General features: G+C 70.4%; 67 protein-coding genes, 4 tRNA genes and 1 riboswitch (2 of these 72 running past the window's edge). Of the genes, 65 read left to right on the forward strand and 6 right to left on the reverse strand.

The features are described from left to right. The 4 genes from ABZW14_RS18960 to ABZW14_RS18975 form a co-directional block, all read right to left on the reverse strand. Positions 1-42: the 5' portion of a hypothetical protein gene (locus ABZW14_RS18960; protein WP_355347858.1), read on the reverse strand. Its footprint begins 480 nt before the window's first position; the window shows 42 of its 522 coding nt (coding positions 1-42); the start codon lies at positions 40-42; its stop codon lies off the left edge, out of view. Next, entirely contained in the window at positions 23-478 is a 456-nt protein-coding gene (locus tag ABZW14_RS18965) for a SigE family RNA polymerase sigma factor (protein WP_355347861.1), read from the reverse strand. The genes ABZW14_RS18960 and ABZW14_RS18965 overlap by 20 nt, the downstream gene beginning before the upstream one ends. 261 nt (positions 479-739) lie before the next feature. Further along, positions 740-1,015: an antibiotic biosynthesis monooxygenase family protein gene (locus ABZW14_RS18970; protein ID WP_355347864.1), complete on the reverse strand. Its 276-nt coding sequence runs from the start codon at positions 1,013-1,015 to the stop codon at positions 740-742. Positions 1,016-1,110: 95 nt separating this feature from the next. Further along, positions 1,111-1,605: a YajQ family cyclic di-GMP-binding protein gene (locus ABZW14_RS18975; RefSeq protein WP_132180567.1), complete on the reverse strand. Its 495-nt coding sequence runs from the start codon at positions 1,603-1,605 to the stop codon at positions 1,111-1,113. Between the two features lie 147 nt (positions 1,606-1,752). Between ABZW14_RS18975 and ABZW14_RS18980 the strand changes: the two genes are divergently transcribed. Continuing rightward, a tRNA-Tyr gene (locus tag ABZW14_RS18980) sits at positions 1,753-1,836 on the forward strand. 209 nt (positions 1,837-2,045) lie between these two features. After that, positions 2,046-2,675, forward strand: coding sequence for a methyltransferase domain-containing protein (locus ABZW14_RS18985; protein ID WP_355347868.1), 630 nt, complete (start codon positions 2,046-2,048; stop codon positions 2,673-2,675). A gap of 35 nt (positions 2,676-2,710) precedes the next feature. On the opposite strand, the gene ABZW14_RS18990 is transcribed toward ABZW14_RS18985, so the two are convergent. Next, entirely contained in the window at positions 2,711-3,463 is a 753-nt protein-coding gene (locus ABZW14_RS18990; protein WP_355347871.1) for an alpha/beta hydrolase, read from the reverse strand. Positions 3,464-3,809: 346 nt separating this feature from the next. Between ABZW14_RS18990 and ABZW14_RS18995 the strand changes: the two genes are divergently transcribed. The 59 genes from ABZW14_RS18995 to truA all read left to right on the forward strand — a co-directional run bounded on the left by ABZW14_RS18995 (position 3,810) and on the right by truA (position 49,378). Continuing rightward, positions 3,810-3,953: a hypothetical protein gene (locus ABZW14_RS18995; RefSeq protein ID WP_168215401.1), complete on the forward strand. Its 144-nt coding sequence runs from the start codon at positions 3,810-3,812 to the stop codon at positions 3,951-3,953. Positions 3,954-4,002: 49 nt separating this feature from the next. Then, a complete protein-coding gene (locus ABZW14_RS19000) occupies positions 4,003-6,531 on the forward strand; it encodes a bifunctional diguanylate cyclase/phosphodiesterase (protein ID WP_355347875.1) in 2,529 nt (842 codons plus the stop codon). A gap of 96 nt (positions 6,532-6,627) precedes the next feature. Beyond that, a tRNA-Thr gene (locus tag ABZW14_RS19005) sits at positions 6,628-6,700 on the forward strand. 25 nt (positions 6,701-6,725) lie between these two features. Further along, positions 6,726-6,798, forward strand: a tRNA-Met gene (locus ABZW14_RS19010). Between the two features lie 131 nt (positions 6,799-6,929). Further along, positions 6,930-7,097, forward strand: coding sequence for a 50S ribosomal protein L33 (rpmG, locus tag ABZW14_RS19015; protein WP_067301359.1), 168 nt, complete (start codon positions 6,930-6,932; stop codon positions 7,095-7,097). Between the two features lie 119 nt (positions 7,098-7,216). Further along, positions 7,217-7,663, forward strand: coding sequence for a MaoC family dehydratase N-terminal domain-containing protein (locus ABZW14_RS19020; protein WP_355347878.1), 447 nt, complete (start codon positions 7,217-7,219; stop codon positions 7,661-7,663). Between the two features lie 3 nt (positions 7,664-7,666). Next, positions 7,667-8,059, forward strand: coding sequence for a MaoC family dehydratase (locus ABZW14_RS19025; RefSeq protein WP_355347881.1), 393 nt, complete (start codon positions 7,667-7,669; stop codon positions 8,057-8,059). Positions 8,060-8,185: 126 nt separating this feature from the next. Beyond that, positions 8,186-8,258, forward strand: a tRNA-Trp gene (locus ABZW14_RS19030). 214 nt (positions 8,259-8,472) lie between these two features. Continuing rightward, a complete protein-coding gene (gene secE / locus ABZW14_RS19035) occupies positions 8,473-8,880 on the forward strand; it encodes a preprotein translocase subunit SecE (protein WP_355347884.1) in 408 nt (135 codons plus the stop codon). A gap of 35 nt (positions 8,881-8,915) precedes the next feature. After that, positions 8,916-9,638: a transcription termination/antitermination protein NusG gene (gene nusG, locus ABZW14_RS19040; protein WP_046567240.1), complete on the forward strand. Its 723-nt coding sequence runs from the start codon at positions 8,916-8,918 to the stop codon at positions 9,636-9,638. 186 nt (positions 9,639-9,824) lie between these two features. After that, a complete protein-coding gene (rplK, locus tag ABZW14_RS19045) occupies positions 9,825-10,256 on the forward strand; it encodes a 50S ribosomal protein L11 (RefSeq protein ID WP_355347887.1) in 432 nt (143 codons plus the stop codon). 83 nt (positions 10,257-10,339) lie between these two features. Next, a complete protein-coding gene (rplA, locus tag ABZW14_RS19050) occupies positions 10,340-11,056 on the forward strand; it encodes a 50S ribosomal protein L1 (protein WP_355347890.1) in 717 nt (238 codons plus the stop codon). Positions 11,057-11,135: 79 nt separating this feature from the next. Further along, positions 11,136-12,113, forward strand: coding sequence for an ATP-binding cassette domain-containing protein (locus ABZW14_RS19055; protein WP_355347893.1), 978 nt, complete (start codon positions 11,136-11,138; stop codon positions 12,111-12,113). Beyond that, positions 12,110-12,799 (forward strand): hypothetical protein, encoded by a 690-nt coding sequence (locus ABZW14_RS19060; RefSeq protein WP_355347896.1) that lies wholly within the window; start codon positions 12,110-12,112, stop codon positions 12,797-12,799. The genes ABZW14_RS19055 and ABZW14_RS19060 overlap by 4 nt, the downstream gene beginning before the upstream one ends. Before the next feature lie 309 nt (positions 12,800-13,108). Next, a complete protein-coding gene (gene rplJ, locus ABZW14_RS19065) occupies positions 13,109-13,654 on the forward strand; it encodes a 50S ribosomal protein L10 (protein ID WP_154228726.1) in 546 nt (181 codons plus the stop codon). Positions 13,655-13,708: 54 nt separating this feature from the next. Continuing rightward, positions 13,709-14,092 (forward strand): 50S ribosomal protein L7/L12, encoded by a 384-nt coding sequence (rplL, locus tag ABZW14_RS19070; protein WP_355347899.1) that lies wholly within the window; start codon positions 13,709-13,711, stop codon positions 14,090-14,092. Between the two features lie 574 nt (positions 14,093-14,666). Beyond that, positions 14,667-18,098: a DNA-directed RNA polymerase subunit beta gene (locus ABZW14_RS19075; RefSeq protein ID WP_355347902.1), complete on the forward strand. Its 3,432-nt coding sequence runs from the start codon at positions 14,667-14,669 to the stop codon at positions 18,096-18,098. An 81-nt stretch (positions 18,099-18,179) separates the two neighbouring features. Then, positions 18,180-22,067, forward strand: coding sequence for a DNA-directed RNA polymerase subunit beta' (locus ABZW14_RS19080; RefSeq protein ID WP_355347905.1), 3,888 nt, complete (start codon positions 18,180-18,182; stop codon positions 22,065-22,067). A 114-nt stretch (positions 22,068-22,181) separates the two neighbouring features. Further along, entirely contained in the window at positions 22,182-22,796 is a 615-nt protein-coding gene (locus tag ABZW14_RS19085; protein ID WP_355347908.1) for a winged helix-turn-helix domain-containing protein, read from the forward strand. Next, positions 22,771-24,054 (forward strand): MFS transporter, encoded by a 1,284-nt coding sequence (locus tag ABZW14_RS19090; RefSeq protein ID WP_355347911.1) that lies wholly within the window; start codon positions 22,771-22,773, stop codon positions 24,052-24,054. The genes ABZW14_RS19085 and ABZW14_RS19090 overlap by 26 nt, the downstream gene beginning before the upstream one ends. Positions 24,055-24,062: 8 nt before the next feature. Then, positions 24,063-24,431, forward strand: coding sequence for a hypothetical protein (locus ABZW14_RS19095; RefSeq protein ID WP_355347914.1), 369 nt, complete (start codon positions 24,063-24,065; stop codon positions 24,429-24,431). 727 nt (positions 24,432-25,158) lie between these two features. Then, positions 25,159-25,530 (forward strand): hypothetical protein, encoded by a 372-nt coding sequence (locus ABZW14_RS19100; RefSeq protein WP_355347917.1) that lies wholly within the window; start codon positions 25,159-25,161, stop codon positions 25,528-25,530. A 533-nt stretch (positions 25,531-26,063) separates the two neighbouring features. After that, positions 26,064-26,438, forward strand: coding sequence for a 30S ribosomal protein S12 (rpsL, locus tag ABZW14_RS19105; protein ID WP_007465318.1), 375 nt, complete (start codon positions 26,064-26,066; stop codon positions 26,436-26,438). A 1-nt stretch (position 26,439) separates the two neighbouring features. Next, positions 26,440-26,910, forward strand: a complete 471-nt coding sequence (gene rpsG, locus ABZW14_RS19110) for a 30S ribosomal protein S7 (protein ID WP_013735957.1) — start codon at positions 26,440-26,442, stop codon at positions 26,908-26,910. A gap of 75 nt (positions 26,911-26,985) precedes the next feature. Further along, complete coding sequence (gene fusA, locus ABZW14_RS19115) at positions 26,986-29,082, forward strand: elongation factor G (RefSeq protein ID WP_355347920.1); 2,097 nt, start codon at positions 26,986-26,988, stop codon at positions 29,080-29,082. A 223-nt stretch (positions 29,083-29,305) separates the two neighbouring features. Next, positions 29,306-30,499, forward strand: a complete 1,194-nt coding sequence (tuf, locus tag ABZW14_RS19120) for an elongation factor Tu (RefSeq protein WP_091262807.1) — start codon at positions 29,306-29,308, stop codon at positions 30,497-30,499. A gap of 353 nt (positions 30,500-30,852) precedes the next feature. Continuing rightward, the gene (gene rpsJ, locus ABZW14_RS19125) at positions 30,853-31,161 is read left to right on the forward strand and encodes a 30S ribosomal protein S10 (protein ID WP_007073037.1); all 309 of its coding nucleotides are present in this window, start codon (positions 30,853-30,855) and stop codon (positions 31,159-31,161) included. Positions 31,162-31,172: 11 nt separating this feature from the next. After that, positions 31,173-31,838, forward strand: a complete 666-nt coding sequence (gene rplC / locus ABZW14_RS19130; RefSeq protein WP_355347923.1) for a 50S ribosomal protein L3 — start codon at positions 31,173-31,175, stop codon at positions 31,836-31,838. Continuing rightward, positions 31,835-32,500 (forward strand): 50S ribosomal protein L4, encoded by a 666-nt coding sequence (gene rplD, locus ABZW14_RS19135; protein ID WP_355347926.1) that lies wholly within the window; start codon positions 31,835-31,837, stop codon positions 32,498-32,500. Before rplC ends, rplD begins: the two co-directional genes overlap by 4 nt. Further along, positions 32,497-32,799, forward strand: a complete 303-nt coding sequence (gene rplW / locus ABZW14_RS19140) for a 50S ribosomal protein L23 (protein WP_073834931.1) — start codon at positions 32,497-32,499, stop codon at positions 32,797-32,799. The genes rplD and rplW overlap by 4 nt, the downstream gene beginning before the upstream one ends. Before the next feature lie 12 nt (positions 32,800-32,811). Next, positions 32,812-33,651: a 50S ribosomal protein L2 gene (rplB, locus tag ABZW14_RS19145; protein ID WP_088976123.1), complete on the forward strand. Its 840-nt coding sequence runs from the start codon at positions 32,812-32,814 to the stop codon at positions 33,649-33,651. Positions 33,652-33,663: 12 nt separating this feature from the next. Beyond that, on the forward strand, positions 33,664-33,945 hold the full coding sequence (rpsS, locus tag ABZW14_RS19150; RefSeq protein WP_007073032.1) for a 30S ribosomal protein S19: 282 nt from the start codon (positions 33,664-33,666) through the stop codon (positions 33,943-33,945). A 40-nt stretch (positions 33,946-33,985) separates the two neighbouring features. After that, the gene (gene rplV, locus ABZW14_RS19155; protein WP_154228719.1) at positions 33,986-34,459 is read left to right on the forward strand and encodes a 50S ribosomal protein L22; all 474 of its coding nucleotides are present in this window, start codon (positions 33,986-33,988) and stop codon (positions 34,457-34,459) included. Beyond that, complete coding sequence (rpsC, locus tag ABZW14_RS19160) at positions 34,459-35,331, forward strand: 30S ribosomal protein S3 (protein WP_091262800.1); 873 nt, start codon at positions 34,459-34,461, stop codon at positions 35,329-35,331. The genes rplV and rpsC overlap by 1 nt, the downstream gene beginning before the upstream one ends. Before the next feature lie 3 nt (positions 35,332-35,334). Further along, a complete protein-coding gene (gene rplP, locus ABZW14_RS19165; RefSeq protein WP_073834927.1) occupies positions 35,335-35,760 on the forward strand; it encodes a 50S ribosomal protein L16 in 426 nt (141 codons plus the stop codon). After that, positions 35,760-35,996 carry a 50S ribosomal protein L29 gene (rpmC, locus tag ABZW14_RS19170; RefSeq protein ID WP_007073028.1) on the forward strand — a complete coding sequence of 79 codons (237 nt, stop codon included), beginning with the start codon at positions 35,760-35,762 and terminating at the stop codon, positions 35,994-35,996. The genes rplP and rpmC overlap by 1 nt, the downstream gene beginning before the upstream one ends. Then, on the forward strand, positions 35,993-36,274 hold the full coding sequence (gene rpsQ, locus ABZW14_RS19175) for a 30S ribosomal protein S17 (RefSeq protein WP_355347932.1): 282 nt from the start codon (positions 35,993-35,995) through the stop codon (positions 36,272-36,274). Before rpmC ends, rpsQ begins: the two co-directional genes overlap by 4 nt. A 97-nt stretch (positions 36,275-36,371) precedes the next feature. Beyond that, a complete protein-coding gene (gene rplN / locus ABZW14_RS19180; RefSeq protein ID WP_007073026.1) occupies positions 36,372-36,740 on the forward strand; it encodes a 50S ribosomal protein L14 in 369 nt (122 codons plus the stop codon). Beyond that, positions 36,737-37,057 carry a 50S ribosomal protein L24 gene (gene rplX / locus ABZW14_RS19185; protein ID WP_007465276.1) on the forward strand — a complete coding sequence of 107 codons (321 nt, stop codon included), beginning with the start codon at positions 36,737-36,739 and terminating at the stop codon, positions 37,055-37,057. Before rplN ends, rplX begins: the two co-directional genes overlap by 4 nt. Then, positions 37,057-37,626 (forward strand): 50S ribosomal protein L5, encoded by a 570-nt coding sequence (gene rplE / locus ABZW14_RS19190; protein ID WP_091317981.1) that lies wholly within the window; start codon positions 37,057-37,059, stop codon positions 37,624-37,626. The genes rplX and rplE overlap by 1 nt, the downstream gene beginning before the upstream one ends. A 1-nt stretch (position 37,627) precedes the next feature. Continuing rightward, positions 37,628-37,813: a type Z 30S ribosomal protein S14 gene (locus ABZW14_RS19195; RefSeq protein WP_007073023.1), complete on the forward strand. Its 186-nt coding sequence runs from the start codon at positions 37,628-37,630 to the stop codon at positions 37,811-37,813. Positions 37,814-37,909: 96 nt separating this feature from the next. Beyond that, positions 37,910-38,317 (forward strand): 30S ribosomal protein S8, encoded by a 408-nt coding sequence (gene rpsH, locus ABZW14_RS19200; RefSeq protein WP_013288624.1) that lies wholly within the window; start codon positions 37,910-37,912, stop codon positions 38,315-38,317. Between the two features lie 16 nt (positions 38,318-38,333). Continuing rightward, positions 38,334-38,876: a 50S ribosomal protein L6 gene (gene rplF / locus ABZW14_RS19205; RefSeq protein WP_091262793.1), complete on the forward strand. Its 543-nt coding sequence runs from the start codon at positions 38,334-38,336 to the stop codon at positions 38,874-38,876. After that, complete coding sequence (gene rplR / locus ABZW14_RS19210; RefSeq protein ID WP_355347936.1) at positions 38,873-39,262, forward strand: 50S ribosomal protein L18; 390 nt, start codon at positions 38,873-38,875, stop codon at positions 39,260-39,262. Before rplF ends, rplR begins: the two co-directional genes overlap by 4 nt. Before the next feature lie 33 nt (positions 39,263-39,295). Next, on the forward strand, positions 39,296-39,910 hold the full coding sequence (gene rpsE / locus ABZW14_RS19215) for a 30S ribosomal protein S5 (protein WP_091262790.1): 615 nt from the start codon (positions 39,296-39,298) through the stop codon (positions 39,908-39,910). Next, a complete protein-coding gene (gene rpmD / locus ABZW14_RS19220) occupies positions 39,910-40,092 on the forward strand; it encodes a 50S ribosomal protein L30 (RefSeq protein WP_013473693.1) in 183 nt (60 codons plus the stop codon). Before rpsE ends, rpmD begins: the two co-directional genes overlap by 1 nt. Then, positions 40,092-40,535, forward strand: coding sequence for a 50S ribosomal protein L15 (rplO, locus tag ABZW14_RS19225; RefSeq protein WP_355347940.1), 444 nt, complete (start codon positions 40,092-40,094; stop codon positions 40,533-40,535). The genes rpmD and rplO overlap by 1 nt, the downstream gene beginning before the upstream one ends. A 233-nt stretch (positions 40,536-40,768) precedes the next feature. Further along, positions 40,769-42,094 (forward strand): preprotein translocase subunit SecY, encoded by a 1,326-nt coding sequence (secY, locus tag ABZW14_RS19230; RefSeq protein WP_355347943.1) that lies wholly within the window; start codon positions 40,769-40,771, stop codon positions 42,092-42,094. Then, positions 42,095-42,748 (forward strand): adenylate kinase, encoded by a 654-nt coding sequence (locus ABZW14_RS19235; protein ID WP_151463666.1) that lies wholly within the window; start codon positions 42,095-42,097, stop codon positions 42,746-42,748. It begins immediately after the preceding gene. Between the two features lie 90 nt (positions 42,749-42,838). After that, a complete protein-coding gene (map, locus tag ABZW14_RS19240) occupies positions 42,839-43,690 on the forward strand; it encodes a type I methionyl aminopeptidase (RefSeq protein WP_355347948.1) in 852 nt (283 codons plus the stop codon). A gap of 140 nt (positions 43,691-43,830) precedes the next feature. Next, positions 43,831-44,343 (forward strand): DUF1707 domain-containing protein, encoded by a 513-nt coding sequence (locus ABZW14_RS19245; protein WP_355347951.1) that lies wholly within the window; start codon positions 43,831-43,833, stop codon positions 44,341-44,343. 274 nt (positions 44,344-44,617) lie between these two features. Then, positions 44,618-44,839: a translation initiation factor IF-1 gene (gene infA / locus ABZW14_RS19250; RefSeq protein WP_007073013.1), complete on the forward strand. Its 222-nt coding sequence runs from the start codon at positions 44,618-44,620 to the stop codon at positions 44,837-44,839. A 92-nt stretch (positions 44,840-44,931) separates the two neighbouring features. Then, positions 44,932-45,045: a 50S ribosomal protein L36 gene (rpmJ, locus tag ABZW14_RS19255; RefSeq protein WP_088982067.1), complete on the forward strand. Its 114-nt coding sequence runs from the start codon at positions 44,932-44,934 to the stop codon at positions 45,043-45,045. A 264-nt stretch (positions 45,046-45,309) separates the two neighbouring features. Then, positions 45,310-45,690: a 30S ribosomal protein S13 gene (gene rpsM, locus ABZW14_RS19260; RefSeq protein WP_091262776.1), complete on the forward strand. Its 381-nt coding sequence runs from the start codon at positions 45,310-45,312 to the stop codon at positions 45,688-45,690. A gap of 18 nt (positions 45,691-45,708) precedes the next feature. After that, on the forward strand, positions 45,709-46,116 hold the full coding sequence (gene rpsK, locus ABZW14_RS19265; protein ID WP_076466649.1) for a 30S ribosomal protein S11: 408 nt from the start codon (positions 45,709-45,711) through the stop codon (positions 46,114-46,116). A 13-nt stretch (positions 46,117-46,129) separates the two neighbouring features. Next, positions 46,130-46,756: a 30S ribosomal protein S4 gene (gene rpsD, locus ABZW14_RS19270; RefSeq protein ID WP_151463663.1), complete on the forward strand. Its 627-nt coding sequence runs from the start codon at positions 46,130-46,132 to the stop codon at positions 46,754-46,756. Positions 46,757-46,852: 96 nt separating this feature from the next. Then, the gene (locus tag ABZW14_RS19275) at positions 46,853-47,875 is read left to right on the forward strand and encodes a DNA-directed RNA polymerase subunit alpha (protein WP_007073009.1); all 1,023 of its coding nucleotides are present in this window, start codon (positions 46,853-46,855) and stop codon (positions 47,873-47,875) included. A 34-nt stretch (positions 47,876-47,909) separates the two neighbouring features. Continuing rightward, a complete protein-coding gene (rplQ, locus tag ABZW14_RS19280; RefSeq protein WP_355347956.1) occupies positions 47,910-48,473 on the forward strand; it encodes a 50S ribosomal protein L17 in 564 nt (187 codons plus the stop codon). 71 nt (positions 48,474-48,544) lie between these two features. Continuing rightward, positions 48,545-49,378 carry a tRNA pseudouridine(38-40) synthase TruA gene (gene truA / locus ABZW14_RS19285; RefSeq protein WP_355347959.1) on the forward strand — a complete coding sequence of 278 codons (834 nt, stop codon included), beginning with the start codon at positions 48,545-48,547 and terminating at the stop codon, positions 49,376-49,378. A 58-nt stretch (positions 49,379-49,436) separates the two neighbouring features. Here truA and ABZW14_RS19290 read toward each other — a convergent pair whose 3' ends face one another. After that, positions 49,437-50,624, reverse strand: a complete 1,188-nt coding sequence (locus ABZW14_RS19290) for a hypothetical protein (RefSeq protein WP_355347962.1) — start codon at positions 50,622-50,624, stop codon at positions 49,437-49,439. 125 nt (positions 50,625-50,749) lie between these two features. Between ABZW14_RS19290 and ABZW14_RS19295 the strand changes: the two genes are divergently transcribed. The 4 genes from ABZW14_RS19295 to ABZW14_RS19310 all read left to right on the forward strand — a co-directional run. Continuing rightward, entirely contained in the window at positions 50,750-51,355 is a 606-nt protein-coding gene (locus ABZW14_RS19295; protein ID WP_355347965.1) for a methyltransferase, read from the forward strand. 41 nt (positions 51,356-51,396) lie between these two features. Continuing rightward, on the forward strand, positions 51,397-53,073 hold the full coding sequence (locus ABZW14_RS19300) for an ATP-binding cassette domain-containing protein (protein WP_355347968.1): 1,677 nt from the start codon (positions 51,397-51,399) through the stop codon (positions 53,071-53,073). 38 nt (positions 53,074-53,111) lie between these two features. Continuing rightward, positions 53,112-54,056 (forward strand): aldo/keto reductase, encoded by a 945-nt coding sequence (locus ABZW14_RS19305; protein ID WP_355348118.1) that lies wholly within the window; start codon positions 53,112-53,114, stop codon positions 54,054-54,056. Positions 54,057-54,243: 187 nt separating this feature from the next. Beyond that, positions 54,244-54,353, forward strand: a riboswitch (TPP riboswitch). Beyond that, positions 54,348-54,869, forward strand: partial view of a thiamine phosphate synthase gene (locus tag ABZW14_RS19310; RefSeq protein WP_355347971.1) — the 5' portion only. 105 nt of this gene lie beyond the right edge of the window; the window shows 522 of its 627 coding nt (coding positions 1-522); it begins with the start codon at positions 54,348-54,350; its stop codon lies off the right edge, out of view. It overlaps the preceding riboswitch by 6 nt.

A 54,869-nucleotide genomic window follows, 5' to 3' on the forward strand; every position in this document is an offset into this window, starting at 1 on the left:
CCGTTCCAACTCCGTCAGAGCCTCACGAATGCGTGCCGACATCGGTCTTCTCCTTCTCCTCGTCGCTGAGTAGAGCGGCGAGCGTCGCCCGCGCCCGGGAGAGGTGGGACTTCACCGTGCCGACCGGCATGCCGGTGCTTCTGGCGATCTCCGCCACCGGCAGGTCGTGAAGGTGGTACAGGACGACGACGACCCGCTGCGCCTCGGGCAGCCGCCGCAGCGCGTCCAGCAGCGCCACCCGGTCCGGGTTCGGCCCCGGCGCCGGAGCCTCCCGGCCCAACCGCGACCGGGCCGCGAACCAACGCCGCAGGCCGCGCCACCGGTTGGCGGTCAGCCGCCAGGCCACCGTCCGAACCCAGCCCTCGGGGTCCTCGTACGACCCGACGGTGGACCATCGCTGCCACGCCCGGGCGTACGCCTCCTGCACCACGTCCTGAGCCTCCGCGAGGTCGCCGCACAGGGCGTAGACGTGGTGCACGGTCCGGCGTGCGGTAGCCGTGTAAAGGCGTCGAAATCCTCAGGGCCGTCCATGCCCACCTCCCGCGTCCGCTCTCCAGCACCGGACACCCCGCAGCGGACACTGCGGTTGCAACGCGGGATCAATCTGCTCGGGGCGGGTACGCCCCGGCATGTTCCTCTTCTTCTCGAACCGGGTGGGCTGTCTCGGCTCGATCCTGGTCAGCGCCCTCGTGACCGTGATCCTGCTGCTGATCTTCGCGCGCTGACGTGGTCGGCGGCCTCACACGCCGAGGCCGCCGACCACCCTCAACTCCTGCCCGGTGAACTCGCCGGTGAGCATCGGCATGGCCCGGCCGATGGCGGCCCGGGTCTCGGGAAGCCGCAGAGAGGCGTCGTGGTGCTCCCTGCTCCGCCACACCTCGGTGACCCAGATCGTGACGTCGTCCTGGTCGGAGACGCCCACCACGTACAGCTCGCAGCCGGCCCCGCGGAGCCCGTCGACGCCGCTCAACAGGATGGCGACGACGTCGTCCCGGCAGCCGGGTCGCGTCCTCATCGACGCCAGGTAGCCGTAGGACATGGTCGCCTTCCCGCTCTCGGTGGGTCGGGCCGCCGACCGGTGCCGATCCGGGCGGCGGCCTGACGGACGTCCTAGCGGTAGTTGGTGAACTGGAGGGCGACGCCGAAGTCCTCGCCCTTGAGCAGCGCGATGACGGCCTGGAGGTCGTCCTTCTTCTTGCCGGTGACCCGGAGCTGGTCGCCCTGGATCTGCGCCTGCACGCCCTTCGGGCCCTCGTCCCGGATCTTCTTGCTGATCGCCTTGGCCTTGTCCGAGTCGATGCCCTGGATCACCTTGGCGTCGATCTTGAAGATCTTGCCCGACGAGCGGGGGTCGCCGGCGTCCAGCGACTTCAGCGAGATGTTCCGCTTGACCAGCTTCTCCTTGAAGACCTCCAGCGCGGCCCGGACGCGCTCCTCGGTCTCCGCCTGGAGGCTGATCGCCTCCTCGCCCGACCAGGAGATCTCGGCGCCGGTGCCGCGGAAGTCGAACCGCGTCGCGAGCTCCTTCTCCGCCTGGCGGAGGGCGTTGTCGACCTCCTGCCGGTCGACCTTGCTCACGATGTCGAACGACGGGTTCGCTGCCATGCTCATGCTCCTGCTGTCCGGAGGTCTGTCCTGATCCGTCCCTCGCTGACCAGCGCGGGACCCCCTGACGGTACCCGCTTGCGGCGGCCCCGGGGGCAACCGCTATCCTTGCTTCCGCCGCCGCGTCGCGACGTGGTGGTGTGCCCTGGCGGGTTGCCCGAGCGGCCAATGGGAGCGGACTGTAAATCCGTCGCGAAAGCTACAGAGGTTCGAATCCTCTACCCGCCACCAGGCAGTGGCAAGGCCCTTGATCTGCGGAAACGCAAGTCAGGGGCCTTCGTCGTATCCGGCCCGCGACGACCGCTGTCGCCCTCGGCCCGCCGGCTGATCGGGCCCGTGCCCGGCGCCCACGGGGACTAGGGTGGGTGATCAACACGGTGGGCCCTTCTCGCCGACTCCGGGCCACGGATCCAGGGCTTCCCGTGGGCGAGGAGACGTCCGTGCACGACAACGACCTCACCGCCGAGAGCGATCCGGCCGGCCGGTTCGAGCGGCTCTACGCCGACGCCGAGCGGGGCGAGGCCGTCGTCCCGTGGGACCTCGACCGGGCGCACTCCCTGCTCAGCGAGTGGACCGACCGGACCCGGCCGGACGGATCCGGTCGGCGCGCCGTGGTCGTCGGGTGCGGCTTCGGCCGCGACGCCGAACACCTGGCCCGCTTCGGCTTCACCACCGTGGCCTTCGACATCTCTCCCACGGCCGTACGGGCGGCCCGCCGCCGCCACCCGGACTCCCCGGTCCGGTACGAGACCGCCGACCTGTTCGACCCGCCGCACGACTGGCTGGGCGGGTTCGACCTCGTGCTGGAGAGCATGAACGTGCAGGCACTGCCGGCCGAGCTGCGGCAGCGGGCGATCCCGGCGGTCGGCCGGCTGGTCGCGCCGGGCGGCTCGCTGTTGGTCATCGCGGCCGGCCGGCGGGACGACGAGGTCGTCGAGGGCCCGCCCTGGCCGCTGGCCCGGGCCGAGGTCGACGCCTTCGCGGCCGGCGGCCTGACCCCGGCCCGGGTCGAGGAGATCGTCGTCCCCGACGCCGGGATCCGCTGGCGCGCGGAGTTCCGCCGCGCCTGAGGGTGGCAACGCCGGCTGGGTGGGAACTCGCCCCTTCAGACCGTCCGTTCGAGGAAGTGACGGACGGACTCGTGGATGTCGGGGCGAGTGAACTCCAACTCGCCGTGGTCGCCATCGGTGATCAAGGTGTGTACGCGATGTCCGGCGCGGCTCAGCGCGGCGGCGAGGTCGAGGCTCTGTGTCGGCGGTACCGCCGTGTCGTCGAGGCCGTGCAGCAGCAACACGGGAGTGCCGACACCGACGTGGGTGGTCACCGTGCAGTCGCGGGTGGCGGCGTCACCGGGCGCCGGCACGTGTCCCAGCAGCCGGTCCCAGGGGTTGCCTTCGGCCCGTGCGCGAGGCCAGTCCTCGGCCAACGGATCCACCGGGGGTTCGAAGGCCATGATCGCGTCCACATCGCCCGGTCGATCGATGCCCCGCAGGCCGAGGTGCAGCGCCAGGTGCCCGCCGGAGGAGTCGCCGGCCACGATGAACGGCGCCCCCGCCACCCGGGCCGCTCGCGCCTCGGCGCGGACGTCGTCGAGCTGTGCCGGCCAGAGCGCTTCGCCGCTGAGCCGGAAACGCGCGTGGACGACGTGCAAGCCGAGCCGCTCCAGCCATGACACGTCGTTGGTCTCGCGTGAGTACCAGCCGCCCCCGTGTATCCAGAGAGCCACCGCTCCGTCCGTCATGATCACTGATCCTAGAGGTGCCGCCCCGGGCGCGCGGTACCCACCCGACGGGGATGGTCGGAAGCCCGACTGGTCGCCGACGGTGACCGTGATTTCGATGGAATCGACCCGCTTCATCCTCTGGCGTTCCGGCCGGAGAAAGGTATGGTGGTCTATGCCCCGGGGTGGATGCCGCCCTCCGGGCTCACCGGTTGGTGTCGCGGCATCGCAGCGGGTGAACGGGGCTTTTCGGATGGCTTGATCGGTTCGCGTTGAAGGTCGGAATCCGCAGTGGACGGAGCGGTCGACGGGCTCCCACACCACTTGATCTGGCTAGGCGTCCCCTGGCGTCTGGACCGAACGGCGGAACCTTCGCGACGGTCGGATCTGGGCTGCTCCCACGACTTTTCTGGGTGCCGCCCCCTGTGGCACGATCGTGGAACCTCCACCATCCCTGTGAACTATCCCCGACAGGAGAGCGGACATGTCTGGTCGAAAGCTGGGCCGGCTGCTTGGCTCATTGCTGGCAATCGCCGCCGTGGCGAGCGGCATCCTCGTCGGCGCCGGCCCGGAGCTGGGAGACGCGCAGACCGCCGACGTCATCTGGAACATGCCCGCGGTTCGCTGACGGGCACCGTCCGATCTGAGCCGGACGACGGGTCGAGAGAAGGGGCGGCATGTCGGGACAGCCCCCCAAGGGCTCGCGTTCGAATGACCACGCCTGGCTGATCACCGCCCCGCTGGTTCTCTTCGCCGTCGTCTGCTCGACGGTCACCGGGCTGGCCAGCGACGACCCGTTCGGCGGCTGGCCGCTGGCGGTGCTGTTGCTGGTGGCCATGGTGGCCGCCGGGCTGCCGGTGCTCAACTTCACCGTCCGGCGGCAGTCGCTGGGCGTCACCCTCACCGAGATCCCGCTGGTTCTCGCGTTCTATCTGACCCGTCCGCTGACGGTCGTCGTCATCTACACGGCGGCCGCGGTCATCACCCATCTGTGGCATCGGATGGGCACGACCAAACTCTGGTTCAACGTGGCCCGCGCCGCGGCCGGCTCGTCGCTCGCCGTGCTGGTGCTGCAGGCGCTCCCGCCGGTCGAGGGGATCGGGCCGCGCGCCTGGCTGACGCTCTTCACCGCCGCGATCATGGTCAACCTGGTCAGCATCACCTCGGTGGCCGGCGTCTACACGTTGCTGCAGGGCTGGCAGACCGGCCGCGAGGCGTTCCGCAAGTCGCCGTCGGCGCTGCTCTCCGCGTCCATCAACATCGTCGCGGGCCTGATCATCCTGATCCTGATCACCTCCACGTGGTGGTCGCTGCTCCTGCTCGGGGCGCTGATCGCCGCGCTGACCCTGGTCTACCGGGCGTACACGCAGTTCTTCCGGCAGCACCGGACCCTCTCCGACATGTACGAGCTGAGCCGGGCGGTCAGCGGCAGCGGCCAGGACGGCACGCTCGCCGACGCCCTGCTCGGGCGGGTCCGGGCCCTGCTCCAGGCGGAGTACGCCACCCTCTGGCTGCCCGCGCAGGGGCGGCACCCGGAGGTCCTGCTGACCTCCCGGATCGCCGACTCGGGGCTGCTCGACGTGGCCCCCACCCCGGCCGCGCTGCGCGAGCGGGTCCGCCGGGAGGGCCGCACGCTCGTCCTGGGCCGGGGTCCGGGAGCCGACGCCGAGCTGCGTACCGCGCTCTCCGGGCAACGGGTCAAGGACGTCATCGCGGTCCCGCTGCGCTCGGGGTCGGTGGTCATCGGCACCCTGGAGGTGGCCAACCGGCTCGGTGCCAGCAACTCCTTCGGCCGCACCGACGTCCCGCTGCTGGAGACCGTCGCCGCGCACGCCGCGGTCGCCCTGGAGAACTCCCGGCTGGTCGACCGCCTGCGGCACGACGCCGAGCACGACGCCCTGACCAAGCTGCCCAACCGCCGGCGGGTGACCGCGGCGGTGACCGAGGCGGTCCGGATCGCGGCGCCGGGCGAGGTGGTGGCGTTGCTGCTCTTCGACGTCGACCGGCTGCGCCAGGTCAACGAGTCGCTCGGGCACGCGGCCGGCGACAAGGTGCTCGTCGAGGTGGCCGAGCGGTTGCGCGCCTGCGCGCCCTCCTCGGCGCTGGTCGGCCGGGCCGGTGGCGACGAGTTCCTGGTGATGCTGCGGCTGGAGAGCGCCGAGGCGGCGCTGGAACTGGCCGGCCAGCTGCGCGAGCAGATCCGCGACGAGATGGTCTTCGACGCGCTCACCCTTGACGTGGACACCGCGGTGGGTGTGGCCGTCCACCCGGAGCACGGCAGCGACGCCGTGACGCTGCTGCAGCGGGTCGATCTGGCCGCCACGGCGGCCAAGTCGGTCCCGGGCAGCGTCCAGCTCTACAGCCCGGCGCTGGAGTCCCGGTCGTTGCGCCGGCTGGGCCTCGCCGGCGACCTGCGGCGGGCGCTGGACGACGGGGAACTGGAGGTCTACTTCCAGCCCAAGGTCACCCTGCGGGACCGGCGTCTGGTCGGGGTGGAGTGCCTGGCCCGCTGGGAACACCCGGCGCACGGCACGGTGGCCCCGGACGACTTCGTGGCGGTGGCCGAGCACACCGGCCAGCTCGGCCGGCTCACCGAGTTCGTGCTGCGGGAGAGCCTGCGGCGCAGCCGGGACTGGAGCCACGGCGAGCAGCCGCTTGCCATCTCGGTCAACCTGGCCGCCCGGACGCTCACCGACCAGCACTTCCCGGCCCTGGTGCGGGATCTGCTCGACGAATACGGGGTGCCGCCGCAGCGGCTCACCCTGGAGATCACCGAGGCCGGGGTGCTGGACGGCACCGAACGTCCGATTCCGACCCTGAGGCGCCTTCGTGACCTCGGTGTCCGGCTCTCGGTGGACGACTTCGGCACCGGCAACTCGTCCCTGGCCCAGCTGCGCCGGCTGCCCGTGCACGAGGTCAAGGTCGACCGCTCGTTCGTGCAGGGGATGGCGACCGACCCCGGCGACCTGGCCATCGTCAACGCCGTGGTGACGCTCTCGCAGCAGTTCGGCCTGGCCGTGGTGGCCGAGGGTGTGGAGAGCGAGCTGACCCTGGAGCTGCTCCAGGACATCGGCTGCGAGATCGGCCAGGGTTTCCTGTTCAGCCGGCCCCTGCCGTACGAGCGGTTGGAGGCCTGGTTCGGCGCCCAGGTCGACCCCGAGACGATCGTGGCGGGCGAGCTTCCCCGCCTGCGCGTCGTGCCCTGAGCTGCGCAGACGTCGCAACGGGGGATCCGATTTCACCTCGGCGGCGGGGTCGTGTACTGTTTCCCCTGCGCGACACCCCACGGGGTGATCGGGTAGGCCCCCTTAGCTCAGTCGGCAGAGCGTCTCCATGGTAAGGAGAAGGTCTACGGTTCGATTCCGTAAGGGGGCTCAGAGGGTCCGGCTGGGCCCGTCACGGCGGTGTAGCTCAGATGGCAGAGCAAGCGGCTCATAATCGCTGTGTCGCCGGTTCAAGTCCGGCCACCGCTACTCTCGTCCTCCGGGTTCGCCCGGTGGTCGGTGGGATGGGCGCCGCAGGCGCCCACTTTGCATGTCCGCGTATTCAGCGCGTAGGCTGATGCGCCGTAGTTGTTACCCGTGAGCGAGGAAGGCACTCCGCCGTGGCGAAGGCGACCGATGTCCGGCCGAAGATCACTTTGGCGTGTGTGGAGTGCAAGGAGCGCAACTACATCACGCGCAAGAACCGCCGTAACGACCCGGACCGCATCGAGCTGAAGAAGTTCTGCCCCCGGGACGGCAAGCACACCATCCACCGCGAGACCCGCTGACCCGCGGCCGGCTCCGCCGGCCCGCAGACAGCTTTTCGAACGCCGATCCGCACGGACGGCGGCCCCGAGCCGCCCGACCGTACGGATCGGCGTTCGTGCTTTCCGTGTAGGTTCGCGGCATGTCCCTGGACCCGTCCTTCGTCGGCCGGACCTATCCGCCGACCGCCCCCTACCAGGTGGGCCGAGAAAAGATCCGCGAGTTCGCCGAGGCCATCGGCGCGACCGACCCGGCGCACCACGACCCGTCGGCCGCCCGGGCGCTCGGGCACCCCGACGTGGTGGCCCCGCCCACCTTCCCGGTGATCGTGACCATGGCCGCCAGCCGGCAGATCGTCGAAGACCCGGCGCTGGGCGTCGACTACAGCCGGGTGGTGCACGGCGACCAGCGCTTCGCGTACACCCGGCCGGTGGTGGCCGGGGACGAGCTGGTCTGCGTGAACACCATCGAGGACGTCACCAACCGGGGCGGGCACGGCTTCCTGACCACCCGCACCGACGTGAGCACCGTCGCCGGCGAACCGGTGGTCGCGGTCTGGTCCAAGATCGTCGTACGCGGGGAGGCCTGAGGAATGGAACTGCCCACCCAGACGTACCGGGTGACCCGCGCGGACCTGGTCCGCTACGCGGGCGCCTCGGGCGACTTCAACCCGATCCACTGGAGCGACCGGACGGCCACCAAGGTCGGCCTGCCCGGGGTCATCGCCCACGGCATGTTCACGATGGCCCTGGTCGGCCGGGCGGTCACCACCTGGGCCGGCGCGCCGGACGCGGTGGTCGATCTGAACGTCCGCTTCACCCGCCCGGTGGTCGTGCCGGACACCGACGAGGGCACCGAGGTCGAGGTCTCCGCGGTGGTCAAGGAGGTCACCGAGGACGGCCTGACCAGGCTCGACATCACCGCGACCTGCCTGGGGGAGAAGGTGCTGTCGCAGGCTCGCGCGATCGTCCGGACGCCTCGCTGAGGATCCGGTCGACGCGCGAGGGGTGGACCGGTTGGGAAAGTCGCACGACTACCCGTACACTGGTCCGCCGTGGGGCAAGTGACCCCTGCTCGGCACTGCGTGTCCGGGTGGGGTGAGTTGCCGCACAGGGGTGTAGCTCAATTGGCAGAGCAGCGGTCTCCAAAACCGCAGGCTGCAGGTTCAAGTCCTGTCACCCCTGCGCCTCAGGCCTGACCGTTCCCGTGGGTCGCGCCGCCGCAGGGCGGCGCCCGGCCCGTGGTGGTGGCATCGGCGGGGTTGGTTCCGAGGCATTCGGGGCCCTCCCGGTCGGTCCGCCGGCCGCGGCCCGTCGCGGGACGGTTGGTCCGGCCGGCGTGACCACACGCCGCGCACGCCGCCCGGCGTGCGACCCGATATCCCGCACGGAGGGCGAAGTGGCCGAGAGCAAGCGGCGCGGCGAGGACGCCGGCGACGAGCGTCTGGACGACGACGCGACCGTCGACGGCGTGGCCGACGACGGCGTGGCCGACGACGACGCCACCGACGCGGACGAGCCGGTCTCCCGGGGCGGCACCGCCACCCGTAAGCGGGCCCGCGCCGATTCGACCGAGGGCCGGAAGACCCGGAAGGACACCGAGCGGATCGGGCTGTTCGCCCGCATCGCGCGTTTCTTCCGCGAGGTCGTGGCCGAGCTGCGTAAGGTCATCTGGCCGACCCGCAAGGAGCTGCTGACCTACACGGCCGTGGTGGTCACCTTCGTCGCGGTCGTCCTGGCGATCGTTGCCGGCCTGGACTACGGCTTCGCGAAGGCGGTGCTGTGGGTCTTCGGCAACCCCAGCTGACCTGCGGACAGCGATAGTGACGGAAGTGAGCGAGCGTGCCTGAGTACGACGAGACCGCCGAGACCCCGGACGAGCAGTCCACGGTGGCGACGGCGGCCAACGATGAGTCGGTCGAGGCCGCCAGCGAGCCGGAGTTCCCGACCACCGAGCCCGCCCCGGACGAGGACTTCGACCCGGTCGCCGAGCTGCGCCAGAAGCTGCGCTACGCCCCCGGCGACTGGTACGTGGTGCACTCGTACGCCGGCTACGAGAACAAGGTCAAGACCAACCTCGAGACCCGGATCACCTCCCTCGACATGGAGGACTTCATCTACCAGGTCGAGGTGCCGACCCGGGAAGAGGTCGAGGTCAAGAACGGCAAGCGGTCGCAGGTCCAGGCGAAGGTCTTCCCGGGCTACATTCTGGTCCGGATGGAGCTGACCGCCGAGTCCTACTCCTGCGTCCGGAACACCCCGGGGGTCACCGGCTTCGTCGGCGCGACCGATCGGGCCGACCGGCCGGCGCCGCTGAGCCTCGACGAGGTGCTCAAGTGGCTGGCCCCGGCGGTCGAGACCGAGCAGAAGAAGGCCAAGCCCGAGGTCAAGGTCCTCGACTTCGAGGTCGGCGACTCGGTCACCGTCACCGACGGCGCCTTCGCCTCGCTGCCGGCGACGATCAGCGAGATCAACGCCGACCAGCAGAAGCTCAAGGTCCTGGTGTCGATCTTCGGCCGGGAGACCCCGGTCGAGCTCAACTTCAACCAGGTCGCCAAGATCTGACGCACGTCCGCACCGGCGGTGGGCCTCCCGGCCGGCCGCCGGTGCGCCGTTTTCGCCGTCCGCCGGACCTCGGCGGGGAGGGTGGCGCGAGGCTGCGCTACCCTAGAACGTCGGCTGTCCGCACCGCGCTGACCGTGCGCGCCCGCGGGCCGGCGAAAATCCCAGTTCCAAGCCCCAGGAAGAGACATGCCTCCGAAGAAGAAGCTCGTCAAGACGTTCACGCTTCAGCTGCCGGCGGGCCAGGCCACGCCGGCGCCGCCGGTCGGCCCCGCGCTCGGCCAGCACGGCGTGAACATCATGGAGTTCTGCAAGTCCTACAACGCGCAGACCGAGTCCCAGCGGGGCGACATCGTCCCCGCCGAGATCAGCGTCTACGAGGACCGCACCTTCACCTTCGTGCTGAAGACCCCGCCCGCCGCCCGGCTGCTGATCAAGGCCGCCGGCGTGGCGAAGGGCTCGGGCGTCCCGCACACCCAGAAGGTCGGCTCGGTGACCCGCGCCCAGCTCCGGGAGATCGCCGAGAAGAAGATGGCGGACCTCAACGCCAACGACATCGAGCAGGCCGAGAAGATCATCGCCGGCACCGCCCGGTCGATGGGCCTGACCGTCGCCGACTGACCTCGGCACCCCGCTCGACCCGATCAGATCGTGGGAGGGCCGCGGAGTCGCGGGCCCGCCATAGACCACAGGAGTAACGAGAAATGCAGCGCAGCAAGAGCTACCGCAAGGCCGCCGAGGTCATCGACCGGTCGAAGCTCTACACCCCCGCCGAGGCCGTCAAGCTGGCCAAGGAGACCACCAACGTCAAGTTCGACGCCACGGTCGAGGTCGCGATGCGCCTCGGCGTCGACCCCCGCAAGGCGGACCAGATGGTCCGCGGCACGGTCAACCTGCCGCACGGCACCGGTAAGACCGCCCGCGTGATCGTCTTCGCCGCCGGCGCGAAGGCCGAGGAGGCCGCCGCCGCCGGTGCGGACGAGGTGGGCACCGACGAGCTGGTCGCCCGTATCCAGGGCGGTTGGCTGGACTTCGACGCGGCGATCGCCACCCCGGACCAGATGGCCAAGATCGGCCGGATCGCGCGGATCCTGGGCCCGCGCGGCCTGATGCCGAACCCGAAGACCGGCACGGTGACCATGGACGTCGCCAAGGCCGTCTCGGACATCAAGGGCGGCAAGATCACCTTCCGGGTGGACAAGCACTCCAACCTCCACCTGATCATCGGCAAGGCCTCGTTCTCCGAGACCCAGCTGATCGACAACTACGCGGCGGTGCTGGACGAGGTGCTGCGCTCGAAGCCGTCCGCGGCCAAGGGCAAGTACCTGAAGAAGGTCACCCTCACCACCACCATGGGCCCGGGCGTCCCGGTCGACCCGAACGTGGTGAAGAACCTGACCGAGGCTCCGGCCGAGGCCTGAGCACGACTGCCCGGACGGGGCCCCGCCACCACCCGGTGGCGGGGCCCCGTCCGTCTGTCCGGTGTGGCAGGCTCGGCGCATGCGGCTGGAAGGGGTCTGGCTGCGGTACCACCGGCGCGGTCCGTGGGTGCTGCGGGAGACCGACGTGGCGATCGGCGCGGGCGAGGTGGCGGTGGTCCTCGGGCGCAACGGGGTGGGCAAGTCCACCCTGCTCCAGCTCGCCGCCGGCGTGCTTCGGCCGACCCGGGGCCGGATCGTCGACCGGCCGGCGGCCGTCGGCTGGGTGCCGGAGCGCTTCCCCGCCGACCAGCCCTTCACCGTGGGGGCCTACCTCAGCGCGATGGGCCGGGTGGCCGGCCTCTCCGGCGGGGAGGCCGACCGGGCGGTGGGGCGCTGGGTCGACCGGCTCGGCCTGGCGCGCTTCCACGGGGTGCGGCTGCCCCAGCTGTCCAAGGGCACCGCGCAGAAGGTCGGCCTGGCCCAGGCGCTGCTCCGCCCGCCCGGCCTGCTCGTCCTCGACGAGCCCTGGGAGGGGCTCGACGCCGCCGCCCGCGACCTGGTGCCCGACCTGATCGGCGAGGTGCTGGCCGACGGCGGCGCGGTGCTGGTCAGCGACCACCGTGGCGAGACGGTCCGGCTCCCCGGCGCCCGGCACTGGTCGGTCGCCGACGGCACGGTCACCGAGGAGGCGCCGTCCGGGGGCGCGACCACCGTCGTGGTCGAGCTGTCCGTCCCGGCCGCCGGGGTCACGGCCGCCGTCGCCCGGTTGCGCGCCGCCGGCCACCACGTCCTTCGGGTACGCGACCACGCCGCCCCGCCTCCCGCCACGCGACCCGGTTCCGAGCCCTCGCCGGACGCCGCCGCGGACCCGGCACCCGGCCGGCCTGGCCCCGCTCCGGATGGCGTCCCAGTGAGTGGCGCCCCTGGCCGGTCCGGTCCCGCTCCGGACGGCGTCCCGGTGAGCGGCGTGCCCGGCCGGTCCGGCCCCGCTCCGGACGGCGCCCCGATGAACGGCGCACCCGGCCGGTCCGGTCCCGCCTCCGAGGTGGCCCGGTGACCGCCCTGGTCCGGCTGCGGCTGGCCGGCTTCCTGCGTACCGGCCGGGCGCTGGCCCCGGTGCTGGCCGGCCTGCTGGCCCTCGGCGTCCTCTACGGCGGCGGCCGGGCCCAGCCAGCGGAGGCCTACGGCGTCTCGGCGGTGGTGCTCTTCCCGGTGCTGGCCTGGCAGACCAAGATCCTGCTCGACGTCGAGCCCGACGTGCAGCGCCGGCTCGCCCGGGTGGTGGTCGGCGCGGCCCGGGAGCGGGCCGCCGGCCTGGTCGCGGCGGCCGTGGCCGGCCTCGGCGCGGTGGCCGTCGCGCTGGTCTTCCCCTGGCTGGTCGGCGGGGTGACCGGCCCGAGCGGGCCGGGGGACCGGCCGCTGGCCGAAGGGCTGGCACTCGGCCTGTGGGCCCACCTGCTGGCCCTGCCGGCGGCGGTGGCGCTGGGCGGCCTGGCCAGCCGGGCGATCACCCGCAACGCCGGCTACGGCGTGGCCGTGCTCACCCTCGGCGCGGTGACCGTGCTGGTCCTCGGCCTCTCCGGCTCGGTGGCGCCCTGGCTCGTCCCGCCGGTGCTGCCGACCGCCCGGGCGCTGGCCGGCCCGCTGGCGGCCTCCACCGGCGTGCTGCTCACCGCCTGGGGGCTGGCCTGGGCGGCCGTGGCGCTGACCGGCTACGCCTGGGGCCGCCGGAGCCGCGCCTGAGTGACCGGGAGCACTCCGGGGGCGATTTGGAGGTAACGGGACACGTCGCGTAACCTGGTCGCGTAGTTCCACCCAGAGACCGCTGGTCACCGTGCCCTGGCACGGTCGAAGGTCCCGCGATGACGGGCGACCCGCGCAGGGCGGCAAGCGAAAATCGGTGTTGTGTGTGGTCCGCCGACTGCGCCCGTGACACCGGCCCTCGCCCCGTGCGCCCTGCGCCGGGGCTTTTCTCGTTGTCGTGAGGCCTCCGCCGCCGTCGCGAGCTTTCGTCGCCGGCGTACCAGCTCCGAGCAACGAGAGAGGAGGGACATGGCGGACAAGCCGATCCGGGCCGACAAGGCCACGGCCGTCGCCGAGCTGACCGAGAGCTTCCGCACCGCGGGAGCGACCGTGCTGACCGAGTACCGCGGGCTCACGGTTTCGCAGCTCACGCAGCTGCGGCGCTCGCTCGGCAAGGAGACCAGCTACACGGTCGCGAAGAACACGCTGGCCAAGCGTGCCGCGAGCGAAGCGGGCATCTCCGGCCTCGACGAGCTGTTCACCGGTCCTACCGCGCTGACTTTCGTTTCGGGCGACGTCGTCGAGGCGGCGAAGGGGCTTCGCGACTTCGCGAAGGCCAACCCGAAGCTCGTCATCAAGGGCGGTGTCTTCGAGGGCAAGGCCATTTCCGCGGCCGAGGTCACGAAGCTCGCCGACCTGGAGTCCCGCGAGGTGCTGCTGGCGAAGCTGGCCGGCGCCATGAAGGGCAACCTGAGCAAGGCCGCGGCCCTGTTCCAGGCTCCGCTCGCCAAGACCGCGCGTCTGGCGGCCGCTCTGCAGGACAAGCGCGAGAAGGAGGGCGCCGAGGCGGCCTGAGGCCACCCGGCGCACCCACGTTCTTAGTTTTCACTTTCAGAAAGGACGCCAGACATGGCGAAGCTCAGCACCGACGAGCTGCTCGACGCGTTCAAGGAGATGACGCTGATCGAGCTCTCCGAGTTCGTGAAGCAGTTCGAGGAGACCTTCGAGGTCACCGCCGCCGCTCCGGTCGCGATGGCCGCCGCCGCCCCGGGTGCCGCCCCGGCCGAGGCCGAGCCGGAGAAGGACGAGTTCGACGTCATCCTCGACGCCGACGGTGGCAAGAAGATCCAGGTCATCAAGGTCGTGCGCGAGCTGACCGGCCTGGGCCTCAAGGAGGCCAAGGACCTGGTCGAGGCCGCTCCGAAGCCGGTCCTGGAGAAGGTCAACAAGGAGACCGCCGACAAGGCCAAGGCCAAGCTCGAGGGCGAGGGCGCCAAGGTCACCCTCAAGTGACCTTGAGTTCTACCTGACGCGCGTCCGGCTCACGTGAGCCGGGGCACACCGCGTCGCGGCGGGCGGTGAGCCGGGGAACCGGATCGCCGCCCGCCGTGTTGGTATCACCCGGTGGCAGCGGCGTGAGCAGGGTTTACAGGTTCCTCGCACCGGCTTCACAGCGGTGTCTGTCGGTAGCCCGTCGGTGGGAAAGACACCCCGAGGGGTAACCGGCCCTTGACGCGGCACCGGCCCGACAGGCACGCTGACACCAGCAAGACCTTCCGCGCTTGCAACGGCCGCCTCTCGGGTAAGGCATCGGCAGCACCACCGCCGCTGCGCTCGAGCGGACCGGCAGGAACGTCGCGTTCCGAGCAGCCCGGTTGACCCGGTTTTCCGAGGTCCCGAGGCAAGTTCCGCGACGACCTGCGGGGTGGGCTGGACAGCGGTTAGCCTCTCGGCTACACTGCTAGTTTGCGCTGCCTTCCGACTTGACCCCTGCTCGGAAATGTCCGTTTACGGATAATTCTGGTGGGGTCATTGGAGTGCACGCGTACCAGCCGTTCTGCAGCACCGGTCCTCGGAAGGACGCATCTTGGCAGCTTCCCGCCCTGCGAAGACCAGTCGTACGTCGAGCGCTTTCGCGCCCCGCCGAGTTTCTTTCGGTCGGATTACCGAACACCTCGAGGTCCCCAACCTCCTCGCCATCCAGAACGAGTCCTTCGACTGGCTCGTCGGCAACGAGGCTTGGCAGGGCCGGTCGTCGGACGACCCGCACGCACGCTCGGGTCTCGCGGAGATCCTCGACGAGATCAGTCCCATTGAGGACTTCTCCGGCACCATGTCGCTCTCCTTCTCGGCTCCGCGCTTCGACGAGGTCAAGGCCTCGATCGAGGAGTGCAAGGAGAAGGACCTGACCTACTGCGCGCCGCTGTTCGTGACCGCGGAGTTCACCAACAACACCACTGGCGAGATCAAGAGCCAGACGGTGTTCATGGGTGACTTCCCGATGATGACGCCGAAGGGCACCTTCATCATCAACGGCACCGAGCGCGTCGTGGTCAGCCAGCTCGTCCGCTCGCCGGGCGTCTACTTCGACAAGCAGCCGGACAAGACCTCCGACCGCGACCTCTCCAGCGTCAAGGTGATCCCGAGCCGGGGTGCCTGGCTGGAGTTCGACATCGACAAGCGCGACACGGTCGGCGTCCGCATCGACCGCAAGCGCCGGCAGGCCGTCACCGTCCTGCTCAAGGCCATCGGGTGGTCCGCGGAGCAGATCCGCGAGAAGTTCGGCTGGTCCGAGCTCATGATGACCACCCTCGAGAAGGACCACATCGCCGGGCAGGACGAGGCGCTGCTGGACATCTACCGGAAGCTCCGTCCGGGCGAGCCGCCGACCCGTGAGAACGCCCAGACCCTGCTCGACAACCTCTTCTTCAACCCGAAGCGGTACGACGTCGCCAAGGTCGGTCGTTACAAGTTCAACAAGAAGCTCGAGCTGGACGTGCCGATCACCACCGGCACGCTGACCGAGGACGACATCGTCGCCACCGTGGAATACCTCTGCCGGCTGCACGCCGGTGAGGAGGGCTACGAGGCCGACGACATTGACCACTTCGGCAATCGGCGCCTGCGCACCGTGGGCGAGCTGATCCAGAACCAGGTCCGGGTGGGTCTCTCCCGGATGGAGCGGGTCGTCCGCGAGCGGATGACCACCCAGGACGTCGAGGCGATCACGCCGCAGACCCTGATCAACATCCGCCCGGTGGTGGCGGCGATCAAGGAGTTCTTCGGCACGTCGCAGCTGTCCCAGTTCATGGACCAGACCAACCCGCTGGCGGGCCTGACCCACCGGCGCCGGCTGAGCGCGCTCGGCCCGGGTGGTCTGTCCCGGGAGCGGGCCGGCTTCGAGGTCCGCGACGTGCACCCGTCCCATTACGGCCGGATGTGCCCGATCGAGACGCCGGAAGGCCCGAACATCGGCCTGATCGGCGCTCTCTCCACCTTCGCCCGGGTCAACCCGTTCGGCTTCATCGAGACGCCGTACCGGAAGGTCATCGACGGTCGGGTCACCGACCAGATCGACTACCTGACCGCGGACGAGGAGGACCGGTTCGTCAAGGCGCAGGCCAACGCCCCGCTGAAGTCGGACGGTTCGTTCGCCGAGGACCGCGTCCTGGTCCGCCGTAAGGGCGGCGAGACCGAGGACGTGCCGCCGGCGGCCGTCGACTACATGGACGTGTCGCCGCGGCAGATGACCTCGGTCGCGACCGCGATGATCCCGTTCCTCGAGCACGACGACGCCAACCGCGCGCTCATGGGCGCGAACATGCAGCGTCAGGCGGTGCCGCTGGTCAAGGCCGAGGCCCCGCTGGTCGGCACGGGCATGGAGTACCGCGCGGCCGTGGACGCCGGCGACGTCGTCGTCGCCGAGGTCGGCGGTGTGGTCGAGGACCTCTGCGCGGACTACATCACGGTCCACCAGGACGACGGCCACCGCCGGACGTACCTGCTGCACAAGTTCCGCCGCTCCAACGCCGGCTCCTGCGTCAACCAGAAGCCGGTCGTCTTCGAGGGCGACCGCGTCGAGGCCGGCCAGGTCATCGCCGACGGTCCGTGCACCGACGAGGGCGAGATGGCGCTCGGGCGCAACCTGCTCGTGGCGTTCATGACCTGGGAGGGCCACAACTACGAGGACGCGATCATCCTGTCGCAGCGCCTCGTGCAGCAGGACGTGCTCACCTCGATCCACATCGAGGAGCACGAGGTCGACGCCCGGGACACCAAGCTCGGTCCGGAGGAGATCACCCGCGACATCCCGAACGTCAGCGAGGAGATGCTCGCCGACCTCGACGAGCGCGGCATCATCCGGATCGGCGCCGAGGTCGTCCCCGGCGACATCCTGGTCGGCAAGGTCACCCCGAAGGGCGAGACCGAGCTGACCCCCGAGGAGCGGCTGCTCCGCGCGATCTTCGGCGAGAAGGCGCGCGAGGTCCGGGACACCTCGCTGAAGGTGCCGCACGGCGAGACCGGCACGGTCATCGGTGTGCGTACCTTCTCCCGCGAGGACGGCGACGAGCTGCCCCCGGGCGTGAACGAGCTGGTCCGGGTCTACGTGGCCCAGAAGCGCAAGATCCAGGACGGTGACAAGCTCGCGGGCCGCCACGGCAACAAGGGCGTCATCTCCAAGATCCTGCCGATCGAGGACATGCCGTTCCTGGAGGACGGCACCCCGGTCGACATCGTGCTGAACCCGCTCGGTGTGCCGTCCCGGATGAACATCGGCCAGGTCCTGGAGACCCACCTCGGGTGGGTGGCCAAGACCGGCTGGAGCGTGGACGGCGACGACGCCGAGTGGAAGCGCCAGCTCCGCTCGATCGAGGCGCACGAGTCCGAGCCCGACACCAACGTGGCCACTCCGGTCTTCGACGGTGCCCGGGAGGAGGAGATCTCCGGTCTGCTCGCGTCGACCCTGCCCAACCGGGACGGCAAGCAGCTGATCGGCTCCTCCGGCAAGGCGCAGCTGTTCGACGGTCGCTCCGGCGAGCCGCTGCCCGACCCGATCGCGGTCGGCTACGTCTACATCCTGAAGCTCAACCACCTGGTCGACGACAAGATCCACGCCCGGTCGACCGGCCCGTACTCGATGATCACGCAGCAGCCGCTGGGTGGTAAGGCGCAGTTCGGTGGCCAGCGCTTCGGTGAGATGGAGTGCTGGGCCATGCAGGCGTACGGCGCCGCCTACGCCCTGCAGGAGCTGCTGACCATCAAGTCCGACGACGTCCTCGGCCGGGTGAAGGTCTACGAGGCGATCGTCAAGGGCGAGAACATCCCCGAGCCGGGCATCCCGGAGTCGTTCAAGGTGCTGCTCAAGGAGCTGCAGTCGCTGTGCCTCAACGTCGAGGTGCTCTCCAGCGACGGTGTGGCCCTCGAGATGCGCGAGACCGACGACGAGGTGTTCCGGGCCGCGGAGGAGCTGGGCATCGACCTGTCCCGGCGCGAGCCGAGCTCGGTCGAAGAGGTCTGAGGCGAGCGGTCGGGAGCCGGTCCGCCGGCTCCCGACCCCGCCCGTTAGCTAAGCAGTACAGACGACGACATAGGGGACATAGTGCTCGACGTCAACTTCTTCGACGAGCTGCGCATCGGTCTCGCCACCGCCGACGACATCCGTCAGTGGTCCCACGGCGAGGTCAAGAAGCCCGAGACCATCAACTACCGCACCCTGAAGCCGGAAAAGGACGGGCTCTTCTGCGAGAAGATCTTCGGTCCGCAGCGGGACTGGGAGTGCTACTGCGGTAAGTACAAGCGGGTCCGCTTCAAGGGCATCATCTGCGAGCGCTGCGGCGTCGAGGTGACCCGCTCCAAGGTTCGCCGGGAGCGGATGGGTCACATCGAGCTGGCCGCTCCGGTGACCCACATCTGGTACTTCAAGGGCGTGCCGAGCCGGCTGGGCTACCTGCTGGACCTCGCCCCGAAGGACCTCGAGAAGATCATCTACTTCGCCTCGTACGTCGTGACGAGCGTGGACGCCGAAGCGCGTCACCGTGACCTCTCGACCATCGAGAACGAGATCCTGGCCGAGAAGCGGCAGGCCGAGAACAGCCGCGACTCGGAGATCGAGAAGCGGGCCGCCAAGCTCGAGGCCGACCTGGCCGAGCTGGAGGCCGAGGGCGCGAAGGCGGACGTCCGGCGCAAGGTCAAGGAAGGCGGAGAGCGCGAGATGCGCCAGATCCGCGACCGGGCCCAGCGCGAGATCGACCGCCTCGACGAGGTCCTCGACACCTTCCGCAAGCTCGAGCCGAAGCAGCTGGTCACCGACGAGCTGCTCTACCGCGAGCTGCGCGACCGCTTCGGCGAGTACTTCACCGGCAGCATGGGTGCCGAGGCGATCAAGGCGCTGGTCCAGAACATGGACCTGGAGGCCGAGGCCGAGAACCTGCGCGAGACCATCCGCTCCGGCAAGGGCCAGCGGAAGATCCGGGCGCTCAAGCGGCTCAAGGTCGTGGCGGCGTTCCAGAACACCCGCAACTCGCCGCTCGGCATGGTGCTGGACTGCGTCCCGGTCATCCCGCCGGACCTGCGTCCGATGGTGCAGCTGGACGGTGGCCGCTTCGCGACCTCCGACCTGAACGACCTGTACCGCCGCGTGATCAACCGGAACAACCGCCTCAAGCGGCTGATCGACCTCGGCGCGCCCGAGATCATCGTCAACAACGAGAAGCGGATGCTCCAGGAGGCCGTCGACGCGCTGTTCGACAACGGCCGTCGCGGCCGGCCGGTCACCGGTCCGGGCAACCGCCCGCTGAAGTCGCTCTCCGACATGCTCAAGGGCAAGCAGGGCCGGTTCCGCCAGAACCTGCTCGGCAAGCGCGTCGACTACTCCGGCCGTTCGGTCATCGTGGTCGGCCCGAAGCTCAAGCTGCACCAGTGCGGCCTGCCCAAGCAGATGGCGCTGGAGCTGTTCAAGCCGTTCGTGATGAAGCGGCTCGTGGACCTCAACCACGCGCAGAACATCAAGTCCGCCAAGCGGATGGTCGAGCGGCAGCGGCCGGTCGTGTGGGACGTGCTGGAAGAGGTCATCGGCGAGCACCCGGTCCTGCTGAACCGGGCGCCGACCCTGCACCGGCTGGGCATCCAGGCCTTCGAGCCGCAGCTGGTCGAGGGCAAGGCCATCCAGATCCACCCGCTGGTCTGCACCGCGTTCAACGCCGACTTCGACGGTGACCAGATGGCGGTCCACGTGCCGCTGTCCGCCGAGGCCCAGGCCGAGGCGCGGATCCTGATGCTGTCGTCGAACAACATCCTCAAGCCGGCCGACGGCAAGCCGGTCACCATGCCCACGCAGGACATGGTCATCGGTCTCTACCACCTCACCCACCTCACCCCGGGTGGGCAGGGCGAGGGCCGGGCGTTCAGCTCGGACGCCGAGGCGCGGATGGCGTACGACAACCGTGAGCTGCACCTGCAGACCCCGGTCAAGATCCGCCTGCGCGGCATCGTCGGTGTCGACAACGGCGCCGGCGCCGAGCCGTGGGTCGCGCCCGAGGGCTGGGTCGAGGGCGAGCCGGTGACGGTGGAGACCACGCTGGGCCGGGTCCTGTTCAACGAGACGCTGCCGCAGGGCTACCGCTTCGTGAACTACGAGATCCGCAAGGGCCAGCTCTCCGCGATCGTCAACGACCTCGCCGAGCGCTTCCCGAAGGTGGCCCTGGCGGCCACCCTGGACGGGCTCAAGGAGGCGGGCTTCCACTGGGCCACCTGGTCCGGCGTCACCATCGGCATGGAGGACGTCATCGCCCCGCCGCGCAAGCGGGAGATCCTGGACCGGTACGAGAAGGAAGCCGACCGGATCGACAAGCAGTACCAGCGTGGTCTGATGACTGCCGAGGAGCGTCGCGGCGAACTCATCGAGATCTGGACCAAGGCGACCAACGAGGTCGCCAAGGAGATGGACACCGCGCTGCCGCAGGAGAACCCGCTGTGGAAGATGATCAACTCGGGTGCCCGCGGTAACCTGCTCCAGCTCCGGCAGATCGCGGCGATCCGTGGTCTGGTGGCCAACCCGAAGGGTGAGATCATCCCGCGGCCGATCAAGGCCTCGTACCGGGAGGGTCTGTCCGTGCTGGAGTACTTCATCTCCACGCACGGCGCCCGGAAGGGTCTCGCGGACACCGCCCTGCGTACCGCCGACTCGGGTTACCTGACCCGGCGTCTGGTGGACGTCTCGCAGGACGTCATCATCCGCGAGGAGGACTGCGGCACCGACCGCGCCATCCCGATGCAGATCGGCGAGCGGCTCGACGGCAAGCTGGTCGTGCACGAGCACGCCGAGACCAGCGTGCACGCCCGGACCCTGGCCGACGACATCAAGGGGCCGGACGGCACCGTGGTGGCCCACCGGGGTCAGGACATCAACTCGATCCTGGTCGACGCGATCGTCGCGGCCGGGGTGGAGACGGTGCGGGTGCGCAGCGTGCTCACCTGCGAGTCGAAGCTGGGCGTCTGCGGTGCGTGCTACGGCCGCTCGCTGCCGACCGGCAAGACCGTGGACGTCGGCGAGGCGGTCGGCATCATCGCCGCCCAGTCGATCGGTGAGCCGGGTACGCAGCTGACGATGCGTACCTTCCACACCGGTGGTGTCGCGGGTGAGGACATCACTCAGGGTCTGCCCCGTGTCCAGGAGATCTTCGAGGCCCGGGTCCCGAAGGGTAAGGCGCCCATCGCCGACACCCCGGGCCGGATCCGGATCGAGGACGGCGAGCGGTCCCGCAAGATCGTCGTCATCCCGGACGACGGCAGCGACGAGATCGTCTACGACAAGATCTCGAAGCGGGTCCGGCTCCGGGCGCACGACGGCGACCACGTCGAGGTCGGCGAGAAGCTCACCGAGGGCACCATCGACCCGCACGAGCTGCTGCGCATCCTCGGCCCGCGCGCGGTCCAGGTCCACCTGACCCAGGAGGTCCAGGAGGTCTACCGCTCGCAGGGTGTGCTCATCCACGACAAGCACATCGAGATCATCATCCGCCAGATGCTCAAGCGGGTGACGGTCATCGACTCCGGCTCGACCGAGTTCCTGCCGGGCGTGCTGGTCGACCGTGCGCTGTTCGAGTCGGAGAACCGCCGGCTCGTCGGCGAGGGTGGCGAGCCCGCCGCCGGTCGTCCGGTGCTGATGGGTATCACCAAGGCCTCGCTGGCCACGGACTCCTGGCTGTCGGCGGCCTCCTTCCAGGAGACCACCCGGGTGCTGACGGACGCGGCGATCCACGCCCGCAGCGACTCGCTGATCGGTCTCAAGGAGAACGTGATCATCGGTAAGCTCATCCCGGCCGGTACGGGCATCAGCAAGTACCGCAACGTCCGGGTCGAGCCGACCGAGGAGGCGAAGGCCAAGGTCTACTCGATGACCGGCTACCCGGAGACCGACTACGGCTTCGGGCCGGCCAGCGGCCAGGCGGTGCCGCTGGACGACTTCGACTTCGGGTCGTACCGCTAAGCAGTAGGAACGACGAGGCCCCCGGCACCCGCCGGGGGCCTCGTCGCGTTCCGGGTTCGTCATCTGAAGAGTAGTCTCTCGAGAGTTTTCTCTCGAGAGACTACTCTCGACGTCATGGATGCCAGCGAACCACGCACCCTCACCGATGCCCGGGAACTCCGCGCGCTCAGCCATCCCGTACGGCTCGCTCTCATGGAGGCCCTCGGGCCCGGGCCGCTGACCGCCACGCAGGCCGGCGAGCTGATCGGGGAGAGTGCCACCACCTGCTCCTTCCACCTGCGTCAGCTGGCCCGTTACGGCTTCGTGGAGGAGGCGGGCGGCGGCCGCGGCCGGGCTCGGCCCTGGCGGCTGACCCGGCAGGGCTGGTCGGCGCCGGCCCGCCCCGAGGACCCCGACTGGACGCGCGCCTCACAGGCGCTCGACCGGGTGCTGCTCCACCGGTACGTCCAGCGGCTGCGCCGGTTCGTCGACGAGGCACCCACCTATCCGGCCGAGTGGTACCAGGCGGCGACCGGGCAGCAGCACCTCTTCCATCTCACTCCCGACGAGCTGGCCGAGTTCGTCGCCGCCTACCGCGAGCTGGTCGCCGGGTTCACCGCCCGGTTCGACGCCCGCCGCACCGAGGCCGGCACCCGCCCGGCCGGGGCGCTCCCGGTGGAGCTGCTCTTCTTCGGTTACCCCGTCCAGGCGCCGGAGGTCCCGGATGTCGACTCGACGACTGCTGGCTGACCGGCCCGCCCGGCGGTATCTCGCCGGCCAGGCCCTCTCCCTGGTCGGGGACAGCTCGTTGTGGCTGGCCTGCGGCATCTGGGTGAAGGATCTGACCGGCAGCGACGGCGCGGCCGGCCTGACCTTCCTGTTCTTCACCGTCCCGGCGCTGCTGGCACCGCTGGCCGGCCTGCTCGCCGACCGGTTGCCGCGCCGCCGGCTGCTGGTGGTGGCGAATCTGGCCGGCGCGGCGATCCTGCTACCCCTGCTGGCCGTCCAGGGTCCCGGGCAGGTGCCCCTGATCTACGCGGTGATGTTCCTGTACGGGTGCCTCAACCTGGTCATCGCGCCGGCCCAGTCGGCACTGCTGGTCAGCCTGCTCCCGGGCGACCTGCTGGCTGACGCGAACGCGTTCCTGCGTACGGTGCGGGAGAGCTTGCGGCTCCTCGCCCCGCTCGCCGGCGCCGGCCTGTACGCGCTGCTCGGCGGCGCCGCCGTCGCCGTGCTGGACATGGCGACCTTCGTCGCCGCGGCCGGGCTGCTGCTGACCGTGCGCGTGGCCGATCCCACCCCGGAGCGGCCCGAGCGCAGGGGCGGTGCGCTGCGGCACTGGACCGGGGAGATGACGGCGGGACTCCGGCACCTCGCCGGCCATCCGCTGCTCCGCCGGGTGGTTCTCGCCACCGCCCTGCTCGCCCTCGTGCTGGGCTTCGCGGAGTCCACCGGATACGCGGTCGTCGACCGTGGCCTGCACCGGTCCCCGGAGTTCCTCGGCGTGCTGCAGGCGGCGCAGGGGATCGGTGCGCTCCTCGGTGGGCTGGGCAGCGCCGCCGCGGTCCGCCGCTTCGGCGAGGTACGCGTCGCCGCGGCGGCCTTCCTGGCCTGGGCCGCCGGTGCGGCGCTGGCGGCCACGCCACTGCTCGGTCCGGTCCTGGCCGGCCGGGTCAGCTCGGGCGCCGGCCTGACCGTGATGGCCATCGCCCTGCTGACCCTGCTGCAGCGCAGCGCGCCGGAACGGCTCCAGGGCCGGGTGTACGCCGGCTTCGAGGTGACCACCACCGTTCCCCAGACCCTTTCGATCGGGCTCGGGGCGTACCTCATCGGTGTGGTCGACTACCGCGCGTTGCTGCTGACCGAGGCGGCCGTCGTGGTCCTCGCCGCGCTGCTGCTGTTCCGGGCCGGCCGCCTGTCCCCGGCGCGGGCCGAGGCGCCGGCGCAGCCCGACCCCGCGGTCTCGCCGGCCCAGGCTTCCGGCCGGCTCCGGTCCGCGGGGGCATGATGGTGGGCATGACCACCGTGCCCGGGCAGGTGCCCGTCGCCCAGCAGGGGCACCGCCATCCACTGGACCCCGAGCCGGTCCGCTCGACCAAGGCCCGCGCGGTCTTCGCCCTCGGGCTGATCGGGGCGCTCACCGGCTTCTTCGTGGGCGGGGTGGTGCCCGCGACCATCGCGCTCACCCTGGCCCGGCAGGCCCGCCGGGAGGCGTACGTCTCGGGTGGCTTCCTCACCGGCGCCGGCTGGGTGCGCCGGGGCGAGCAACTGGCGTGGACGGGCCTGCTGCTCGCGGCCGTCGCCGTCGTCGCGGCCGTGGTCATCGGCGTGGTCCGGATGGCAGGTGCCCCGTTCGGGCACGACTTCGCCCCGAACATCGACTGATCCGGCGGGGGACCACCTCGCGCCCGACCCCGCCGGCGGGACCCGCGACGGTAGCCTGGCCGGTGTCCGCCACGCGGCGGGCGAGCCACGTCGACAGGAGGACCCCGTGACGGAGCCGGCCCCGCCGCCGGGAGGCGACCCGAACCGCCCCGGCACCGGGCCGGACGCCGGCGGTCCGCCACCGGCCACCCCCTGGGCCGGGCCGGACGCCGGGTCCGCCGGGCCGTCCGGCGAGGCACCGGAGGCCACCCCCTCGGGGTACGCCCCGCAGTCCGCGCCGCCCGGGCCCTGGCCCTATCCGCCCGCACCGCCCGCGTCGCCTCCGCACCACGATGGGTACGCCATCCCGCCCGCCGCCGCGCCCTGGCCCCCGCCCGGCTCGCCGTCGCACCACGCGGGGCACGCCGCCCCTCCCGCCCCGGGTTCGTCGGCCGCGCCCGGCTCGTTGTCGCACCACGCGGGGTACGCCGGTTCTCCCGCCCCGGGGTCGTCGGCCGCGCCCGGCTCGCCGTCGCATCCGGGTGGGTACCCGGATCGCCATGCAGCGGGGCCGTCGGTGCCCGCGGGGTGGGCGTCCGGGGCGTACCCGGGGAACCAGCCGGCGCCCGGCGGTGGGTGGGCGGCGCCGGGGAGCGCGCCGGCCGGCGGCGGCTGGGGTTCCGCACCTCCGGCGTCGGTGCCGCCGCCTCCGCGTGAGGCGCCACGCCCGCCGAAGCGCGTCGACGCGGTGCCGGGCACCCCGTTCGGGGTGGTCCACCTGGACGTGCCGCCGGTGACCTCGGGCCTCGCCATCGGGTCGCTGGTGACCGGGATCGCCTCGATCCTCGTCTCGCTGCTGGTGCTCTGCTTCGGCGTCGCCGGCCCGAACTACGGTGGCGCCTGGGCCGCCGGCGCCTTCACCGTGCTGGGAGCGATCGCGGGCACCGCGGCCGTCGTGGCGGGGCTGCTGGCCCGGCGCCAGATCCGGCGGCCGGCGCCGCCGCCCGCGGTCCGGTTCACCGGTCGCGGCCTGGCCGTCGCCGGGCTCAGTTGCGGGGGAGCGGGCCTGCTGGTCAGCCTGGCCGGGCTCGTGCTGGCCCTGGTGGTGCAGATCACGTGACCGGGCTGCCCGGTTCGGGCGGCGCGTTGACCAGGAAAGACCGGTATGCCGGGATGTCCGGTGCCTGGGCGTAACCTGGGCCGCCCGGTCGAGTGCCGTGGAAGCCGGTACACTTGTCACCGTAGGTGCCCATGACGGGCGCGGGGGCACGATGGGATCGGGCGGCGGATCGCGATGCGGTTCTCCCGGACCGCTCCGTTTTGACCTGCGCGGCTGTGGTAGGTACTCTTTCCCCTTGTGCCCGGGCCAGCCCGGGCAATGCGTGCGTGCGCTGGAACCGGTCAGCCGGTGATCGCGCGGCCGCACGACTAGAGCCTCAAGACCTGGCCGGGAGTTTCCTGCGCCGGTGACAGAAACCCGGTCGGACGCGCGAGTGACCGCACCGGGACCGTGACTCGGGCGACACGCCCGACCGCGGGTGCTGGGACCCCCGTCAGGTGGCCCTGGTTGGAATGTAGGAGAGCCGTCCATCAGGCCGGCTAGAGCAGACGGCGCGGTCGCCTCGCAGCGGCCGAAGGGAGCGGAGAAACCCGGTGCCCACCATTCAGCAGCTGGTCCGAAAGGGCCGTCAGGCCAAGACGACCAAGACCAAGACCCCGGCGCTCAAGGGGTCTCCCCAGCGGCGCGGCGTGTGCACCCGCGTGTACACCACCACCCCGAAGAAGCCGAACTCGGCGCTGCGCAAGGTCGCTCGTGTCAAGCTCAGCAGCCAGATCGAGGTGACCGCCTACATCCCGGGCGTCGGCCACAACCTGCAGGAGCACTCGATCGTGCTCGTCCGCGGTGGCCGTGTGAAGGACCTCCCCGGCGTGCGGTACAAGATCGTTCGCGGCTCGCTGGACACCCAGGGTGTCCGCAACCGCAAGCAGGCTCGCAGCCGCTACGGCGCGAAGAAGGAGAAGAGCTGACATGCCGCGTAAGGGACCCGCTCCGCGGAAGCCGCTGGTCGCTGACCCGGTGTACAACTCGCCGCTGGTCACCCAGCTGGTGAACAAGATCCTGCTGCGCGGCAAGCGTCAGCTCGCCGAGCGCATCGTCTACGCCGCCCTCGAGGGCTGCCGCGAGAAGTCCGGCACCGACCCCGTCGTCACGCTGAAGCGGGCGATGGACAACGTGAAGCCGACCCTCGAGGTCCGCAGCCGTCGCGTCGGTGGCGCCACCTACCAGGTTCCGGTCGAGGTGCGGCCGGCCCGCGCGACCACCCTCGGTCTGCGCTGGCTGGTCACCTACTCCCGCGCCCGTCGCGAGAAGACCATGGTCGAGCGGCTGATGAACGAGCTGCTGGACGCGAGCAACGGCCTCGGTGCCGCCGTCAAGCGGCGCGAGGACACGCACAAGATGGCCGAGTCCAACAAGGCCTTCGCGCACTACCGCTGGTAACACCCTGGTTCCGGCGCCCACGAGGCGCCGGAACCGCCACCAGTTGTGTCTAGACGACGATAAGTAGGGATTGAAGTGGCCGCCGCAGACGCGCTCGCCAACGTACGCAACATCGGCATCATGGCGCACATCGATGCCGGTAAGACCACTACCACCGAGCGAATCCTGTTCTACACCGGTATCACGTACAAGATCGGTGAGGTCCACGAGGGCGCTGCCGTCATGGACTGGATGGAGCAGGAGCAGGAGCGCGGTATCACCATCACTTCCGCCGCCACCAAGTGCGAGTGGAAGGGCCACACGATCCAGATCATCGACACGCCCGGCCACGTCGACTTCACGGTCGAGGTGGAGCGGTCGCTGCGTGTGCTGGACGGTGCGGTCGCGGTGTACGACGGTGTCGCCGGCGTCGAGCCGCAGACGGAGAACGTCTGGCGGCAGGCCGACAAGTACAACGTCCCGCGTATGTGCTTCGTCAACAAGCTCGACCGGACCGGTGCCGACTTCTTCCGCTGTGTGCAGATGATGATCGACCGGCTCAACGCCACCCCGCTGGTTCTCCAGATCCCGATCGGCGCCGAGTCCGACTTCATCGGCGTGGTCGACCTGGTCGAGATGCGCGCGCTCACCTGGCGTGGCGAGACCCAGAAGGGTGAGGACTACGCGATCGAGGAGATCCCGGCCGACCTGGCCGACTCCGCGGCCGAGTGGCGCGAGAAGCTCATGGAGACCCTGGCCGACGTCGACGACTCGGTGATGGAGAAGTACCTGGAGGGCGAGGAGATCTCCGTCGAGGAGATCAAGGCCGCCATCCGCCGGGCCACCATCGCCGGCAAGGCCAACCCGGTCCTCACCGGTACCGCCTTCAAGAACAAGGGCATCCAGCCGATGCTCGACGCGGTCGTCGCGTACCTGCCGTCGCCGCTGGACATCCCGGCGATCGAGGGCACCGCGACCGACGGCGAGACCCCGCTGCAGCGGAAGCCCTCGATCTCCGAGCCGTTCTCCGGCCTGGCCTTCAAGATCCAGACCGACAAGCACCTCGGCAAGCTCACCTACGTCCGGATCTACTCCGGCACGCTCGAGTCCGGTTCCCAGGTGATCAACTCCACCAAGGACCGCAAGGAGCGGATCGGCAAGATCTACCAGATGCACGCCAACAAGCGGGAGGAGCGCAGCTCCGCCCAGGCCGGCGACATCATCGCGGTCCAGGGTCTGAAGCAGACCACCACCGGTGACACCCTGTGCGACCCGGCGAACCCGGTCATCCTCGAGTCGATGACCTTCCCGGAGCCGGTCATCGAGGTGGCCATCGAGCCGAAGACCAAGGCCGACCAGGAGAAGCTCAGCACCGCCATCCAGCGGCTGGCCGAGGAGGACCCGACCTTCCGCGTCAAGCTGGACGAGCAGACCGGTCAGACGGTCATCTCCGGCATGGGCGAGCTCCACCTGGACATCCTGGTGGACCGGATGCGCCGCGAGTTCAACGTCGAGGCGAACATCGGTAAGCCGCAGGTGGCGTACCGCGAGACCATCCGCCGCGCGGTGGACAAGGTCGAGTACACGCACAAGAAGCAGACCGGTGGTTCCGGCCAGTACGCCCGGGTGATCATCGCCCTGGAGCCGCTGCCGCTGGGCAACGACGCCCCGACCTACGAGTTCGCCAACGCCGTCACCGGTGGCCGCATCCCCCGGGAGTTCATCCCGTCGGTGGACGCGGGCGCCCAGGACGCCATGCAGTACGGCATCCTCGCCGGCTTCCCGCTGGTGGGCATCAAGCTCACCCTGGTGGACGGCCAGTACCACGAGGTCGACTCGTCGGAAATGGCGTTCAAGATCGCCGGCTCGATGGCGATGAAGGAGGCGGCCCGCAAGGCCGACCCCGCGCTGCTCGAGCCGATGATGGCTGTTGAGGTCACCACTCCTGAGGAGAACATGGGTGACGTCATCGGCGACCTCAACTCCCGTCGTGGCATCATCCAGGCGATGGAGGAGCGCAGCGGCGCTCGCGTCGTCCGGGCCCTGGTGCCGCTGTCGGAGATGTTCGGCTACGTCGGCGACCTGCGGTCGAAGACCCAGGGCCGGGCTAGCTACAGCATGCAGTTCGACTCCTACGCCGAGGTTCCCCAGAGCGTCGCGAAGGAGATCATCGCCAAGGCCACGGGTGAGTGACGCTCACCTGAGCTGATCCGTTGATCCGGGGCCGGTCGCGGGAGGGTTCTCCCGCCCGCGGCCACCTCGGTCGGATTGTGTGATTCCGGGCCTGTAGGCTTCATCGCCGCAGAACCCACAAAGGCTCTCCGGCCGTCAGGCCGGAAAGGCTGTCGACAGAGTCCTAAGCGCCGACCTGGCGCGCCGGGGCGAACGAACCAAGAAAGTCCACAGGAGGACACCAGTGGCGAAGGCGAAGTTCGAGCGGACTAAGCCGCACGTCAACATCGGCACCATTGGTCACATCGACCACGGTAAGACGACGCTGACGGCGGCCATCACCAAGGTCCTGCACGACCAGTTCCCGGACCTCAACCCGTACACGCCGTTCGATGAGATCGACAAGGCGCCGGAGGAGAAGGCCCGCGGCATCACGATCTCCATCGCGCACGTCGAGTACCAGACCGAGGCGCGTCACTACGCGCACGTCGACTGCCCCGGTCACGCCGACTACATCAAGAACATGATCACCGGTGCCGCCCAGATGGACGGCGCGATCCTGGTGGTGGCGGCGACCGACGGCCCGATGCCGCAGACCCGCGAGCACGTGCTGCTGGCCCGTCAGGTCGGCGTGCCGTACATCGTCGTGGCGCTCAACAAGAGCGACATGGTCGACGACGAGGAGCTCCTGGAGCTCGTCGAGCTCGAGGTCCGCGAGCTGCTCTCGTCGCAGGAGTACCCGGGTGACGACCTGCCGGTCGTCCGGGTCTCGGCGCTGAAGGCCCTCGAGGGTGACCCCGAGTGGACCGGCAAGCTCATGGACCTCATGAACGCCGTCGACACCGCGATCCCGCAGCCGGAGCGCGAGACCGAGAAGCCGTTCCTGATGCCGATCGAGGACGTGTTCACGATCACCGGTCGTGGCACCGTCGTCACCGGTCGCGCCGAGCGGGGCATCCTCAAGCCGAACGAGGAGGTGGAGATCGTCGGCATCCGCGAGAAGTCGATGAAGACCACCTGCACCGGCATCGAGATGTTCCGCAAGCTGCTCGACGAGGCCCGGGCCGGCGAGAACGTCGGTCTGCTCCTCCGCGGCATCAAGCGCGAGGACGTCGAGCGCGGCATGGTCGTCATCAAGCCGGGCACCACGACCCCGCACACGGAGTTCGAGGCGACGGTCTACATCCTCTCCAAGGAGGAGGGCGGCCGGCACACCCCGTTCTTCCAGAACTACCGTCCGCAGTTCTACTTCCGGACCACGGACGTTACCGGCGTCGTCACGCTGCCCGAGGGCACCGAGATGGTCATGCCGGGCGACAACACCACGATGTCCGTGAAGCTGATCCAGCCCATCGCGATGGAGGAGAACCTCAAGTTCGCGATCCGGGAGGGTGGCCGCACGGTCGGCGCTGGTCGCGTCACCAAGATCGTCAAGTGAGCTGGGTAACCCCGATTAGCGTCGCCGCCGGTCGTGCGGCATACTAGTCAGGTTGCGTAACGACGGTCAGTCGCCTGCGTCCGGTTAACGCTGGACCTCCGGGTGTCAGACAGTCTCGCGTAGGGTGGTTGATCGCCCCTGGCGGTCAACCACCCTCGCGCGGCGTCCAGGTCGCGGTCACCGCGATCGGCGCCATGACCCACCGCGTGGTCGGAAATCGCTCCGGAGTCCCGGGGCGGAGCCTGGCCCACGGGCGCGACACGCCCGACCGCGGGGGTCGGCGAAGTGGGCCTGTACCAGCCGGTACAGGCGCCCGCAACACAGCGGCATCGAGAGAAGGAACAGAAGCCACCATGGCGGGACAGAAGATCCGCATCCGGCTCAAGGCCTATGACCACGAGGTCGTCGACTCCTCGGCTCGGAAGATCGTCGAGACGGTGACGCGTACCGGGGCGCAGGTCGCTGGCCCGGTGCCGCTGCCCACGGAGATCAACCGTTTCTGCGTTATCCGCTCGCCGCACAAGTACAAGGACTCGCGCGAGCACTTCGAGATGCGCACGCACAAGCGTCTGATCGACATCATCGACCCGACCCCGAAGACGGTCGACTCGCTCATGCGCCTCGACCTGCCGGCTGGCGTCGACATCGAGATCAAGCTGTAGGGACCGGACAAATGGACAGGCAAGTCAAGGGGATCCTGGGCGCAAAGCTCGGCATGACCCAGGTCTGGGACAACAACCGCGTTGTTCCCGTGACCGTGGTTCAGGCCGGCCCGTGCGTCGTGAGCCAGGTTCGTAGCGCCGACAAGGACGGTTACTCCGCGGTCCAGCTGGCGTACGGGGCCATCGACCCGCGCAAGGTCAAGAAGCCGATCGCCGGGCACTACGCCAAGGCGGACGTCGCGCCGCGCCGGCACATCGTCGAGCTGCGCACCAGCGACGCCGCCGACTACTCGCCGGGCCAGGAGGTCACGGTCGAGGAGTTCCCGGCCGGCGTGACCATCGACGTCACCGGCAAGACCAAGGGCAAGGGCTACGCCGGCCCGATGAAGCGGCACGGCTTCCACGGTCTGCGCGCCAGCCACGGTGTCGAGCGCAAGCACCGCTCGCCGGGCTCGATCGGCGCGTGCGCGACCCCGGGTCGCGTCTTCAAGGGCACCCGGATGGCGGGTCGGATGGGTGGCGTGCGCTACACCGTCCAGAACCTCACCGTCCAGGCGGTGGACACCGAGAACAACCTCCTGCTCGTCCGCGGCGCCATTCCCGGCCCCAAGGGCGCGCTGGTCCTGGTCCGTACCGCGGCCAAGACCAAGGTGAAGAAGGGCGGTGCGGCCAAGTGACCACCGTTGACGTCCTCAACGTCGAAGGCAACAAGGCCGGCTCCGTCGAGCTGCCCGCCGACATCTTCGACGCCCAGGCCAACATCCCGCTGATGCACCAGGTCGTGGTGGCTCAGCTGGCGGCGGCCCGGCAGGGTACGCACAAGACCAAGACCCGCGGCGAGGTCTCCGGTGGAGGCAAGAAGCCGTACAAGCAGAAGGGCACCGGTCGTGCCCGCCAGGGCTCGACCCGCGCGCCGCAGTTCGCCGGCGGTGGCGTGGTCCACGGCCCGGTGCCGCGCGACTACAGCCAGCGCACCCCGAAGAAGATGAAGGCCGCCGCCCTGCGTGGCGCCCTCTCCGACCGGGCCCGCGCCGGCCGGGTGCACGTCGTCGAGGCGTTCGTCTCGGGCGAGAAGCCGTCGACCAAGGCCGCGCAGGCCACGCTGACGAAGCTGACCGAGGCCCGTCGGGTCCTGGTCGTGCTGAGCAGCACCGACGAGCTGAACTGGGTGTCGCTGCGGAACCTGCGCAACGCGCGGGACAGCCGGGTGCACCTGATCGAGGCCGGCCAGCTCAACACGTACGACGTGCTGGTGGCCGACGACGTGGTCTTCACGAAGGAGGCCCTGGACGAGTTCCTGGGCGTTCCCGCCGAGACCACCGAGGAGGGTGGCAAGTGAGCACGATCGCCGATCCGCGCGACATCATCGTCGCCCCGGTCGTCTCGGAGAAGAGCTACAGCGAGCTGAACCGGAACTGGTACACCTTCCTGGTGCACCCGGACGCCAACAAGACCGAGATCAAGATCGCTATCCAGCAGATCTTCAACGTCCGCGTCCTGACGGTCAACACGCTCAACCGCGAGGGCAAGCGCAAGCGCACCAAGACCGGCTTCGGTCAGCGCAAGGCCACCAAGCGGGCGATCGTGAAGCTGGCTGACGGTGACCGTATCGAGGCCTTCGGCGGCCCGGTCAGCTGAGGGGTGTAGACAATGGCTATCCGTAAGTACAAGCCGACGACGCCGGGCCGGCGTGGCTCGAGCGTCGCCGACTTCGCCGAGATCACCCGGTCGACGCCCGAGAAGTCGCTGCTGGCTCCGCTGCCGAAGAAGGGCGGACGCAACGCCCACGGCCGGATCACCACGCGGCACCACGGTGGCGGCCACAAGCGGCAGTACCGCCTGATCGACTTCAAGCGGGTCGACAAGGACGGCGTGCCGGCGAAGGTCGCGCACATCGAGTACGACCCGAACCGCACCGCGCGCATCGCGCTGCTGCACTACGCCGACGGCGAGAAGCGCTACATCATCGCGCCGAAGGACCTGAAGCAGGGCGACCGGGTGGAGTCGGGGCCGAGCGCCGACATCAAGCCGGGCAACAACCTGCCGCTGCGCAACATCCCGGTCGGTACCACCATCCACAACGTGGAGCTGCGTCCGGGCGGCGGCGCCAAGCTGGCCCGCTCGGCCGGCGTCGGCATCCAGCTGCTCGGCCGTGAGGGCGCGTACGCGACCCTCCGCATGCCGTCCGGTGAGATCCGGCGTGTCGACGTGCGCTGCCGCGCCAGCATCGGCGAGATCGGCAACGCCGACCAGTCGAACATCAACTGGGGTAAGGCCGGCCGCATGCGGTGGAAGGGCAAGCGCCCGACCGTCCGTGGTGTCGCCATGAACCCGGTGGACCACCCGCACGGTGGTGGTGAGGGTAAGACCTCCGGTGGTCGCCACCCGGTCAACCCGCAGGGTAAGCCCGAGGGCCGCACCCGTCGTAAGGGCCAGCCGAGCGACCGGCTGATCGTCCGCCGCCGCTACGCCACGCGTAAGCGCGGCTGAGGGAGATAAGACATGCCTCGCAGCCTGAAGAAGGGCCCGTTCGTCGACGACCACCTGCTCAAGAAGGTGGAGACGCAGAACGACAAGGGCTCGAAGAACGTCATCAAGACCTGGTCGCGGCGCTCGACGATCATCCCGGAGATGCTGGGTCACACGATCGCCGTGCACGACGGACGCAAGCACGTCCCGGTCTTCGTGACCGAGGCCATGGTCGGGCACAAGCTCGGCGAGTTCGCGCTGACCCGCACGTTCAAGGGTCACGAGAAGGACGACCGGAAGAGCCGCCGGCGCTGACGCCGCGGGCATACGGATAGAGGAACAAGGGGTTACAGCGATGCCAGGAAAGGGCGACGCTCCGGTGCTTCCGGGCGCGCGGGCGGTTGCGCGGCACGTGCGCATCTCGCCGATGAAGGCGCGCCGGGTGGTCAACCTCGTCCGCGGCCTGCCCGCGAAGGAGGCGCTCACGGTGCTGCAGTTCGCGCCGCAGGCTGCGAGCGAGCAGGTGTACAAGGTGCTCGCGAGCGCGATCGCCAACGCGGAGAACAACGAGCGGCTGGACCCCGACGCGCTGCTCGTCAGCGAGGCGTTCGTCGACGAGGGCCCGACGATGAAGCGGTTCCGGCCGCGGGCGCAGGGCCGGGCGTACCGGATCCGCAAGCGCACCTGCCACATCACCGTGGCGGTCGAGGCGGTGGCGCCGGCCGCGCCGAAGAAGTCGGCGAAGAAGGCCCAGGCGCAGACGAAGGCCGAGGCAACCAGCCAGGCCGGGGCGGCTGAGGGGCAGAGCACGACGGAGGGTGCCGAGTAATGGGTCAGAAGGTTCACCCCACTGGGTTCCGGCTCGGCATCTCGACCGACTGGAAGTCCCGCTGGTTCGCGGACAAGCTCTACAAGGACTACATCGGCGAGGACGTCAAGATCCGCCGCATGATGTCCAAGGGCCTCGAGCGTGCCGGCATCTCCAAGGTCGACATCGAGCGCACCCGCGACCGGGTCCGCGTCGACATCCACACCGCCCGGCCGGGCATCGTCATCGGCCGTAAGGGTGCGGAGGCCGACCGGATCCGCGGCGAGCTGGAGAAGCTCACCGGCAAGCAGGTTCAGCTGAACATCATCGAGGTGAAGAGCCCCGAGTCGGACGCGCAGCTGGTCGCCCAGGGCGTCGCCGAGCAGCTGTCCAGCCGGGTCAGCTTCCGTCGGGCCATGCGCAAGGCGATGCAGTCCGCGATGAAGAACCCGGTGTGCAAGGGCATCCGGGTGCAGGTCTCGGGCCGTCTCGGCGGCGCCGAGATGAGCCGGACCGAGTTCTACCGCGAGGGCCGGGTCCCGCTGCACACGCTGCGGGCCAACATCGAGTACGGCTTCTTCGAGGCCCGTACCACCTTCGGCCGGATCGGCGTGAAGGTCTGGATCTACAAGGGCGACGCCGTCCCGGGCCGCGAGGCCCCGGCCGAGGCCGCCCCGTCGCGCGGCCCGCGCCGCGACCGTGGCGACCGGCCGGAGCGGCCGCGCCGTGGCCGGTCGGGTTCGTCGGGCACGACCGCCGGTGGCACCGAGGCCGGCCGGGCTGCCGCGACCACCATCGCGCAGCAGGCGGAGACGCCGGCCGGTGAGCCGGTCGACGCCGGAGCCGTGGCCGCGGCCGCGACCCAGCCGGCAGAAACGCAGCAGGAGGGCTGACAGATGCTGATGCCGCGCAAGCCCCCGAAGGGCTTCCGCAAGCCGCACCACCCGGACCGCCACGGCGCGTCCAAGGGCGGTAACCGGGTGGTGTTCGGCGAGTTCGGGATCCAGGCTCTGGAGCCGGCGTACGTGACCAACCGCCAGATTGAGTCGGCGCGTATCGCGATGACCCGTCACATCAAGCGTGGCGGCAAGGTCTGGATCACGATCTTCCCGGACCAGGCCCTCACCAAGAAGCCGGCGGAAACCCGTATGGGTTCCGGTAAGGGTTCGCCCGAGTGGTGGGTCGCCAACGTCAAGCCGGGGCGGGTTCTCTTCGAGATGTCCTTCCCCAACGAGCAGATCGCGCGAGAGGCGATGCGTCGCGCGATCCACAAGCTCCCGATGAAGTGCCGCATTGTTACGCGCGAAGTGGGTGAATCCTGATGGCAGCGGGCGTCAAGGCCTCCGAGCTGCGTGAGCTCTCCGAGGAGGAGCTGGTCACGAAGCTGCGCGAGGCGAAGGCGGAGCTGTTCAACCTCCGCGTGCAGGCCGCAACCGGGCAGCTGGACAACAACCGGCGGCTGCAGGTCATCCGTCGGGAGATCGCCCGGATCTACACGATCATGCGTGAGCGTGAGCTGGGTCTCTCGGCCGCGCCGACTGAGGTGACTGCATCATGAGTGAGAACACCACCACCACCGCCGCCGCGCGGGCCCGCCGCAAGGTGCGTGAGGGCCTCGTGGTCAGCGACAAGATGGAAAAGACCGTCGTGGTCGAGGTCGAGGACCGGGTCAAGCACGCGCTGTACGGCAAGATCATGCGCCGGACCAGCAAGCTGAAGGTCCACGACGAGCAGAACTCGGCCGGCATCGGCGACCGGGTCCTGATCATGGAGACCCGGCCGCTGTCCGCCACCAAGCGGTGGCGGCTCGTGGAGATCCTCGAGAAGGCCAAGTAGCGAAGGCTCGAGCTCGGCCGGGTTCGGTCGGGCGCAGGTTCCGCCAGGCTCCGGCCGCCCCCGGCGGCCGGAGAACCGGCAGACATAGGAGATAGACGTGATTCAGCAGGAGTCGCGACTGCGCGTCGCCGACAACACGGGTGCCCGGGAGATCCTGTGCATCCGGGTTCTCGGTGGCTCCGGTCGGCGCTACGCGAGCATCGGCGACGTCATCGTGGCCACGGTCAAGGACGCGATCCCCGGTGCCGGTGTGAAGAAGGGCGACGTCGTCAAGGCCGTCGTCGTTCGCACCGCCAAGGAGAAGCGGCGGCCGGACGGCTCGTACATCCGCTTCGACGAGAACGCCGCCGTCATCATCAAGGACGGTGGGGACCCGCGCGGTACCCGCATCTTCGGCCCGGTGGGCCGCGAGCTGCGGGACAAGCGGTTCATGAAGATCATCTCTCTCGCGCCGGAGGTGTTGTGACCGTGAAGGTCAAGAAGGGCGACACGGTCGTCGTCATCGCCGGCAAGGACAAGGGTGCCAAGGGCAAGGTCATCGCGGCCTACCCGCGGCAGGACAAGGTCCTGGTCGAGGGCGTGAACCGGGTCAAGAAGCACACCCGCATCAGCACCACCCAGCGTGGCGCCAAGACCGGTGGCATCGTCACCCAGGAGGCCCCGATCCACGTCTCGAACGTGCAGGTCCTGGACTCCGACGGCAAGCCGACCCGCGTCGGTTACCGGATCGACGACAACGGCCAGAAGGTCCGCATCGCGCGTAGCACCGGTAAGGACCTCTGATGACCACGGCTACCGAAACCAAGACCCTGCCGCGCCTCAAGGAGCGGTACCGCAACGAGGTCGTGGCGAAGCTGCAGGAGCAGTACAGCTACGGCAACCCCATGCAGGTGCCCGGGCTCGTCAAGATCGTCGTCAACATGGGCGTCGGCGAGGCCGCTCGGGACGCCAAGCTGATCGACGGTGCCGTCCGCGACCTGGCCACCATCACCGGCCAGAAGCCGCTGGTGCGGCGGGCGACCAAGTCCATCGCGCAGTTCAAGCTGCGTGAGGGCATGCCGATCGGCGCGAAGGTCACCCTGCGGGGCGACCGGATGTGGGAGTTCCTGGACCGGCTGCTCTCCATCGCGCTGCCGCGTATCCGCGACTTCCGCGGTCTGGACGGGCGCAAGCTCGACGGCCACGGCAACTACACGTTCGGTCTGACCGAGCAGTCGGTGTTCCACGAGATCGATCAGGACAAGATCGATCGCCAGCGGGGCATGGACATCACGGTGGTCACGACCGCCACGACCGACGACGAGGGCCGGGCGCTGCTCAAGCTCCTGGGCTTCCCGTTCAAGGAGAACTGAGATGGCCAAGAAGGCGCTGATCCTCAAGGCGGCCGCGAAGCCGAAGTTCTCGGTTCGCGCGTACACCCGCTGCCAGCGGTGCGGGCGTCCGAAGGCGGTCTACCGCAAGTTCGGTCTCTGCCGGGTGTGCATCCGGGAGATGGCCCACCGCGGTGAGCTGCCCGGCGTGTCCAAGGCTTCCTGGTAATAGCCCGGCGCGCTTCGCGCGTCAGCTGAACTGTCTCTTCGCCGTAGGCCCCGGGCCTGGCCCGGGGAACCCCGGCGAGAAAGGTTGACGAATTTCATGACGATGACCGACCCGATCGCAGACATGCTCACGCGTCTGCGTAACGCCAACCAGGCGTACCACGACCGGGTGACGATGCCCTACTCGAAGATCAAGGCGAACATCGCCGAGGTCCTCAAGGCCGAGGGTTACATCGCCACCTGGTCGGTCGAGGAGCCCGAGGAGGGCGCCGTCGGCAAGCGACTGGTCGTCGAGCTGAAGTACGGCCAGAACCGGGAGCGGAGCCTGGCCGGCATCAAGCGCGTGTCCAAGCCCGGTCTCCGGGTGTACGCCAAGTCGGACGGGCTCCCGCGGGTGCTCGGCGGGCTGGGCGTGGCGATCATTTCGACGTCCCAGGGGCTGCTCACCGACCGGCAGGCCCGCAAGCGGAGCGTTGGCGGGGAAGTCCTCGCCTTCGTCTGGTAACGGGAGACAGGTAGAAATGTCGCGTATTGGACGTAAGTCGATCCCGGTGCCAGCCGGCGTCGACATCACCATCGACGGCCAGACCGTCAAGGTCAAGGGCCCCAAGGGCGAGCTGAGCCACGTACTGGCCGAGCCGATCACGGCGGAGCGGGGCGAGGACGGCGCGCTGCACGTCAACCGGCCCAACGACGAGCGCAAGGCCAAGGAGCTGCACGGCCTGAGCCGTACGCTGGTGGCCAACATGATCGTCGGCGTGACCGAGGGCTACCGCAAGAGCCTCGAGATCGCCGGTACCGGTTACCGCGTGACCGCCAAGGGCAAGGACCTCGAGTTCGCGCTCGGGTTCTCGCACCCGGTGCTGGTTCCGGCCCCGGAGGGCATCACCTTCACGGTGGAGCGGCCGACCCTGTTCCACGTGGCCGGCATCGACAAGCAGCAGGTCGGCGAGGTCGCCGCCAACATCCGGAAGATCCGCCCGCCGGAGCCCTACAAGGGCAAGGGCGTGAAGTACCAGGGCGAGGTCATCCGCCGCAAGGCTGGAAAGGCAGGTAAGAAGTGAGCGCCACGCTGCTCAAGCGCCGCCGCGGCGTCGCCGCCAAGCGGGCCGTCGGGCGTGCGCGCCGGCACTTCCGGGTCCGCAAGAACGTCAGCGGCACCACCGAGCGTCCCCGCCTGGTCGTCACCCGCTCCCTGCGGCACATCGTCGCCCAGGTCGTGGACGACACCAAGGGTCACACCCTGGCGTCGGCCTCGACCATGGACGCCTCGCTGCGCGGCGCCGAGGGCGACAAGAGCGCCCTGGCCGGCAAGGTCGGCGCCCTGCTCGCCGAGCGGGCCAAGGCCGCCGGCGTCTCGAAGGTCGTCTTCGACCGCGGTGGCAACCGGTACGCGGGGCGGGTCGCCGCGCTTGCCGACGCCGCCCGCGAAGCCGGGCTCGAGTTCTAGAAACCCCGTCACGAGAGAGAAGGAAGGCTGCTGATGCCAGGTCAACAGCGCCGTGGCGGCGGGTCCGGTGGCAACGAGGGTGGTCGCCGCGACAACCGCCGTGAGGGCGGCCGCGGAAACGCGCCCGTCGAGAAGACCCCGCACCTCGAGCGGGTCGTCGCGATCAACCGCGTCGCCAAGGTCGTGAAGGGTGGTCGTCGCTTCAGCTTCACCGCCCTGGTGATCGTGGGCGACGGCGACGGCACCGTCGGCGTGGGCTACGGAAAGGCCAAGGAGGTGCCCGCGGCGATCGCCAAGGGTGTCGAGGAGGCCAAGAAGCACTTCTTCAAGGTGCCGCGGATCGGCCAGTCGATCCCGCACCCGGTGCAGGGCGAGGACGCGGCCGGTGTGGTGCTGCTCAAGCCGGCCTCGGCCGGTACGGGTGTCATCGCCGGCGGTCCGGTGCGTGCCGTGCTGGAGTGCGCGGGCATCCACGACGTGCTCTCCAAGAGCCTCGGCTCGTCCAACCCGATCAACATCGTGCACGCCACGGTGGCGGCCCTGAAGGCGCTCGAGTCGCCGGAGCAGGTCGCGGCCCGTCGTGGTCTGCCGGTCGAGGACGTCGCGCCGGCCGCCATGCTGGCGTCGCGGGCGGGGGTGGCGTCCTGATGGCACGCCTGAAGGTCACCCAGGTCCGGTCCGAGATCGGGACCAAGAAGAACCAGCGTGACTCGCTGCGTTCGCTCGGTCTCAAGCGGATCAACGACGTGGTGGTCAAGGAGGACCGGCCGGAGATCCGGGGCATGATCTTCACGGTCAACCACCTCGTGAAGGTCGAGGAGGTCGAGTAATGACGATCAAGGTGCACCACCTGCGCCCGGCGCCCGGAGCCAAGACCGACAAGACCCGCGTGGGTCGCGGTGAGGGCTCGAAGGGCAAGACCGCCGGTCGCGGTACCAAGGGTTCCAAGGCCCGGAAGAACATCTCGGCGGCGTTCGAGGGTGGGCAGATGCCCATCCACATGCGCCTGCCGAAGCTGAAGGGCTTCAAGAACAAGTTCAAGGTCGTCTTCCAGGTGGTCAACCTGGACCGGCTCGCCGAGCTCTTCCCGAACGGCGGCCAGGTCGGCCCCGTCGAGCTGGTCGAGGCCGGCGCGGTCCGCAAGGGCCACCCGGTCAAGGTGCTCGGCACCGGCGACCTCGGCGGTGTGGCGCTCCAGGTGTCGGCGCACGCGTTCAGTGCGTCGGCCAAGGAGAAGATCACCGCGGCCGGCGGCTCGGTCACCGAGCTGTAAGGCACGTATGGCGCCCGCTCAGTTGTCCGCAACTGGGCGGGCGCCGTGCTCTACCGGGCAGATGTGCGCCGGGTAACATCGGATTCGTTTTATGTAGCCGGGCACATCTGCCCGGACCGGGATCGGGCTGTTAGAGTCCCTTCCCAGCTATGGATATCGGGCGCTCCGCCCGGCACCCACCCCGCTCCGCCAGGGATCATCACCGGCGGCCCGCGTCGCGCAGGAGGAAGAAGTTGCTGTCCGCCTTTCTCAGTGCGTTCCGTACGCCTGACCTGCGCAAGAAGCTGCTGTTCACGGTAGCCATCATCGCGGTCTACCGGCTGGGCGCCACGCTGCCCAGCCCGGGTGTCTCGTACGGCAACGTGCAGAAGTGCCTCGACACCGTCCAGGGCGGCACCGGCGTGCTGGGCCTGCTGGACCTCTTCTCCGGCGGCGCGCTGCTCCAGCTCTCGGTCTTCGCCCTGGGCATCATGCCCTACATCACCGCGTCGATCATCCTGCAGCTGCTGACCGTGGTCATCCCGCGCCTGGAGCAGCTCCGCAAGGAGGGCCAGGCCGGCCAGGCGAAGATCACCCAGTACACCCGCTACCTCACGCTGGGCCTGGGCATCCTCCAGTCCTCGGCGTTCGTGGCGCTGGCGCGCTCGGGTCAGCTGTTCAACAACCAGTGCGACCAGTTCCCGATCGTCCCGCGGGGCACCGGCATCCCGGACTGGCTGACGCTGACCATCCTGGTCATGACGATGACCGCCGGCACCGGCGTGGTGATGTGGCTCGGCGAGCTGATCACCGACCGGGGCGTCGGCAACGGCATGTCCGTGCTGATCTTCACCTCGATCGCGGCCCGGCTCCCCAGCGAGGGCTGGAAGATCAAGACCACCAAGGGCTGGGGGATGTTCCTCCTCGTCATCGCCCTGGTTCTGCTGGTCATCACCGCGGTCACCTTCATCGAGCAGGCCCAGCGCCGGATCCCGGTGCAGTACGCCAAGCGCATGATCGGCCGGCGGATGTACGGCGGCACCTCCACCTACATCCCGCTCAAGGTGAACCAGGCCGGCGTCATCCCGGTCATCTTCGCCTCGTCGCTGCTCTACCTGCCGACGCTCGCGCTGCAGTTCTTCGACCAGAACAACCCGGGGAAGACCCAGGCCTGGATCCAGAACCACATCGTGAAGGCGAGCGCGCCGGAGCACATCGCGATCTACTTCCTGCTGATCATCTTCTTCACCTACTTCTACGTGTCGATCACGTTCAACCCGACCGAGGTCGCGGACAACATGAAGAAGTACGGCGGTTTCGTGCCAGGCATCCGCCCCGGCAAGCCGACCGCCGAGTACCTGGACTTCATCCTCAGCCGGATCACCCTGCCGGGCGCGCTCTACCTGGGCATCGTCGCGGTCCTGCCGAACTTCTTCTTCGTCTGGCTGGACAACCAGCAGTTCCAGAACTTCCCGTTCGGCGGCACCGCTGTGCTCATCATGGTCGGCGTCGGTCTGGAGACCGTGAAGCAGATCGAGAGCCAACTCATGCAGCGGAACTACGAAGGGTTCCTGCGGTAGATGCGACTCGTTCTGGTTGGCCCGCCGGGCGCGGGCAAGGGCACACAGGCGGAGTTCATCGCCGCGCACCTCTCGGTGCCCAAGATCTCGACCGGTGACATCTTCCGGGCCAACGTCTCCCAGGGCACGCCCCTGGGAGTCGAGGCGAAGCGGTACATGGACGCCGGAAAGCTGGTGCCGGACGAGGTCACCATCAACATGGTGCGGGACCGGCTCGCCGAGCCGGACGCCGGCGAGGGCTTCCTCCTCGACGGCTTCCCGCGCACCACGCCGCAGGCGGCCGCGCTGGACAAGCTCCTCGCCGACCTGGGCACCGCGCTGGACCTGGTGCTGGAGCTGGTCGTCGACGACGACGAGGTGATCCGGCGGCTGTCCGGCCGGCGTACCTGCCGCGGCTGCGGCAAGATCTGGCACGTCGAGTTCGACGCCACCACCCGCGAGGGTGTGTGCGACCGCTGCGGCGCCGAGCTGTTCCAGCGGGACGACGACAAGCCGGAGACCATCGCGGCCCGGCTGCGGGAGTACGCCGAGAAGACCGCGCCGCTGGTCGACTACTACGGCGCCCAGGGCAAGCTCGTCGGCATCGACGCGACCGGTCCGGTGGAGGACGTCACCGTCCGCGCCATCGACGCCCTCCGCTCGTACGGCGGCTGACGACCCGCCGGACTCCGGCGGATAGAGTGCGAACAGCGGGGTACGTGCGACGTGCCCCGCTGTTCCGCGCAACGAAAGGTAACGACCTCCATGCGCCGTCCCCAGCTGGACATCCAGCTGAAGACCCCCGAGCAGATCGAGCTGATGCGGGCCGCCGGTCTGGTGGTCGCCCGCGCGCTGCGGCGGATGCGCGAGGCGGTGGCACCCGGCGTGACCACCGCCGACCTCGACGCGATCGCCGAGGCGACCATCCGCGAGGCCGGCGCCGTCCCGTCGTTCAAGGGCTACCACGGCTTCCCGGCGTCGATCTGCTCGTCGGTCAACGAGCAGGTCGTGCACGCGATCCCGTCGTCGACGCAGGTGCTCCGCGAGGGCGACCTGATCTCGATCGACTGCGGCGCGGTGCTCAACGGCTGGCACGGCGATGCGGCCATCACGGTCGGCGTCGGCGCGGTCGAGCCGGCCCTGCTGAAGATGGCGGCGGTGGCTGAGGACGCCATGTGGGCCGGCATCGCCGCGGCGGCCCGGGGTGCGGCGAGCGGCAAGGGCCGGCTCACCGACATCTCGCACGCGGTGGAGAGCGCGGTCCGCAAGGGCGGCCGGTACGGCATCGTCGACGGCTACGGCGGGCACGGCATCGGCACTGAGATGCACCAGGACCCGCACGTGCTCAACCACGGGCGCCCGGGCAAGGGCCCACGCCTGGTGCCCGGCCTGGCGCTGGCCATCGAGCCGATGATCACCATGGGCTCGCCGCGCACCGTCGAACTGGCCGACGGCTGGACCGTGGTGACCCGCGACCGGTCGATGGCGGTGCACGTCGAGCACTCGATGGCGCTGCTGGACGACGGCGTGTGGGTGCTGACCGCCGAGGACGGCGGCCGGGCCCGGCTCGGCGACCTCGTCACGTCCCGTCAGACGGCCGGGTCGCCGGCGTCCTGACCGGTCTCCTGCCGTTTCCGCCTCCGCGTCGGAATCGCGCGGTTTCCGCCCGGCTGGGCGCCGCGGCAACCGCTCGGCGCCGCCGGGAACCGGAAAGAGGGGCTGACGGGCGGTGGCGCGCCGGTGGCATGCTTGCCCTCATGGACGGGCGGAGCGGGATGCGGGCGGCCGACGCCGACCGGGAGGCCACGGCGGAGCGGCTCCGGAAGGCCCTGGAGGAGGGCCGGCTCAACCTGCACGAGTACGACGAGCGGCTGGGCCGGGCGTACGCGGCAAAGACCTACGCCGACCTGGACGAGGTGGTGGCCGACCTGCCCGGGACGACGCCTGCGGAGCGCACCGCGGTGGTCCCGGCGGCGCCGGCCGTGCCGGCCGCGCCGACGAGCCCCGGCGACGGCGGGCCGATCGTGGACGGCGGTCGCGGCCGGCTGCTCGCGATCTGGTCGCCCTGGCTGCGGGTCGCCGCGATCCTCACGGCGATCTGGTTGTTCGCCTCGCTCGGCTCCGGGCACCTCGGGCACTACTGGCCGGTCTGGGCGATCGGGCCGTGGGGCTTCTTCCTGCTGATGCGCACCGTGGGCGGCCACGACCACGGGTGGCACCAGGCCGAGCGGCGGGGCCGGGCCCGGCGTGACCGCCGCCGGCGCCGCTGACCCGTCGCCAACCGCCTGTGGCCGACGCCACAGCCGGTCGGTGGGGCTCGGCGAATTTCCTCCGTCGAGGTGACAGGCCCGGTGGTCGGTTTGGCGACGGCGCGCAGGCGGGCGTACACTTTCTGATCGGCGCACAGCGTCCACTCCGGCATGCCCACCCTGCGCTTCGGTGGGAGTCGGAGCCGCGGCTGGCTCGGGCTCGGTGAATCTCGCCGGAGCCCGTGTAAGACGTTGTGGGCCGTCCGGAGCAACCGACGTCAGGACAGCGGAGGACATGCCGAAAAAAGACGGAGCCATCGAGATCGAGGGTCGGGTCATCGAGCCCCTGCCGAACGCCATGTTCCGGGTGGAGCTCGCGAACGGCCACAAGGTGCTGGCTCACATCAGCGGCAAGATGCGGCAGCACTACATCCGCATCCTGCCGGAGGACCGGGTCGTCGTCGAACTCTCGCCGTACGACCTGACCCGCGGGCGCATCGTCTACCGCTACAAGTAAGCCTGACGACGGCCGGGACGTCCCCGTGTCCGTCTTCGACGTCCGGGTCGCGCATTGTCGCGTCTCCGGGCCAGATGGGAAGTAAGGCAACCGTGAAGGTCAAGCCGAGCGTCAAGAGGATCTGCAACAAGTGCCGGGTTATCCGCCGGCACGGCCGGGTCATGATCATTTGTTCGGACCCGCGCCACAAGCAGCGCCAGGGCTGAGCCGTTCCCGCCGACCGTGACGAGCGGCGGCGGAACCGGCCCAGGCGGCAGATCCGGCACACACATCACCAGCTCGTCCCAGCCGCGAGCGGTACGCAGCGCGTACTCCCTCGTGGTTGACCCCCGGTCGGAGGCCGGGGCCCGCTCGGGCAGCGGCCGATCCCGGTCGCCGGCGCTTCTCGCGCCGGAAGGACAGGGACGGTCGGTAGCGGGGTGGGACGGGTCCACACCTCCGCCACAACATCACGAGGAGTACGCCCGCACATGGCACGTCTAGTCGGCGTCGACCTCCCCCGCGACAAGCGGATGGAGATCGCGCTCACCTACATCTTCGGGGTCGGTCGCACCCGCGCCCTGGAGACGCTCGCCGCCACCGGCATCTCGCCGGACAAGCGCGCTCGGGACCTCACGGACGAGGAGCTCGTGCAGCTCCGCGACCACATCGAGGCCAACTACCAGGTTGAAGGTGACCTTCGCCGCGAGGTCGCCGCCGACATCCGCCGCAAGGTCGAGATCGGCTGCTACGCGGGCATCCGGCACCGCCGGGGCCTGCCCGTCCGTGGCCAGCGGACCAAGACCAACGCGCGGACCCGCAAGGGCCCGAAGCGGACCGTGGCCGGCAAGAAGAAGCCCGGCAAGAAGTAACTAGGAGCGCACAGACTTATGCCACCGAAGGCTCGTGCCGGAGCCGCTGTCAAGAAGGTCCGGCGCAAGGAACGCAAGAACGTCGCCCACGGGCAGGCGCACATCAAGAGCACCTTCAACAACACCATCGTGTCCATCACGGACCCGACCGGTGCCGTCATCTCCTGGGCCTCCGCGGGCCAGGTTGGCTTCAAGGGCTCGCGCAAGTCGACCCCGTTCGCCGCGCAGCTGGCCGCCGAGGCCGCCGCGCGCCGGGCCATGGATCACGGCATGCGCAAGGTCGACGTGTTCGTCAAGGGCCCCGGCTCCGGCCGGGAGACCGCCATCCGTTCGCTGCAGGCCGTGGGCCTCGAGGTCGGGCAGATCTCCGACGTCACCCCGCAGCCGCACAACGGATGCCGTCCGCCGAAGCGTCGTCGGGTCTGAGAGGTAGAGAGAGATGGCTCGTTACACCGGTGCTGACTGCCGCCGTTGCCGGCGGGAGAAGATGAAGCTGTTCCTCAAGGGCAGCAAGTGCGATGGCCCGAAGTGCCCGTTCGAGTCCCGGCCGTTCCCGCCCGGGCAGCACGGCCGCGGCCGCACGAAGGAGACGGAGTACCTGCTCCAGCTCCGTGAGAAGCAGAAGGCTCGCCGGGTCTACGGCGTGCTGGAGAAGCAGTTCCGCGGCTACTACGAGGAGGCCGTGGGCAAGCAGGCGAAGACCGGTGAGGTCCTCCTGCAGATCCTCGAGTCGCGGCTGGACAACGTGGTCTACCGGGCCGGCTACGCCGGTTCCCGGGACATGGCCCGCCAGCTGGTCAAGCACGGTCACTTCACGGTGAACGGCAAGAAGGTCGACATCCCGTCGTACCGCGTCAAGGAGCACGACATCATCGAGGTGCGGGAGAAGAGCAAGCAGCTCACCCCGTTCCTGGTGGCGCAGGCTCAGGCCGGTTCGCGGTCGGTGCCGGCCTGGCTCGAGGCGATCCCCAGCCAGATGAAGATCCTCGTGCACTCGCTCCCGGCCCGCCAGGTGATCGACACCCAGGTCCAGGAGCAGCTGATCGTCGAGCTCTACTCCAAGTAAGGGCTCGTTGCGGTGGCCCGCCCTCGGGGGCGGGCCACCGGAACAGTTTGTGTCGTGGGCGTCATATAGCGGGCGCCCCGGAAGAGAAGAGAAAAGATGCTCATCAGCCAGCGACCGTCTCTCTCCGAAGAGTCGATCAACGAGACCCGCTCCCGGTTCACCATCGAGCCGCTGGAGCCGGGCTTCGGCTACACCCTGGGCAACTCGCTGCGGCGCACGCTGCTGTCGTCCATCCCGGGTGCGGCGGTCACCTCGATCAAGATCGACGGTGTCCTGCACGAGTTCACCACGATCCCCGGCGTCAAGGAGGACGTGGTCGAGCTCGTCATGAACATCAAGGAGCTCTGCGTCAGCTCCGAGCACGACGAGCCGGTCAGCATGTACCTGCGCAAGCAGGGCCCGGGCGACGTGACCGCCGGTGACATCCAGCCCCCGGCCGGTGTCTCGGTGCACAACCCGGACCTGAAGCTCGCCACCCTGAACGGCAAGGGCCGGCTCGACATGGAGCTGACCGTCGAGCGGGGTCGCGGCTACGTCACCGCGGCGCAGAACAAGCAGGCGGGCGCCGAGATCGGCCGGATTCCGGTCGACTCGATCTACTCGCCCGTGCTCAAGGTGACCTACCGGGTCGAGGCGACCCGTGTCGAGCAGCGGACCGACTTCGACCGGCTGATCATCGACGTCGAGACCAAGCCGTCCATGGGCCCGCGCACCGCGCTGGCCTCGGCCGGCTCGACGCTGGTGGAGCTGTTCGGGCTGGCCCGGGAGCTGGACGAGACCGCCGAGGGCATCGACATCGGGCCGTCCCCGCAGGACGCCCAGCTGGCGGCCGACCTGGCCCTGCCGATCGAGGAGCTGGACCTCACCGTCCGCTCCTACAACTGCCTCAAGCGCGAGGGCATCAACTCCGTTGGTGAGCTCATCGGGCGTACCGAGGCCGACCTCCTCGACATCCGCAACTTCGGTCAGAAGTCGATCGACGAGGTCAAGATGAAGCTCGCCGGGATGGGCCTGGGGCTGAAGGACTCGGCTCCGAACTTCGACCCGGCGCACGTCGTGGACGCCTTCGGCGAGGCCGACTACGACACCGACGACTACCGCGAGACCGAGCAGCTCTAGTCCGCGCTGCCGCCACACCTGAGGAGCACCAAGCATGCCCACGCCCACCAAGGGCCCCCGCCTCGGCGGCAGCCCCGCGCACGAGCGGCTGATGCTGGCCAACCTGGCCACCGCGCTGTTCCAGCACGGCAAGATCCAGACCACCGAGACGAAGGCCCGGCGGCTGCGTCCGCTGGCCGAGCAGCTCATCACCAAGGCCAAGCGCGGCGACCTCGCCGCGCGGCGCCGGGTGCTGGGCGTCGTCAAGGACAAGGACGTGGTCTACGCCCTGTTCGACCAGATCGCGCCCCGGTACGCCAACCGCAACGGTGGCTACACCCGGATCGTGAAGACCGGTCCGCGCAAGGGTGACGCCGCTCCGATGGCGATCATCGAGCTGGTGGAGGAGCTTCAGGTCGCCGAGCCGAAGGCGAACAAGAAGACCGCCGCCCGCAAGGCCGCCCAGCAGGACAAGGTCGAGGCCCTGGCCCCGGCCGAGGAGGCCCCCAAGTCCAGCGAGGCCGCCGACCAGGACGCCGAGGCTCCGGTCTCGGCCTCCGGCGACACCGCCGAGGCCCGCGAGGACAGCGACGAGGCCACCGAGAACGACAAGGCCTGAGCGCAGGCCGCATCGTCGGGCCCGGTACCCCCGCGCGGGGTGCCGGGCCCGACGGCATGAGGAGGTACGAGGTGGACGAGCGGACCCGGCTGCGGCTGGACGTCTCGTACGACGGCACCGACTTCTCCGGCTGGGCCGCCCAGCCCGGCCGGCGCACCGTCGCCGGGGTGCTCACGGAGACGCTGGACCTGGTCCTCGGCGCGGGCACCGCGACCGGGCTGACCGTGGCCGGCCGCACCGACGCCGGCGTGCACGCCACCGGGCAGGTCTGCCACCTCGACCTGCCGACCGAGGTGTGGCGGCAGCACGACGGGCGGCTGCTGCGCCGACTGGCCCGGCTGCTCCCGCCGGACGTGCGGGTGCGGGCGATGACCGAGGTGCCGCCGGACTTCGACGCCCGCTTCTCGGCCACCTTCCGCCGCTACGAGTACCGGGTGACCGACGCGCCGTGGGGCGCCGAGCCGCTGCGCCGCACCGACACCCTGGCCTGGCCGAAGCCGCTGGATCTGGCGGCGCTGAACGCCGCCGCGGCCGGCCTGGTGGGAGAGCACGACTTCGCCGCGTACTGCCGGCGCAAGGAGAACGCCACCACGCTGCGCGAAGTGACCCGGCTGGACTGGCGGCGCGAGCCGGACGGGATCCTGGTCGCCACGGTGCAGGCCGACGCGTTCTGCCAGAACATGGTGCGCAGCCTGGTCGGCGCCATGCTGGTGGCCGGTGACGGCCGCCGGCCGGTCGAATGGCCGTCCGGCCTGCTGAGCCGCCGGGAACGCGCCAGCGAGGTGACGGTGGCGCCCGCGCACGGACTGGCCCTGGTCGAGGTCGGTTACCCGGCCGACCCCGCCGACTACGCCCGCCGCGCCGACCTCACCCGCCGCCTCCGGGTGCCGGTCGCCGAGGGCTGAGCACAGGCAAACGGCCCGCCGCCCCGGACGGGGACGACGGGCCGCGGTGGCCCGGGGCTCAGTTCGGGGTGCCGTCCTGGCCGGCGGTGCCGTCGCTCGGGCGATCGGTGGGCTGGCTGGCCACCCCACCGTTGGCCCGGCGCTCCAGCACGCCGCGGTTCAGGTAGACCTCGATCAGGTCGTACAGGATGTCCCGCGCCTTGGTGTCGCCGGAGCTGATCCGTTCCCCATCGGCGCGGGTGACCACGCAGTAGGCCAGGTAGTGGCCGCGGACCTGCCAGCCGACCCGGGCGGCGGCCGTCGCCACCACCTCGGTGTCGTTGCTCGCCGCCATGCCGCGGAACCGGCCCTGCCGCTCGTCGAGCATCGGCCGGATCCGGTCGCGCGCCCGCTGGGCGCTGGCCACGTCCGTCAGGTTGAACAGGCCGGCGGTGAGCAGGTGGTCGCCGTCGGCGGAGCGCATGGTGGCCCGGACGACCTGGTTGCAGCCGAGGCGGACCAGCAGGTCGGCGATCTCGCCGGTGGCCGCGACCGCGCAGCTGGCGCTGGACTGCGTCTTGAGCACCCGGTACGCGGGCTGCCCGTCGGCCACCACCAGTTGCTGGCCGGGGAAGACCTCCTTGGCGGTGAGCGCCGCCTGGTCGGTGTCCCGGGAGTCCAGGTCCTTCCCGTCGGCCGCGGCGGACTGCTCCGCGGCCGGCTGGCCGCTCTGCTGGCCGGCCTGCGGCGTGGCGGTGCGATCCTCCAGGAGGGCGGCGACGGCCAGCCCGGTGAGGGCCAGCAGCATCAGCACGGCGGCGCCGCCGATCAGCACCTGCCAGGTCCGGCCGCCGCCGCGCCGGCGTTCGGCCCGGTGGGACGGGGACAGGTCCAGCGGATCGGTGGTCCGGACGACGGGGTCGACCGGGCTCGACATCGCCGGCCCCCGTGCGGCGGCCGGCGTCGGCTGCGGTACCGGTGGCGCGGGCGCGGGCACCGCCGGCGTGGGCTGCGGCACGGGTGCGGGCTCCCGGGGCGGCGCGGGCCGGCTGGGTGCCGGGGCCGGTGCCGGGGGCGGCGGGGCCGGTGCCCGGGCGGCGTCGACGGCCGGCCGGGTGGTCCGGACCGGTGGCGGCAGTGACGGGGTGGGGAAGCGGGACGGCGAGGGACCCGCCGGCGGAGCCGCCGCACCGGGTACGGACGGGTCCGAACCGGGCCTCGGGTACTCCAGGAAGGCGTCCTCATCGGACTCGTACCGATACACCATGTTGGTTACAGTAGGGCGCATTGTCCCTTTAGTGGGTAATATCGCGAAAATCCGGCGAAGTGGCGTGACTCCTGCCGGGCGCACCGTCGCCGACGCCGCTCCCGGCCGGTGCGACAATGCCCGTCGTGACCGGCGACCACTACTTCACCGCTGAACCCACGACCCCCGCCCAGCCGCGCGAGGTCGAGTTCTCCGTCGCCGGGCGCGACTACACCCTCGCCTCCGCGAGCGGCGTCTTCTCCGCCGCCCGGCTCGATCCCGGCACGGCGGTGCTCCTGCGCAAGGCCGAGCTGCCGGGGCACGACGCCACCGGCCCGCTGCTCGACGTGGGGTGCGGCTTCGGGCCGATCACCTGCGTACTGGCCAGCAGCGCGCCGGCCGCCACCGTCTGGGCGGTCGACGTCAACCAGCGGGCCCGCGACCTCACCGCCGCCAACGCCGCCCGGGTCGGCGCCGCCGGCCGGGTTCACGTGGCCGCGCCGGACGACGTACCCGCCGACCTCACCTTCGCCGAGATCTGGTCCAACCCGCCGATCCACATCGGCAAGGCGGAGCTGCACGAGCTGCTGCGGCGCTGGCTGCCACGGCTCGCCCCGGACGGGGTGGCCTGGCTGGTCGTCGCGCGGCACCTCGGCGGCGACTCGCTGCACCGCTGGCTGGTCGAGCAGGGCTGGCAGGTCGAGCGGCACGCCAGCCAGAAGGGCTTCCGGGTGCTCCGGGTCACCCGGTAATCGAGTGTCGCCCGCGCCCTTCCCTCGGGCAGGATGCCCGCGTGGGATACGTGGACGTGGCAGCGGTCGGGCACATCCTCCCGGACGGCCGGGAACTCTTCGCCGACGTGTCGTTCCGGGTCGGTGAGGGCGCCAAGGTCGCGCTCGTCGGGCCCAACGGCGCCGGCAAGACGACCCTGCTGCGCATGGTCGCCGGCGACCTGCCAGTGAAGACCGGCGCCGTCGCCCGCTCCGGCGGGCTCGGCGTGATGCGCCAGTTCATCGGCATGATCGGCGACGAGTCGACCCTCGCCGACCTGGCGCTGTCGCTCGCCCCGCCCGCGCTGCGCGACGCCGGCCACCGCCTCGCCGAGACCGAGGCGGCCATGCGGGCGGCCGAGGTGCGCGGCAAGTACAGCAGTGCCGCCGGCAAGGCCCAGCTCGCGTACGCGGACGCCCTGGCCGCCTGGGGCGAGACCGGCGGGTACGACGCCGAGGTGCTCTTCGACACCGTGGCCACCATCGTCCTCGACCTGCCGTGGGACACCGCCCGGGAGCGCCCGGTGCGTACGCTCTCCGGCGGCCAGCAGAAGCGCTTCGCGCTCGAACTGCTGCTGCGCGGCCCGGACGAGGTGCTCCTCCTCGACGAGCCGGACAACTTCCTCGACGTGCCCGGCAAACGCTGGCTGGAGGCCCGGCTGCGCGAGTCCGGCAAGTCCGTGCTCTACGTCTCGCACGACCGGGAACTGCTGGCCCAGACCGCCGACCGGGTGGTCGCCGTCGAGGGCGGCAGCGCCTGGGTGCACCCGGGCGGCTTCGCGAGCTGGCACGAGGCCCGGGTGGCCCGGCACGCCCGCCTCGACGAGTTGCGCCGTCGCTGGGACGAGGAGCACCAGAAGCTGCGCGAGCTCATGCTCATGTACAAGCAGAAGGCCGCGTACAACGACGGGCTGGCCTCCCGCTACCAGGCCGCACAGACCCGGCTGCGCAAGTTCGAGGAGGCCGGGCCGCCGCCCGTACCCCCGAAGGAGCAGGACATCCGGATGCGCCTGGCCGGCGGGCGGACCGGCAAGCGCGCGGTGGTCGCCGAGCAGCTCGAACTGGACGGCCTGACCTATCCCTTCGACCTGGAACTCTGGTACGGCGACCGGGTCGCGGTGCTCGGCGCGAACGGGACCGGGAAGTCGCACTTCCTGCGCCTGCTCGCCCGCGGCGGCACCGACCCCGACCCGGCCAACATCCCGGTCGACGGGGCGAAGCTCGCGCCCGTCGCGCACGACGGCCAGGTACGCCTCGGCGCCCGGGTCCGGCCCGGCCACTTCTCGCAGACCCACGACCGGCCCGAGCTGATGGAGAAGACGCTCGTCGACATCCTGTGGCGCGGCGACGAGCACCGGGCCGGCATGGACCGGCACGCGGCCATGGCGGCCCTGTCCCGGTACGAGCTGGCCGGCCAGGGCGACCAGCGGTTCGGGACGCTGTCCGGCGGCCAGCAGGCCCGCTTCCTGGTGCTGCTGCTGGAGCTGTCCGGTGCGACCCTGCTGCTGCTCGACGAGCCGACCGACAACCTCGACCTGGCCTCCGCGGAGGCCCTCGAAGCAGGCCTGGGCGCGTTCGCCGGGACGGTCGTGGCCGTCACCCACGACCGGTGGTTCACGCGCTCGTTCGACCGGTTCGTGCTGTTCCGGAGCGACGGCGAGGTGGTGGAGACCCCGGAGCCGGTCTGGGACGTCGGGTGACCGCCCGGCCGGCGGCATAGGGTGATCTCGTGACTGAGATGACCTACCGCCGGCTGGGCGACTCCGGACTCGTGGTGTCCGTGGTCGGCATCGGCTGCAACAACTTCGGCCGCAAGCTCGACCTCGACGGCACCCGGGCGGTGGTCGACGCCGCGCTCGACGCCGGGATCAACTTCTTCGACACCGCCGACATCTACGGCGAGCCGCAGGGCGGCTCCGAGGAGCTGCTCGGGCAGGCGCTCAAGGGCCGCCGGGACGACGTGGTGGTCGCCACCAAGTTCGGCATGGACATGCACGGCTTGAACGGGCCGGACCACGGCGCCCGGGGCGCCCGCCGCTACATCGCCCGGGCGGTCGAGGCGTCCCTGCGGCGTCTCGACACCGATCACATCGACCTCTACCAGATGCATGAGCCCGACCCGGGCACCCCGATCGACGAGACCCTCGCCGCGCTGGACGACCTGGTCACCGCCGGCAAGGTGCGCTACCTCGGCAACTCGAACTTCGCCGGCTGGCAGATCGCCGACGCCGACTGGACCGCCTCCTCCCAGGGCCGCACCCGCTTCATCTCCGCGCAGAACCACTACTCGCTGCTGCAGCGGTCCGTCGAGGCCGAGGTGATCCCGGCGTGCGAGCGGTTCGGCCTGGGCATGCTGCCGTTCTTCCCGCTGGCGAACGGCCTGCTCACCGGCAAGTACAAGCGGAACGAGGCGCCGCCCGCCGGCAGCCGGCTCTCCGGCGGCGGCCGGTACGCCGAGCGCCTCGCCGCCGCCGACTGGGACACCATCGAGGCCATCGAGGCGTACGCGGCCGAGCGCGGGATCAGCATCCTCCAGGTGGCCATCGGCGGGCTCGCCGCCCGACCGGCGGTGACCTCGGTGATCGCCGGCGCCACCACGCCCGAGCAGGTACGCGCCAACGCCGAGGCGGGCACCTGGCAGCCCACCGACGAGGACCTCGACGCCCTCGACGCCCTTCTCTGAGGCACCGCCCGCTGCCCCGGCGCCATGACCCGGCCGCCGGCGGGCGACACGGGCGGACGAGGGCATCCGGACAGCATGACGTGATCGGAAGATCACGCGTTGTCCCCGACCTCCACGCGGGACGGTCAGTGGGAAATTCCCCACCGGCCCTTGGCGGATCGGTGCCCACGTCGTACGGTAGGCCCGCAAGTGACCCACGGGAGCCCGGTGCCACCGGGCTGAGAGGGGGGCTGGAAGCCCCCGACCGTCGAACCTGATCCGGGTAATGCCGGCGCAGGGAGGAGAGTTGCCGTGCCGTCCCTGGGACGACTGCATCTGATCACCGACACCCGGCCGGGGCGGGACCCGCTCGCCGTGCTGCGCGCCGCCCTGCCGGTGGCCCGCGCCGAGCTGGTCGTCCAGGTCCGCGTCGAGGACGACGCCACCGACCGGGAGGCGTACGAGCTGGCGCACCGGGTGGTCGGGCTGTGCCGGCCGTACGGGGCGACGTGCCTGGTCAACGACCGGCTGCACGTGGCACTGGCGGTCGGCGCCGCCGGCGGCCACGTCGGCGCGGAGGACCTGCCCGTGGCGGCCGCCCGCCGGGTGCTCGGCGCCGACGCCGTGCTCGGCGCGACCGCGCGGGAGCCGGGCAGCGCCGCCGCGGCCGTCGCCGCCGGGGCCGGCTACCTGGGCGTGGGCCCCTGTCACGCCACCACCACCAAGTCCGGCCTGCCCGACCCGATCGGCCCCGCGGGGGTGCGCGCGGTGGCCGGCGCCGTGGCCGTTCCGGTGATCGCCATCGGCGGGGTGACCGCGGCGTCGGTGCCGGCG

The sequence above is a fragment of the Micromonospora sp. NPDC004551 genome, from assembly GCF_040609975.1.
Taxonomy (GTDB): Bacteria; Actinomycetota; Actinomycetes; order Mycobacteriales; family Micromonosporaceae; genus Micromonospora.

Coding starts and splice junctions, on each gene's coding strand:
- rplO (WP_355347940.1), top strand. CDS start 40,092: ATGACGATCAAGGTGCACCACCTGCGCCCGGCGCCCGGAGCCAAGACC.
- rpsM (WP_091262776.1), top strand. CDS start 45,310: ATGGCACGTCTAGTCGGCGTCGACCTCCCCCGCGACAAGCGGATGGAG.
- ABZW14_RS19290 (WP_355347962.1), bottom strand. CDS start 50,624: ATGGTGTATCGGTACGAGTCCGATGAGGACGCCTTCCTGGAGTACCCG.
- rplA (WP_355347890.1), top strand. CDS start 10,340: ATGCAGCGCAGCAAGAGCTACCGCAAGGCCGCCGAGGTCATCGACCGG.
- ABZW14_RS18995 (WP_168215401.1), top strand. CDS start 3,810: ATGTCTGGTCGAAAGCTGGGCCGGCTGCTTGGCTCATTGCTGGCAATC.
- ABZW14_RS18990 (WP_355347871.1), bottom strand. CDS start 3,463: ATGAAGCGGGTCGATTCCATCGAAATCACGGTCACCGTCGGCGACCAG.
- ABZW14_RS19305 (WP_355348118.1), top strand. CDS start 53,112: ATGACCTACCGCCGGCTGGGCGACTCCGGACTCGTGGTGTCCGTGGTC.
- ABZW14_RS19020 (WP_355347878.1), top strand. CDS start 7,217: ATGTCCCTGGACCCGTCCTTCGTCGGCCGGACCTATCCGCCGACCGCC.
- ABZW14_RS19085 (WP_355347908.1), top strand. CDS start 22,182: ATGGATGCCAGCGAACCACGCACCCTCACCGATGCCCGGGAACTCCGC.
- rplF (WP_091262793.1), top strand. CDS start 38,334: ATGTCGCGTATTGGACGTAAGTCGATCCCGGTGCCAGCCGGCGTCGAC.
- rplL (WP_355347899.1), top strand. CDS start 13,709: ATGGCGAAGCTCAGCACCGACGAGCTGCTCGACGCGTTCAAGGAGATG.
- ABZW14_RS19090 (WP_355347911.1), top strand. CDS start 22,771: ATGTCGACTCGACGACTGCTGGCTGACCGGCCCGCCCGGCGGTATCTC.
- rpsK (WP_076466649.1), top strand. CDS start 45,709: ATGCCACCGAAGGCTCGTGCCGGAGCCGCTGTCAAGAAGGTCCGGCGC.
- ABZW14_RS19195 (WP_007073023.1), top strand. CDS start 37,628: ATGGCCAAGAAGGCGCTGATCCTCAAGGCGGCCGCGAAGCCGAAGTTC.
- rpsQ (WP_355347932.1), top strand. CDS start 35,993: ATGAGTGAGAACACCACCACCACCGCCGCCGCGCGGGCCCGCCGCAAG.
- ABZW14_RS19055 (WP_355347893.1), top strand. CDS start 11,136: ATGCGGCTGGAAGGGGTCTGGCTGCGGTACCACCGGCGCGGTCCGTGG.
- rplP (WP_073834927.1), top strand. CDS start 35,335: ATGCTGATGCCGCGCAAGCCCCCGAAGGGCTTCCGCAAGCCGCACCAC.
- rpsD (WP_151463663.1), top strand. CDS start 46,130: ATGGCTCGTTACACCGGTGCTGACTGCCGCCGTTGCCGGCGGGAGAAG.
- ABZW14_RS19275 (WP_007073009.1), top strand. CDS start 46,853: ATGCTCATCAGCCAGCGACCGTCTCTCTCCGAAGAGTCGATCAACGAG.
- rpsJ (WP_007073037.1), top strand. CDS start 30,853: ATGGCGGGACAGAAGATCCGCATCCGGCTCAAGGCCTATGACCACGAG.
- rpsC (WP_091262800.1), top strand. CDS start 34,459: ATGGGTCAGAAGGTTCACCCCACTGGGTTCCGGCTCGGCATCTCGACC.
- rpmC (WP_007073028.1), top strand. CDS start 35,760: ATGGCAGCGGGCGTCAAGGCCTCCGAGCTGCGTGAGCTCTCCGAGGAG.
- rpsH (WP_013288624.1), top strand. CDS start 37,910: ATGACGATGACCGACCCGATCGCAGACATGCTCACGCGTCTGCGTAAC.
- ABZW14_RS19245 (WP_355347951.1), top strand. CDS start 43,831: ATGGACGGGCGGAGCGGGATGCGGGCGGCCGACGCCGACCGGGAGGCC.
- rpsE (WP_091262790.1), top strand. CDS start 39,296: ATGCCAGGTCAACAGCGCCGTGGCGGCGGGTCCGGTGGCAACGAGGGT.
- rpmD (WP_013473693.1), top strand. CDS start 39,910: ATGGCACGCCTGAAGGTCACCCAGGTCCGGTCCGAGATCGGGACCAAG.
- rplK (WP_355347887.1), top strand. CDS start 9,825: ATGCCTCCGAAGAAGAAGCTCGTCAAGACGTTCACGCTTCAGCTGCCG.
- rpsS (WP_007073032.1), top strand. CDS start 33,664: ATGCCTCGCAGCCTGAAGAAGGGCCCGTTCGTCGACGACCACCTGCTC.
- ABZW14_RS19095 (WP_355347914.1), top strand. CDS start 24,063: ATGACCACCGTGCCCGGGCAGGTGCCCGTCGCCCAGCAGGGGCACCGC.
- rplV (WP_154228719.1), top strand. CDS start 33,986: ATGCCAGGAAAGGGCGACGCTCCGGTGCTTCCGGGCGCGCGGGCGGTT.
- rplQ (WP_355347956.1), top strand. CDS start 47,910: ATGCCCACGCCCACCAAGGGCCCCCGCCTCGGCGGCAGCCCCGCGCAC.
- ABZW14_RS18970 (WP_355347864.1), bottom strand. CDS start 1,015: ATGAGGACGCGACCCGGCTGCCGGGACGACGTCGTCGCCATCCTGTTG.
- rpsG (WP_013735957.1), top strand. CDS start 26,440: ATGCCGCGTAAGGGACCCGCTCCGCGGAAGCCGCTGGTCGCTGACCCG.
- map (WP_355347948.1), top strand. CDS start 42,839: ATGCGCCGTCCCCAGCTGGACATCCAGCTGAAGACCCCCGAGCAGATC.
- ABZW14_RS18975 (WP_132180567.1), bottom strand. CDS start 1,605: ATGGCAGCGAACCCGTCGTTCGACATCGTGAGCAAGGTCGACCGGCAG.
- ABZW14_RS19000 (WP_355347875.1), top strand. CDS start 4,003: ATGTCGGGACAGCCCCCCAAGGGCTCGCGTTCGAATGACCACGCCTGG.
- rplB (WP_088976123.1), top strand. CDS start 32,812: ATGGCTATCCGTAAGTACAAGCCGACGACGCCGGGCCGGCGTGGCTCG.
- rplE (WP_091317981.1), top strand. CDS start 37,057: ATGACCACGGCTACCGAAACCAAGACCCTGCCGCGCCTCAAGGAGCGG.
- infA (WP_007073013.1), top strand. CDS start 44,618: ATGCCGAAAAAAGACGGAGCCATCGAGATCGAGGGTCGGGTCATCGAG.
- ABZW14_RS19235 (WP_151463666.1), top strand. CDS start 42,095: ATGCGACTCGTTCTGGTTGGCCCGCCGGGCGCGGGCAAGGGCACACAG.
- rplC (WP_355347923.1), top strand. CDS start 31,173: ATGGACAGGCAAGTCAAGGGGATCCTGGGCGCAAAGCTCGGCATGACC.
- rplJ (WP_154228726.1), top strand. CDS start 13,109: ATGGCGGACAAGCCGATCCGGGCCGACAAGGCCACGGCCGTCGCCGAG.
- ABZW14_RS19025 (WP_355347881.1), top strand. CDS start 7,667: ATGGAACTGCCCACCCAGACGTACCGGGTGACCCGCGCGGACCTGGTC.